General features: G+C 44.3%; 39 protein-coding genes, 1 pseudogene and 1 riboswitch. Of the genes and pseudogenes, 37 read left to right on the forward strand and 3 right to left on the reverse strand.

Annotation, left to right across the window (positions count from 1 at the left end):
* Nucleotides 1-148: 148 nt before the first annotated feature.
* A pseudogene (locus tag AC3AQ9_RS19940) lies at nt 149-673 on the reverse strand (isochorismatase family protein).
* A gap of 163 nt (nt 674-836) precedes the next feature.
* Here AC3AQ9_RS19940 and AC3AQ9_RS19945 point away from each other — a divergent pair.
* From AC3AQ9_RS19945 to AC3AQ9_RS20075, 27 genes are all read left to right on the forward strand, one after another.
* Nucleotides 837-1412 carry a DUF2179 domain-containing protein gene (locus AC3AQ9_RS19945; RefSeq protein WP_488309222.1) on the forward strand — a complete coding sequence of 192 codons (576 nt, stop codon included), beginning with the start codon at nt 837-839 and terminating at the stop codon, nt 1410-1412.
* The gene (locus tag AC3AQ9_RS19950) at nt 1409-1597 is read left to right on the forward strand and encodes an NETI motif-containing protein (protein WP_488309223.1); all 189 of its coding nucleotides are present in this window, start codon (nt 1409-1411) and stop codon (nt 1595-1597) included. Before AC3AQ9_RS19945 ends, AC3AQ9_RS19950 begins: the two co-directional genes overlap by 4 nt.
* A gap of 86 nt (nt 1598-1683) precedes the next feature.
* Nucleotides 1684-1783: riboswitch (purine riboswitch) on the forward strand.
* Between the two features lie 137 nt (nt 1784-1920).
* The gene (gene purE, locus AC3AQ9_RS19955; RefSeq protein WP_488309224.1) at nt 1921-2409 is read left to right on the forward strand and encodes a 5-(carboxyamino)imidazole ribonucleotide mutase; all 489 of its coding nucleotides are present in this window, start codon (nt 1921-1923) and stop codon (nt 2407-2409) included.
* Nucleotides 2406-3530: a 5-(carboxyamino)imidazole ribonucleotide synthase gene (gene purK, locus AC3AQ9_RS19960; RefSeq protein ID WP_488309225.1), complete on the forward strand. Its 1125-nt coding sequence runs from the start codon at nt 2406-2408 to the stop codon at nt 3528-3530. Before purE ends, purK begins: the two co-directional genes overlap by 4 nt.
* Nucleotides 3531-3546: 16 nt before the next feature.
* A complete protein-coding gene (gene purB / locus AC3AQ9_RS19965) occupies nt 3547-4842 on the forward strand; it encodes an adenylosuccinate lyase (RefSeq protein ID WP_488309226.1) in 1296 nt (431 codons plus the stop codon).
* Between the two features lie 15 nt (nt 4843-4857).
* Nucleotides 4858-5574 (forward strand): phosphoribosylaminoimidazolesuccinocarboxamide synthase, encoded by a 717-nt coding sequence (gene purC / locus AC3AQ9_RS19970; protein WP_488309227.1) that lies wholly within the window; start codon nt 4858-4860, stop codon nt 5572-5574.
* Nucleotides 5571-5825, forward strand: a complete 255-nt coding sequence (gene purS / locus AC3AQ9_RS19975) for a phosphoribosylformylglycinamidine synthase subunit PurS (RefSeq protein ID WP_488309228.1) — start codon at nt 5571-5573, stop codon at nt 5823-5825. Before purC ends, purS begins: the two co-directional genes overlap by 4 nt.
* The gene (gene purQ, locus AC3AQ9_RS19980; RefSeq protein ID WP_488309229.1) at nt 5822-6505 is read left to right on the forward strand and encodes a phosphoribosylformylglycinamidine synthase subunit PurQ; all 684 of its coding nucleotides are present in this window, start codon (nt 5822-5824) and stop codon (nt 6503-6505) included. Before purS ends, purQ begins: the two co-directional genes overlap by 4 nt.
* Nucleotides 6489-8717, forward strand: a complete 2229-nt coding sequence (purL, locus tag AC3AQ9_RS19985; protein ID WP_488309230.1) for a phosphoribosylformylglycinamidine synthase subunit PurL — start codon at nt 6489-6491, stop codon at nt 8715-8717. Before purQ ends, purL begins: the two co-directional genes overlap by 17 nt.
* Complete coding sequence (gene purF, locus AC3AQ9_RS19990) at nt 8693-10114, forward strand: amidophosphoribosyltransferase (protein ID WP_488309231.1); 1422 nt, start codon at nt 8693-8695, stop codon at nt 10112-10114. The genes purL and purF overlap by 25 nt, the downstream gene beginning before the upstream one ends.
* A 12-nt stretch (nt 10115-10126) precedes the next feature.
* Nucleotides 10127-11188: a phosphoribosylformylglycinamidine cyclo-ligase gene (gene purM, locus AC3AQ9_RS19995; RefSeq protein ID WP_488309232.1), complete on the forward strand. Its 1062-nt coding sequence runs from the start codon at nt 10127-10129 to the stop codon at nt 11186-11188.
* Nucleotides 11178-11750 carry a phosphoribosylglycinamide formyltransferase gene (gene purN / locus AC3AQ9_RS20000; RefSeq protein WP_488309233.1) on the forward strand — a complete coding sequence of 191 codons (573 nt, stop codon included), beginning with the start codon at nt 11178-11180 and terminating at the stop codon, nt 11748-11750. Before purM ends, purN begins: the two co-directional genes overlap by 11 nt.
* Nucleotides 11751-11783: 33 nt before the next feature.
* Entirely contained in the window at nt 11784-13319 is a 1536-nt protein-coding gene (purH, locus tag AC3AQ9_RS20005) for a bifunctional phosphoribosylaminoimidazolecarboxamide formyltransferase/IMP cyclohydrolase (RefSeq protein ID WP_488309234.1), read from the forward strand.
* Nucleotides 13320-13334: 15 nt separating this feature from the next.
* Entirely contained in the window at nt 13335-14585 is a 1251-nt protein-coding gene (gene purD, locus AC3AQ9_RS20010) for a phosphoribosylamine--glycine ligase (RefSeq protein ID WP_488309235.1), read from the forward strand.
* Between the two features lie 216 nt (nt 14586-14801).
* Nucleotides 14802-15392 carry an N-acetyltransferase gene (locus AC3AQ9_RS20015; RefSeq protein WP_488309236.1) on the forward strand — a complete coding sequence of 197 codons (591 nt, stop codon included), beginning with the start codon at nt 14802-14804 and terminating at the stop codon, nt 15390-15392.
* Between the two features lie 703 nt (nt 15393-16095).
* Nucleotides 16096-17826, forward strand: a complete 1731-nt coding sequence (locus AC3AQ9_RS20020) for an adenine deaminase C-terminal domain-containing protein (protein ID WP_488309237.1) — start codon at nt 16096-16098, stop codon at nt 17824-17826.
* Between the two features lie 185 nt (nt 17827-18011).
* On the forward strand, nt 18012-18332 hold the full coding sequence (locus AC3AQ9_RS20025; protein WP_036805966.1) for a YerC/YecD family TrpR-related protein: 321 nt from the start codon (nt 18012-18014) through the stop codon (nt 18330-18332).
* 205 nt (nt 18333-18537) lie between these two features.
* The gene (pcrB, locus tag AC3AQ9_RS20030) at nt 18538-19239 is read left to right on the forward strand and encodes a heptaprenylglyceryl phosphate synthase (RefSeq protein ID WP_488309238.1); all 702 of its coding nucleotides are present in this window, start codon (nt 18538-18540) and stop codon (nt 19237-19239) included.
* 31 nt (nt 19240-19270) lie between these two features.
* The gene (gene pcrA, locus AC3AQ9_RS20035; protein ID WP_488309239.1) at nt 19271-21484 is read left to right on the forward strand and encodes a DNA helicase PcrA; all 2214 of its coding nucleotides are present in this window, start codon (nt 19271-19273) and stop codon (nt 21482-21484) included.
* A 15-nt stretch (nt 21485-21499) separates the two neighbouring features.
* Nucleotides 21500-23506, forward strand: a complete 2007-nt coding sequence (ligA, locus tag AC3AQ9_RS20040; RefSeq protein ID WP_488309240.1) for an NAD-dependent DNA ligase LigA — start codon at nt 21500-21502, stop codon at nt 23504-23506.
* A gap of 12 nt (nt 23507-23518) precedes the next feature.
* Nucleotides 23519-24649: a CamS family sex pheromone protein gene (locus AC3AQ9_RS20045; protein WP_488309241.1), complete on the forward strand. Its 1131-nt coding sequence runs from the start codon at nt 23519-23521 to the stop codon at nt 24647-24649.
* 101 nt (nt 24650-24750) lie between these two features.
* Nucleotides 24751-25041 (forward strand): Asp-tRNA(Asn)/Glu-tRNA(Gln) amidotransferase subunit GatC, encoded by a 291-nt coding sequence (gene gatC / locus AC3AQ9_RS20050; RefSeq protein ID WP_488309242.1) that lies wholly within the window; start codon nt 24751-24753, stop codon nt 25039-25041.
* Between the two features lie 18 nt (nt 25042-25059).
* Nucleotides 25060-26529 (forward strand): Asp-tRNA(Asn)/Glu-tRNA(Gln) amidotransferase subunit GatA, encoded by a 1470-nt coding sequence (gatA, locus tag AC3AQ9_RS20055; RefSeq protein WP_488309243.1) that lies wholly within the window; start codon nt 25060-25062, stop codon nt 26527-26529.
* On the forward strand, nt 26526-27956 hold the full coding sequence (gene gatB, locus AC3AQ9_RS20060) for an Asp-tRNA(Asn)/Glu-tRNA(Gln) amidotransferase subunit GatB (RefSeq protein WP_488309244.1): 1431 nt from the start codon (nt 26526-26528) through the stop codon (nt 27954-27956). The genes gatA and gatB overlap by 4 nt, the downstream gene beginning before the upstream one ends.
* 227 nt (nt 27957-28183) lie before the next feature.
* Nucleotides 28184-28744, forward strand: a complete 561-nt coding sequence (locus AC3AQ9_RS20065) for a thioredoxin family protein (protein ID WP_488309245.1) — start codon at nt 28184-28186, stop codon at nt 28742-28744.
* Nucleotides 28745-28847: 103 nt separating this feature from the next.
* Nucleotides 28848-29759: a diacylglycerol kinase gene (locus AC3AQ9_RS20070; protein ID WP_488309246.1), complete on the forward strand. Its 912-nt coding sequence runs from the start codon at nt 28848-28850 to the stop codon at nt 29757-29759.
* A gap of 88 nt (nt 29760-29847) precedes the next feature.
* Entirely contained in the window at nt 29848-30495 is a 648-nt protein-coding gene (locus tag AC3AQ9_RS20075) for a metallophosphoesterase family protein (protein WP_488309247.1), read from the forward strand.
* A 147-nt stretch (nt 30496-30642) separates the two neighbouring features.
* Here AC3AQ9_RS20075 and AC3AQ9_RS20080 read toward each other — a convergent pair whose 3' ends face one another.
* Nucleotides 30643-31074, reverse strand: a complete 432-nt coding sequence (locus AC3AQ9_RS20080) for an NUDIX hydrolase (RefSeq protein WP_488309248.1) — start codon at nt 31072-31074, stop codon at nt 30643-30645.
* A 211-nt stretch (nt 31075-31285) separates the two neighbouring features.
* Here AC3AQ9_RS20080 and AC3AQ9_RS20085 point away from each other — a divergent pair, with 211 nt between their 5' ends.
* The 9 genes from AC3AQ9_RS20085 to AC3AQ9_RS20125 all read left to right on the forward strand — a co-directional run bounded on the left by AC3AQ9_RS20085 (nt 31286) and on the right by AC3AQ9_RS20125 (nt 40787).
* Entirely contained in the window at nt 31286-32632 is a 1347-nt protein-coding gene (locus AC3AQ9_RS20085) for a cytochrome ubiquinol oxidase subunit I (protein WP_488309249.1), read from the forward strand.
* The gene (locus tag AC3AQ9_RS20090; protein ID WP_488309250.1) at nt 32629-33657 is read left to right on the forward strand and encodes a cytochrome d ubiquinol oxidase subunit II; all 1029 of its coding nucleotides are present in this window, start codon (nt 32629-32631) and stop codon (nt 33655-33657) included. Before AC3AQ9_RS20085 ends, AC3AQ9_RS20090 begins: the two co-directional genes overlap by 4 nt.
* Nucleotides 33658-33670: 13 nt before the next feature.
* Nucleotides 33671-33781: a cytochrome bd oxidase small subunit CydS family protein gene (gene cydS / locus AC3AQ9_RS20095; RefSeq protein WP_488309251.1), complete on the forward strand. Its 111-nt coding sequence runs from the start codon at nt 33671-33673 to the stop codon at nt 33779-33781.
* 376 nt (nt 33782-34157) lie between these two features.
* Nucleotides 34158-35522: a 23S rRNA (uracil(1939)-C(5))-methyltransferase RlmD gene (gene rlmD, locus AC3AQ9_RS20100; protein ID WP_488309252.1), complete on the forward strand. Its 1365-nt coding sequence runs from the start codon at nt 34158-34160 to the stop codon at nt 35520-35522.
* Between the two features lie 123 nt (nt 35523-35645).
* The gene (locus AC3AQ9_RS20105; protein WP_488309253.1) at nt 35646-36614 is read left to right on the forward strand and encodes a tRNA dihydrouridine synthase; all 969 of its coding nucleotides are present in this window, start codon (nt 35646-35648) and stop codon (nt 36612-36614) included.
* A 262-nt stretch (nt 36615-36876) separates the two neighbouring features.
* Entirely contained in the window at nt 36877-37974 is a 1098-nt protein-coding gene (locus tag AC3AQ9_RS20110) for an LLM class flavin-dependent oxidoreductase (protein ID WP_488309254.1), read from the forward strand.
* 164 nt (nt 37975-38138) lie between these two features.
* Nucleotides 38139-38951, forward strand: a complete 813-nt coding sequence (locus tag AC3AQ9_RS20115) for an ion channel (RefSeq protein ID WP_488309255.1) — start codon at nt 38139-38141, stop codon at nt 38949-38951.
* 152 nt (nt 38952-39103) lie between these two features.
* The gene (locus AC3AQ9_RS20120; RefSeq protein ID WP_300991863.1) at nt 39104-39253 is read left to right on the forward strand and encodes a Fur-regulated basic protein FbpA; all 150 of its coding nucleotides are present in this window, start codon (nt 39104-39106) and stop codon (nt 39251-39253) included.
* Between the two features lie 82 nt (nt 39254-39335).
* On the forward strand, nt 39336-40787 hold the full coding sequence (locus AC3AQ9_RS20125; RefSeq protein WP_488309256.1) for an amidase family protein: 1452 nt from the start codon (nt 39336-39338) through the stop codon (nt 40785-40787).
* A 36-nt stretch (nt 40788-40823) separates the two neighbouring features.
* On the opposite strand, the gene AC3AQ9_RS20130 is transcribed toward AC3AQ9_RS20125, so the two are convergent.
* Nucleotides 40824-41675, reverse strand: coding sequence for a TetR/AcrR family transcriptional regulator (locus AC3AQ9_RS20130; RefSeq protein ID WP_488309257.1), 852 nt, complete (start codon nt 41673-41675; stop codon nt 40824-40826).
* A gap of 173 nt (nt 41676-41848) precedes the next feature.
* Between AC3AQ9_RS20130 and AC3AQ9_RS20135 the strand changes: the two genes are divergently transcribed.
* A complete protein-coding gene (locus AC3AQ9_RS20135; RefSeq protein ID WP_488309258.1) occupies nt 41849-43318 on the forward strand; it encodes an MDR family MFS transporter in 1470 nt (489 codons plus the stop codon).
* The last annotated feature ends 403 nt before the right edge of the window (nt 43319-43721 follow it).

Raw genomic sequence — 43721 nt, forward strand, 5'->3', positions numbered from 1 at the left:
GTTAAGCTCTTTTGCGCCGATGGTAGTTGGGGGTCTCCCCCTGTGAGAGTAGGACGTCGCTGGGCCATTAAAAAAAAAGCCGTTGCCGGTATATCCGGCAACGGCTTTTTTTGCGTTTTCAACGGTAATTACTATGAGTGGGGCTAAATCAATCTTCACTGCTATACCGGATTAATGAGAAATTCTCTATGTTATCGTGGTCATGAAGTGCTTTATTATGGTGAGCAATAATTTTTTTCAGCAAGGAGTACAGCCGAATTACTAGTGGAGTGTCATCACCGACAAGATTGACATCAAAATTGTATACAGTAGCAGTTGGGACGGCTGTATCACAACAGTATTCTTTCTTGCAGCCCATTATCACAAGATGCTCTGCTCGATTATTTTTTTAAAACTTCAGTATAGGAGTTTGATAGAAGACATTGCTCGTTTTTTTCGAATATCACAGCATTATCTAGTATGTTTATTTTGGGATGAATTTGAAAGCCAGCCCCTACTCCGTTGGCTACATCTTCGTCGCGAACAAATAAAATCGCAGCGGAAGCTTGTTTGGCTCTATTCATGACAATATTAATGAAGCAATTAATATCTCGTTTCCGAAAACAGCTTGTTCTTCTTCACTTCCATCAATAAGATTTTGTTGTGCATCGATAACTAACAAAGCTTGCTTCATATTGTAACCACTCCAGTTTTAACATTTGTGGTGCCTCCATTGTATATTCGTCCATTCTTTTCCTGATTTCTGTGTTACTTATGAAGCAATTCTTCTGGAATACGAATATTCTCTTGCACTCGGTATTGCATTCCCTGTTAAATTCTACTAGTATGAGACATGAATGTTTTCAGGGGACAAAGAAAGGGTGCAAAATGTGGATATTAATCCGTGGTTGATGGTTATAATCATTTTCTCTATTAATATTGTTTACGTGACGTTTTTTACTGTACGGATGATTATGACGCTGAAAGGTTATCGTTATATTGCTGCGGTTGTGAGTATGGTCGAAGTAGTTATTTATATAGTAGGATTAGGACTTGTTTTAGATAATTTAGATCAGATTCAGAATTTGGTAGCTTATGCAGTCGGTTACGGTTCAGGCGTTATTGTGGGATCTAAAATTGAAGAAAAAATGGCATTGGGGTATATAACGGTAAATGTCATCACTAGTGATGAAAACCAGTTGCTCCCAAAGAAATTGCGGGAAAAAGGGTATGGGGTCACCGACTGGATTGCTAACGGCATGGAAGGCGGACGTCATTCGATGCAGATCCTGACTCCACGTAAAATGGAGCTGCAGTTGTATACGACGATTAAAGAGTTGGATCCGAAAGCTTTTATTATCGCTTATGAACCCAAGACGATTCATGGCGGTTTCTGGGTTAAGCAAGTAAGGAAAGGGAAATTATTTAAATGAGCAAAAAGACAGTATGGTTTGAGGTAGGCGAAAATGAAACAATAGATGCATGCCTGGAGCGAATGAAACAAGCCGGATATGCAGCGGTCGGCCGAAAAGAGGAGCCGCTGTTTGAAGAAGTAGAGGGCAAACCAGTTCCAATAAGGCAAATTGTCAAATTTAAGGGAAGTAGAACTAATGAATAACGAATAAATCGCTTTCAAAACCGAACGATTAGATAAGTTGATAAGTAATCGTTCGACTTTGTTATTGACTCAATTATAATATCTTGTTATGATGATTGAGGATACCCCATATATGCAGAAGAATTGGCTTCTGCGTTTCTACCAAGACACCGGAATGTCTGGACTATGCGGGAAAGCAACTTATGGATACGTGGCGAAAAATGTGCTTATTTAAGGCATCATTTAATTTCGTCTTATTAAGAAGTCCTTAAGTAAACTGCTTTTCACGTAATGTGAGCAGTTTACTTGAGGGCTTTTATTTGTTTTAAAGGAGAGATTTCGAAATGAATCCACGAATCGGCGTCATAATGGGAAGTTCAAGTGATTGGGAAACAATGAAGCATGCATGTGATGTGCTCGAGGAATTGAATATCGCTTATGAGAAAAAAGTAATTTCAGCTCATCGTACACCCGACTTGATGTTTACCTATGCAGAAGAAGCAAGAAAACGTGGTTTGCATGTGATCATCGCAGGTGCGGGTGGAGCTGCTCATTTGCCAGGAATGGTCGCAGCAAAAACGACGCTTCCGGTCATCGGAGTTCCTGTCCAATCAAAAGCGTTAAACGGACTGGATTCATTGTTGTCAATTGTTCAAATGCCTGGGGGAGTTCCGGTAGCAACTGTCGCTATTGGAAAAGCAGGCGCCATCAATGCAGGTCTTCTTGCTGCTCAAATTCTGGGCACTACAGACGGACAGGTTGCTCAGGCCTTGCAGGATAGAAGAAGTCGCATACAGGATGAAGTCTTAAAAAACACAGGTGATTTACAATGACAAAAATTATTTTACCGGGGCAAACAATTGGGATTATTGGTGGAGGGCAGCTTGGTCGCATGATGGCATTAGCTGCTAAGGAAGCAGGCTTTAAAATAGCCGTGTTAGATCCAGCAATGGATTCACCGACAGGCCAAGTTGCCGATGTTCAAATCATCGCTCCTTATAACGATTTGCATGCCTTAGAAGAATTGGCGGAAGCCAGTGATGTTATTACTTATGAATTTGAAAACATAGACGTTGCCGGCTTAGAAAAGCTGACAGAAATAGCATATGTACCCCAAGGATCTGAGTTGATCCGGATTACACAAAACCGGATTTTTGAAAAGCAAGCAATCTCGGAAGCAGGCGTACCGATTGCAGAATATATTACGGCTTCATCATTCCGTGAATTAGAAGAGAAAAGCAGTCAATTGCCTTTTCCTTTTGTCGTAAAGACTGCCAGAGGGGGATATGATGGCAAAGGCCAGCAAACGGTCACTTCTAAAGAAGAACTGCCATTAGCAGAACCGCTTTTCCAAAATGGGGAATGTGTAGCAGAGGCATTCGTTGAATTTACAAAAGAAATTTCGGTGATTATTCAACGCAATGTCCACGGTGAGATGACGGTATTGCCAATTGGGGAGAATATACATAAAGATCATATTCTTCACCAGACGATTGTTCCTGCCCCTGTCTTGGACTCAACTATTGAAAAAGCGAAAGAAGCTGCTGCAAAGATTGCCAGTCACTTGGATATGATTGGCACGCTGGCCGTAGAAATGTTCGTGCTTGAGAACGGAGAAATCCTGGTCAATGAACTGGCGCCTCGGCCGCACAATTCAGGTCATTATTCAATAGAAGGAACAAATATCTCCCAATTTCATCAGCATGTGCGGGCCATTTGCGGATGGCCGCTCAGAGAACCGAAACTATGGGCAGATACAGTGATGGTGAATATTCTTGGAGAGCATGTAGCTCCACTAACGGCAAAGATTTCCAGATATCCGAACTGGTCCGTTCATTTATACGGCAAAGATGAAGCCAAACATAAACGGAAAATGGGCCATGTTACAATATTAACGGAAGACCTGCAAAGGACTTTAAAAGAAATAGACGAATCCGGCATTTGGCCGGAATAATTGGAGGAACTAAATTATGATAGCACGTTATACACGACCTGAAATGGGCGCAATTTGGACAGACGAAAACCGGTACAATGCTTGGCTGGAAGTTGAGATTCTAGCTTGTGAAGCTTGGTCGGAGATCGGCGATATCCCTAAAGAGGATGTTGTGAAAATTCGTCAGAACGCTTCATTTTCGGTAGACCGCATTTTGGAAATAGAAGAAGAAACCCGCCACGATGTGGTGGCCTTCACACGGGCAGTATCCGAAACATTGGGCGAAGAGCGCAAATGGGTACATTATGGGCTGACTTCTACAGATGTGGTAGACACGGCGTTATCGTACTTAATCAAACAAGCGAATGTAATCATCCGCAAAGATTTGAATAACTTTATCGAAATCCTGGCAAATAAAGCGAAAGAACATAAAATGACAGTCATGATGGGACGCACACATGGCGTCCATGCGGAACCGACAACATTCGGTTTGAAACTGGCTTTGTGGCACGAAGAGATGAAACGCAATTTAGAGCGCTTTGAAGCAGCTGCTAAAACAATTGAAACCGGCAAAATGTCCGGTGCGGTTGGAACTTACGCAAATATTGATCCGTTTGTTGAAGAATATGTCTGTAAACAGCTTGGGCTTGCGGCTTCGCCTATTTCAACTCAAACTTTGCAGCGTGACCGCCATGCACAGTACATGAGCTCACTGGCATTGATTGCAACATCAATTGAGAAGTTTGCAACGGAAATCCGCGGCCTGCAAAAATCGGAAACACGCGAAGTGGAAGAGTTCTTTGCAAAAGGACAAAAAGGATCATCTGCTATGCCGCATAAACGCAATCCGATCGGTTCTGAAAACATGACCGGACTTGCACGCTTAATCCGTGGTTATATGTTGACTGCTTACGAAAATGTTCCGCTTTGGCATGAACGCGACATTTCGCATTCATCTGCAGAACGGGTGATTTTACCAGATGCGACAATTGCTTTGAACTACATGCTGAACCGCTTCTCAAATATCGTGAAAAACTTGACGGTATTCCCGGAGAACATGAAACGCAATATGGATTCGACGCTTGGCTTGATTTATTCGCAGCGCGTACTTCTGGCATTGATCGATAAAGGCATGGCTCGTGAGGCAGCTTACGATACAGTTCAGCCATGTGCGATGGAAGCATGGGAAAACCAGACGCATTTCCGCCAAATCGTGGAAGCGAACGAAACAATCACTTCACAATTGTCTAAAGAGGAATTGGATGATTGCTTTGACTATAACCATCACTTGCAGCAAGTGGACATGATTTTCAATCGTCTTGGATTAAACTAAACGGAGGCATCGAACATGGAAAAAGGTCAGCTATTGTACGAAGGCAAAGCGAAACGTTTATATGCAACAGATGAACAAGATATCTTATGGGTGGAATACAAAGACTCGGCAACAGCTTTTAACGGCGAAAAGAAAGCGGAAATCGTCGGCAAAGGCATGCTGAACAATAAAATTACATCATTGATTTTTGAAAAATTGCAGAAAGCAGGCATTGCTTCCCATTTCGTTAAACAATTGTCTGACCATGAGCAGCTTGTGCAGCAAGTTGCCATTATTCCAGTCGAAGTCGTGACCCGGAATATCGTAGCCGGCAGTATGGCAAAACGCCTCGGTTTGGAAGAAGGAACCATACTGAAACGCCCAATCGTTGAATTCTATTATAAAGACGATGAACTCGGTGATCCGATTATCACAGAAGATCATATTGAAATGCTGGAACTGGCATCGACTCAAGAAATTCAGGAACTGCGCGATAAAGCGCTGAAAGTCAATGAAGTTCTGATTGGCTTCTTCAAAGAAGTCGGCGTGGATTTGGTGGATTTCAAAATTGAATTTGGCCGTAACAATGAAGGCCGCATTTTATTGGCAGATGAAATTTCACCGGATACTTGCCGCCTGTGGGATAGCGAAACAAAACAGAAACTTGATAAAGATGTATTTCGTCGGGATCTTGGCAATCTAACTGAAGCTTATGAACTCATTTTAGCTAAACTGGGAGGACAACATTCATGAAAAAAGTAAAAATCTACGTCACTTTGCGCGAAAGCGTATTAGATCCACAAGGGTCTGCGGTAATGGGCTCTCTTCATAAAATGGGCTACGGCGAAGTTGATGATGTTCGGATCGGCAAATACTTGGAATTGATGATTTCAGATGATGAACGTGATATTGATGCTTTAGTCCATGAAATGTGTCAGAAGTTATTGACGAATACGGTAATTGAAGATTACCGTTTCGAAATTGAGGAGGCTGTCTCGCAATGAAGTTCGCAGTAATCGTATTTCCTGGATCAAATTGTGACTTGGATATGTATCACGCAGTCAAGGATGAACTTGGTGAAGAAGCAGAATACGTTTGGCATGATTCAACAGATTTGAGCGGTTATGACGGTATTTTATTGCCGGGAGGATTTTCATACGGAGATTACTTACGCTGTGGTGCAATTGCCCAGTCTTCAACAGTAATGGATGAAGTGAAAAAAGCTGTGGAAGCCGGCAAGCCAGTTCTTGGCATCTGCAACGGTTTTCAGATTTTGACTGAAGCGGGACTTCTTCCAGGCGTTTTGCTCCGCAATAAAAACTTGAAATTCATGTGCAAAACAGTCGGCTTGAAAGTGGAAAATGCCAATACGCTATTTACCAGTGAATATGCAGACGGCCAGGAAATCCAAATTCCAATCGCACATGGTGAAGGAAATTATTATTGCGACGATGCGACTTACGAGCAGTTGAAAAAGAACAACCAAATCGTCTTTTCATATGCGGATGATTTTAACGGCAGCCGCAATAACATAGCAGGAATCATCAACGAGCGCGGAAATGTGCTTGGCATGATGCCGCATCCGGAACGTGCTGTAACCGATTTGATCGGTGGCAGCGACGGACTAGCATTATTCAAATCAATCGTGAAACAGTGGAGGGAAGCAAATGTCAGTCATGCTTGAGCCAAATACTGAGCAAATCAAAGAGCAGAAAATCTATCAGCAAATGGGATTATCCGATGCAGAATTTGCTATGGTGGAGAAAATTTTAGGCAGAACGCCGAATTACACAGAAACTGGCTTGTTCTCAGTCATGTGGTCCGAGCATTGTTCATATAAAAACTCTAAACCTGTATTAGCGAAATTCCCGACAAAAGCACCGCGCGTCCTACAAGGGCCGGGTGAAGGTGCTGGAATTGTCGATATTGGCGATGGCCAGGCCGTAGTCTTTAAAATGGAATCCCATAACCACCCTTCAGCGATTGAGCCCTACCAAGGAGCAGCGACTGGTGTCGGCGGCATTATCCGTGACGTTTTCTCGATGGGGGCGCGCCCGATTGCCATGCTGAATTCTCTTCGTTTCGGTGAATTGACAACACCTCGGGTAAAATATCTATTTGAAGAAGTGGTTGCTGGAATCGCAGGATACGGCAACTGCATCGGCATCCCGACAGTCGGCGGGGAAGTACAGTTTGATGATTCATACGATGGCAATCCATTGGTCAATGCTATGTGCGTTGGATTGATTGATCATGAAGACATCCAAAAAGGGGTAGCTTCGGGCGTTGGCAACCCAGTAATGTATGTCGGCGCTAAAACAGGGCGAGACGGCATCCATGGAGCGACATTCGCTTCAGAGGAGTTGACGGAATCATCCGGCGATAACCGTCCGGCTGTACAAGTCGGAGATCCATTCATGGAGAAATTATTGCTGGAAGCTTGTCTGGAACTTGTAAAATCAGATGCGCTTGTCGGCATTCAGGATATGGGTGCGGCAGGGCTAACTTCATCATCCGCAGAAATGGCTTCAAAAGCTGGATCTGGAATTGAAATGGACTTGGATCATGTCCCTCAGCGTGAAACTGGAATGACGGCTTATGAAATGATGCTGTCGGAATCTCAGGAACGCATGCTGATAGTTGTGAAAAAAGGCCGTGAACCTGAAATCGTTGAGCTTTTTGAGAAGTATGGCCTTGATGCTGTAACCGTGGGAACGGTAACGGACGATTCCACTTTACGTTTGGTCCACAAAGGTGAAGTTGTGGCGGAAGTTCCGGTTGATGCTCTTGCAGAAGATGCACCGGTTTACCACAAGCCATCCAGTGTACCTGCATACTTCAAAGAATATCAGCAAATGGAAAATGTAGAGCCGAAAGTGGAAAACTACAGTGAAACGCTGACGGCTTTATTGAAACAGCCGACAATTGCTTCTAAGGAATGGGTCTATGACCAATATGACCACCAAGTGCGTACAAGCACTGTTGTGAGTCCAGGATCCGATGCAGCAGTAATCCGCGTCCGCGGCACAAATAAAGGATTAGCGATGACGACGGATTGCAACTCCCGCTACATCTACTTGGACCCGGAAATGGGCGGTAAAATTGCAGTAGCGGAAGCAGCACGCAATGTCGTGGTATCCGGTGCAAAACCGCTGGCGATTACAGATTGCCTGAATTTCGGAAACCCGGAAAAGCCGGAAATCTTCTGGCAGCTAGAAAAAGCGGCAGACGGCATGTCTGAAGCTTGTACAATTCTGGATGCACCTGTTATTGGCGGCAACGTCTCTTTATATAACGAGACCAACGGAACAGCAATTTATCCAACACCGACAATCGGTTTAGTCGGTCTTGTAGAAGACCTTTCTCATGTGACGACCCAGGACGCTAAAAATGCTGGAGACTTTGTTTACTTGATCGGTGAAAGCTTTACCGAATTCGGCGGCAGTGAACTTCAAAAAATGGTCGAAGGACGTATTTTCGGAAAAGCACCTTCCATTGATTTGTCTATCGAAGCGCAGCGTCAAAAGCAAATCCTATCTGCTATTCAGCAAGGCCTTGTCGCTTCAGCTCATGATGTAGCAGAAGGCGGCGTTGCAGTAGCTCTTGCAGAAAAAGCATTTGGCAAAGGGGTAGGGCTTGATGTTACACTTTCCGGCTCAGCTACTACCGCTCTTTTCAGTGAATCCCAATCACGTTTTATTTTGACTGTGTCTCCAGACAAAGCTGAACAATTTGAACAGATCGTAACAGATGCCAAGAAAATTGGAACTGTCACTGACACTCAAGAATTAGTGATTAAAAGTGAAGACGGTACGGCTTGGATTAATGATTCGGTCGAAACGCTTCGCGCAGCCTGGAAAGGAGCAATCCCATGCTTGCTGAAATCAGAAGCTTAAATGAAGAATGCGGCGTCTTTGGAATTTGGGGACATGCCAATGCTGCACAACTTACGTATTACGGACTGCATGCCTTGCAGCATAGAGGACAAGAAGGCGCAGGAATTGTTTCAACGGACAAAGCTTCTTTACAAGCATTAAAAGGCGAAGGCATGGTCAGTGAAGTATTTTCTCCGGAAAAAATCGAGAAAATAGCTGGAACTGGCGCTATTGGACATGTCCGCTATGCAACAGCAGGCGGCAGTGGCCATGAGAACGTTCAGCCACTGCTCTTCAACTCGACAACTGGCAGCTTGGCTATTTCCCATAATGGGAATTTAGTCAATGCCAATCATTTGAAAAGCCATCTGGAGCGTCAAGGAAGCATTTTTCAAACGACTTCTGACACAGAGGTGCTGGCTCATCTGATTAAACGGAGCGGCTATGCAACATTTGAAGAACAGGCGAAAAATGCATTATCTCTTTTGAAAGGCGCTTTTGCCTGTGTGATTCTAAAGGAAGAAGCAATGTATATCGCACTTGACCCGAACGGCTTGCGTCCATTATCTCTTGGGAAACTAGGCGATGCTTGGGTAGTGGCTTCTGAAACATGCGCATTTGATATCATCGGGGCGGAATTTGTCCGTTCTGTTGAACCAGGTGAGTTCTTAGTGATAACAGACGACGGCTTGCGGGCTGAACGTTTTGCTTACCCGGCAGAACGGTCGATCTGCACGATGGAATACGTCTACTTTTCACGTCCGGATTCAGACATCGACGGCATCAACGTGCATGCTGCCCGGAAACGCCTAGGCAAACAGCTGGCGAGGGAAATCCAGATTGATGCGGACGTCGTGACCGGTGTACCGGACTCGAGCATTTCAGCAGCAATCGGCTTTTCTGAAGAAAGTGGAATTCCCTATGAACTCGGCTTGATCAAAAACCGCTATGTTGGCCGTACGTTTATCCAGCCTTCACAGGATCTTCGTGAGCAAGGCGTGAAGATGAAGCTTTCTCCAGTGCGCCAAGTCGTAAAAGGAAAACGCGTTATCATGGTAGATGATTCGATTGTCCGCGGAACGACTTCACGCCGCATCGTCAACTTATTGAAAGAAGCGGGCGCTACAGAAGTCCATGTGGTGATCAGTTCACCGCCGATTAAAAGCCCTTGCTTCTATGGCATCGATATTTCAACATCAGGCGAATTAATTGCTGCGAATAATACGATAGAAGAAATGCGTGAAATTATCGGAGCGGACTCTTTGACGTTTCTGTCAGTCGACGGCATGGTGCAGAATATCGGACGTACAGACCCGGGTTCTAAATGCGGCCATTGCTTAGGATGTTTTACCGGTGAATATCCAACCAATATTTATCCGGATACGGTATTGCCGCATGAAAAAGAGAAAGTGAAATAAGGAGGAACCGGTGTGTCAAAAGCATATGAAAAGGCAGGCGTAAATATTGAAGCAGGCTACGAAGCGGTAAACCGCATGAAGTCCCATGTGGAACGGACTGCACGCAAAGGAATGCTGGGTGCGTTCGGCGGCTTCGGCGGCATGTTCGATTTATCCGAGCTGAATTTGAAAGAACCGGTTCTTGTTTCTGGAACTGATGGCGTAGGCACGAAGCTGAAATTGGCATTTATGGCAGACCGCCACGATACAATTGGCATTGACTGTGTTGCTATGTGCGTCAATGATATTGTCGCACAAGGCGCCGAACCGCTATTTTTCCTTGACTATATTGCAGTCGGCAAAGCGGTACCGGAAAAAATTGAACAGATTGTTAAAGGTGTGGCGGACGGCTGCGTTCAAGCCGGCGCGGCTTTAATCGGCGGGGAAACCGCAGAAATGCCTGGACTTTACGAAGAAGAAGAATATGACATTGCAGGCTTTGCAGTCGGTGCAGCAGAAAAATCGAAGATTGTCACAGGTGATAAAATTCAGGCAGGCGATATCTTGATCGGCCTTGCTTCAAGCGGAATCCATTCCAATGGCTATTCTCTTGTTCGCAACATCGTTTTTGATCAGCACCATTACCAGCTGGATCAACTTGTGGAAGGCTTTGAGGACCTCGGGCCGATTGGCAATGAATTGCTGACGCCGACGAAAATCTATGCGAAGACAGTGGCGGCAATTGCTAAAGACACCGAAATCCATGGAATGGCCCATGTGACCGGCGGTGGTTTTATCGAGAACTTGCCCCGCATGATGCCGGAAGGTTTAGGAGCCGAAGTTGAACTTGGCAGCTGGCCTGTATTGCGCATTTTTGAAATGCTTCAGGAAAAAGGTTCGTTAACAGACCGCGACATCTTTTCTGTTTTCAACGCGGGAATCGGCTTTGTGCTTGCCATAGCACCAAAGGATGTTGAACAGGTTTTAGCATCTGCGGAAGCAAGCGGTGAACAGGCTTATGTGATTGGCCAGGTTTCAGATAAATCCGGTGTGCAATTCAAAGGTGAACAGGATGGAACGCTCGATGAACAATAAACCAAAAATTGCCGTTTTCGCTTCAGGAAACGGCTCTAATTTTCAAGCGATTGCCGATGCAATTCAAACAGGTGAGTTGGAAGCGGAATTGATGCTTGTAGTGACGGATCGCCCGAAAGCGTTTGTGGTGGAACGTGCGAAAAAAGCGGGAATTGCTTCTTTTGCTTTTATTCCAGCTGAATATGATTCAAAACATTTGTATGAAAAGATGCTGCAAGAGAAGTTAGAAAGCCTTGGAGTGGAATGGATCATCTTGGCGGGCTATATGCGGCTGATTGGACCGGTGCTTCTTGAAGCATATGAAAATCGGATCATCAATATCCATCCCTCTGTTTTGCCTGCTTTTCCAGGGAAAGATGCGATTGGCCAAACAATGGCTGCTGGTGTTGAGACAGCAGGTGTCACTGTGCATTTTGTTGATGCCGGTATGGATACCGGGGAAATCATCGCCCAACAAGCCTTTCCCATTGCTGGCCGCGACCAAGATGCTGTTGAAAAAGAAATCCATGCCATTGAACACAAATTATATCCGTCAACTTTACAGCAATTATTTAACCGGTAATGTTACCGGTTTTACTTTTTAGGAGGACTTAAAGTGAAAAAAAGAGCATTACTTAGCGTATCGGATAAATCAGGAATTTTAGAATTCGCACAGGAATTGGACAAAATGGGCTATGAAATCTTATCGACAGGCGGCACTAAACGCTTTTTAGAAGACAACGGAGTCAACATAACTGCAGTTGATGAAGTAACGAAATTCCCTGAAATTCTAGGCGGGCGTGTGAAAACTCTTCATCCTTTAATCCACGGCGGGCTTCTTGCCAAACATGATGACAGCCAGCATCAAACTGAAATGGCGGAAAACGGCATTGCTCCAATTGACATTGTCTGTGTAAATTTATACCCATTCCGCGAAACGATTATTAAACCTGATGTCACGGTAGATGATGCTATTGAAAACATCGATATCGGTGGTCCGACAATGCTTCGCTCTGCTGCAAAAAACCATGCGTATGTAACAGTGATTGTCGACTCAGAAGATTACGCGGCAGTAATCAGTGAGTTACGTGATCAAAGCTCCACTACTTCAGAAACAAGACGCCGTTTGGCAGCAAAAGTCTTCCGCCATACTGCAGCATACGATTCTTATATCTCGAATTACCTGACAGAATTGACAGGAGAAGAATACCCGGATCAGCTTACCCTTACATATGAACTGGAGCAGCCGCTCCGCTATGGTGAGAACCCGCATCAGAAGGCGGCATTTTACCGCAGCCCTCTTGGATCCGATTTTTCGATTGCCAATGCAAAACAATTGCACGGAAAAGAATTGTCTTATAACAACATCCAGGACGCGAATGCAGCCCTTCAAATCATCAAAGAATTCAAAATGCCTGCTGCTGTGGCGGTAAAGCATATGAATCCTTGTGGCGTTGGAACAGGAGAAACAATATCGACTGCATTTGCTAAAGCCTACGAAGCGGACCCTACTTCAATTTTTGGCGGCATTATCGCTTTGAACCGGGAAGTTGATGCGGAAACTGCCACTCAATTAGCCGGCATCTTCCTTGAAATCATCATTGCGCCAGCATTCTCGGAAGAAGCGCTGGAAATATTGACGCAGAAGAAAAATATCCGCTTATTGACGATTCCTTTCGATGGCATAAAACAAGATAAATGGAATACCGTCACGGTAGAAGGTGGATTGCTTGTGCAGCAGCCTGATACTTTCGGTTATAACGATGCTGAAATTCAAGTGCCTACCAACCGCAAACCGACTGAAGCCGAACTTGAAGCCTTAAAACTTGGGTGGAGTGTTGTAAAACACGTTAAATCCAATGCTATCGTTGTTTCGAACTCGGCTATGACTTTAGGGATTGGCGCAGGCCAGATGAACCGTGTAGGTTCTGCAAAAATAGCATTAGAACAAGCCGGCGAACGTGCTAAAGGGGCAATCATGGCTTCTGATGCATTTTTCCCAATGTCTGACACAGTAGAAGCCGCAGCAAAAGCGGGGATCAAAGCAATTATCCAGCCGGGCGGCTCGAAAAAAGACCAGGATTCAATCGATATGGCCAATGCATATGGGATAGCTATGGTCTTCACGGGCGTTCGCCATTTCAAACACTAAGTGAGGTGCACTTTGATGAAAATAATGGTCATTGGAAGAGGCGGAAGAGAACATGCAATCGCACGCCAATTTTCACGTTCGGCTTCGGTTGAACAAGTTTATGCAGCTCCAGGAAATGAAGGAATGGCGAATGATGCCAAAATTATCGCAATTGATGAAATGGATTTTCAGGCCCTTGCAGATTTTGCGGAGCAACAAGAAATCGATTTTACATTTGTAGGCCCTGAACAGCCACTCGCTGCCGGCATCGTAGATTTTTTTGCAGAACGGAAACTGCGGATTTTCGGCCCTTCGAAAGCGGCAGCCCAAATTGAAGGCAGCAAAGCTTTTGCCAAGGAATTGATGGAAAAGTATAGCATTCCGACAGCGGCTTACGAGACGTTTACAGAAACAAAACCAGCGACTGATTTTATTCGCAAACATGGGGCTCCTATTGTCATCAAAGCGGACGGTTTAGCTGCAGGCAAAGGAGTGGTCGTGGCCACTACTGAAGAAGAAGCGGTGGCAGCCGTCCATGACATGCTGGAAGATCAAAAGTTCGGAGAGTCCGGTTCACGGGTGGTGATTGAAGAGTTTTTGGATGGCGAAGAATTTTCATATATGTCATTTGTCCAAGACGGACAGATTTATCCGATGGTTATTTCCCAAGACCATAAACGGGCGTATGATGGTGATCGGGGACCTAATACCGGGGGGATGGGGGCGTATTCGCCAGTCCCGCAAATCCCGGTTTCTGTTGCAGAAGAGACTTTTGCTAAAATTGTCGGCCCAGCAGTGGAGGGGATGGCAGCAGATGGAACGCCATTCAACGGCATTTTGTACGCAGGCGTCATTTTGACAGACGCTGGCCCGAAAGTAATTGAATTTAACGCGCGTTTTGGCGACCCTGAGACACAAGTAGTCTTGCCGCGCATGAAATCAGATTTTGGTGCTTTTATGGACAGCTTATTAAAAAATGAACCGTTTGACCTCAAATGGGATGAACAAGCCGTGCTAGGCGTTGTTGTGGCAGCAGAAGGATATCCGGAAGCTGTCGTAAAAGGGCAGGCCTTGCCGGACCTTGGCTCGCTTGAAAACGTTGAAGTCACTCATGCAGGAACGAAGCAGACGGATAAAGGATATGCTGGAAACGGCGGACGTGTTCTTTTAGTATCAGCAACTGGTGAGAATCTTGAAGACGCGCAACGGCAAGTGTATGAACAACTGGGCAAACTGAAATGGAACGGTTTCTTCTTCCGTTCTGACATCGGATGGCGTGCAAAGTAAATTTCTCTGTGTTATAATAAAAAAATAGGAAATGGCGTTGATTTCGAAAGAAACACGCCATTTTTTGTTTTTCCCACCTGATAAAGGGGTATATGTTTCAAGTTGAAGATTTCAAATACCCGTTAATTACACCTCTATGTACACTCCAGAACGGTATAACAGCAAACTTCAGTAGCCATACAAAAAAGCTTTGCAAATACGAAAGGGGCAAATTTAATGAATTGGTACGAAAAATTAAATCAATATTTTCCAGTAGAAGAAATGAAATCAAAAGAGCATATGGATACGTTGCTGAAAGAAAAAGGCAATGTTTATCATAAAGACGAAGGACCATATCATGTATTGATGTACGCAGAGTTCGACAATTTTTCTTTTGTCGATTATTTATTTGTTTCAAAAGAATCACGGGGCATGGGCCTTGGCAAAAAATCACTGCAAATGCTAAAAGATAAAAACAAGCCAATCATCCTTGAAGTGGAACCGGTGAATTATGAAGATACAGACACTGAAAAACGCCTCCGCTTTTATGCACGTGAAGGGTTCGAACATGCATCATCCATCGGCTATTGCCGCCGGTCACTCGCAACTGGCGAAGAAAACTCGATGGAGATCCTGTATTGGGCTCCGAATGGCGAAACTGAAGAAGAAATCTTTGAAGCGATGAAGAAAATGTATAAAGACATCCATACGTATAAAGACGTCCATTTTTATGGGGAATCCTATGATTCGGTTTCAAAGGTGTTGACTTTTGAAGAAGACAGCAAAAAGGATGTATTGGAACCTTTCACGAATACAATTTCAAATTAAAACAAAGTCCACGCTGAAAGCGTGGACTTTTTTATACTTTAGAGAAACCCTCGATAGGCTTTTCACATTTCGCTCCAGGTGGGACGCTTTCCGCGGACATGGCTTCAGCCGCTTCCTTCGCTTTGCTCAGTCCAGGGTCTTCAGCTCATGTCGCTTCGCTGCTTCCGCAGGAGTCGCCCACCTTCCGCTGCATTCTGCTCTCTTTTGTCACCTTTAGAGACGCTCTAAAAGTGGGACTGTTTGAGTAAGTTCTCTTCTGTTGCTTCCCGCTCTCCAGATATGGAGCCAAACGGCGAAGGAAAACATACTGCTCCTGCAGTGCTGCGCACTTCGTCGCAAAGACTTGCCCTCGCAGGCGTCGGCCAATGTCTTGCCTGCGGGGCAGCGTAAGCGACGAGACAGCCGAGACCCTACAACGCCCTTTCATGTCTCGAAGCTAGCGCAGCGATGCAGAGACAGAGACAGGAGCGCAGCGACGAAGCGGCTTGGCGCTCGCCCGCGGCAAGCGCAGCTGTTTGGCGAAATATCGGTTAAGGGATTACCACTAATATTAATTTTATCTTGCTCAACAAGCTGAAAGCGTGGACTTTTTGTGTCTTAACTTAATCTGAATGTTCTTATATTTGGAAGTACTCTCTGTATTTTCATACAATGTTATGCTACGATATTAAGTAGAGAAATAGGAGAGAGAAGGTGCCGGCACATGGTAAACCCAATTTGGAGAAACACGGAAATTAGAGAACAAATGAAGATTATTACTAAAGAAGCATCGCCGGATCTTGTTCTGACGAATGCCACATATTTACATGGTATCTTTAAAAAATGGGTAACAGGTAATATTTGGATCAAGGGAGATCGCATTGTATACGCTGGACAAGAAATGCCGAAAATTGGTGCTGCCACTGAAGTAGCAAATATGGAAGGTAAACTCATCGTTCCAGGATACATAGAACCCCATGTCCATCCTTATCAGCTTTACAACCCGCAAACTTTTGCCGATTATGCTGCTCAAGGCGGAACCACGACGTTCTTATCTGATAACTTGACCTTGTTTTTAGCATTGGAAAACGAGAAAGCGTTTTCATTGCTGGATAAACTGGCAGCATTGCCTTTTAATTTTTATTGGTGGACCCGGTTTGACTCGCAAACAGAACTTAGTGACGAAGACGGCTTATTCACCTCCAAAGCGGTTGGCGAATGGCTGGATCGTCCAGATGTTCTGCTCGGCGGTGAACTGACAGGCTGGCCGAAACTGATGGCCGGCGATGACCAAATGCTGTACTGGATTCAGAAAGCGAAATTGGGCCTCAAAAAAATCGAAGGCCATTTTCCTGGCGCATCTGAAAAAACTTTGGCGCGCATGAGATTGCTAGGAGCTGATGGCGATCACGAAGCTATGACAGTGGAGGAAGTGGAAATGCGCTTGCTTCATGGCTATGGCGTAACGCTTCGGCATTCATCAATCCGCCCGGATTTACCGGATTTGCTGAAAGGGATTGTCGAACGTGAGCTAAACGTTTTTGATAAATTGATGATGACCACTGACGGTTCAACTCCTGGATTCCATACGGATGGTGTGATGGACCTGTGCATCAAGATTGCACTGGAGGCCGGTGTGCCGCCAATCGATGCTTATATGATGGCTTCTTACAACGTCGCCCGCTACTACAACGTCACGAATCTTCATGGATTGATCGCAACGGGCCGGATCGCTAACTTGAATATATTGGACACTATTGAAAATCCAGTCCCATCCGGAGTAATATCCAAGGGTGTGTGGCTGAAAAAAGACGGGGAAAAAGTGTATACGCTTCCCGATATCGACTGGTCATTAATGCCTGAACTCAATATGGAGTTTGAATTGACCGAAGACGATTTCCAATTCTCGATGCCTTTTGGAATTGAAATGATCAATGACGTTATTACCAAACCGTATTCTGTCAGTGTTGATACACATGACGGCAATCTATCGAAAAATCACGAGGAAAGTTTCCTGATGCTGATTGATAGGCACGGCAAATGGCGGGTAAATACATTGATCAAAGGTTTTGCAGCGGGGGTCGATGGATTTGCTTCTTCTTACACGAATACAGGCGATATCATTTTAATCGGCAAGAACCGCAAAGATATGTGGGCAGCTTTTGAAGAGCTGAAACGCATCAAAGGCGGCATCGTCCTGATGGAAAATGGCGAAAATGTTTGTATTTTACCGCTGCCAATCGGCGGAGGCATGTCTGATTTGCCGATGGAGCAGCTGATTCTTCAGGAAACGGCATTGAAAAAAGCATTGGCCGAACGAGGGTATAAACATGGTGATGCGGTTTATACGCTGCTGTTCCTGCAGGCCACTCATCTTCCGTATGTGCGCGTTACCCAAAAAGGAATTTACGACGTAATGAATAAAAAAATCCTGTTCCCTGCATTTATGCGCTGAGTTGATTCATTTCTGCCTGCAGCTAGCCATATTATTTTTGTCTCTTTGCTGAAAGTGCTAAACTAATGGAACAGGCTTCTAGATTAAATGTCTTATAAGGCATGGAGAAGCAAGCTTCTCCATGCCTTTTACATAGAAAGACACAGCTAGTAAAGAGTAATAAACTGAAAGGACGGTGAAGCTGTATGCAGGTGGATAAAATTCGAGGGCCACAAACAGACCAATTAATTGAAGCGATATTGGCATTGAAAGATAAAGAAGAAGCTTATCGTTTTTTCGATGATCTTTGCACCATCAGTGAAATCCAGTCGCTGTCGCAGCGTTTAGAAGTAGCCCATATGTTGAGAATGAAAAAAACATACGAAAAAATTAAAAATGAAACCGGTGCGAGTACGGCTACCATTTCACGAGTCCGACGCTGCTTGAATTACGGCAACGATGGCTATGATGAAATGCTGGGCAGGCTGTATCCCGATGAAAAACCGTTTCAACTGCCAAAAGATTAAATGAAGAAGTTGATCCAAAGCAATTTGGGCCAACTCCTTTGCGAGCAAGCCGGCGCATCGTTGCAAGACTAATGCAGAGGTATTACTGCACGTTATCTATAAAAAGAGGGGCTAACCAATAAGTCGTATAGCTGACTTATTGGTTAGCCCTGTTTTTTTGTTATAATGAATTGATGAAAAAAGAACCAAGGTTAGGTGGATGATTGTGGACTTTCAAACATGGCGTCATGCGTTTAAATTAGATCCGGCAAAAACCATTTCAGATGAACAGTTGGAACGAATTTGCGAATCTGGGACCGATGCCATCTTGATTGGCGGAAGCGATAATGTCACACTCGACAATGTCCTTGATTTAATGGCGCGGGTGCGCCGTTACACCGTACCGGTGGTGCTGGAAGTATCCACGGTAGAATCAGTAACGCCCGGGTTTGATTATTATTTCATTCCAACCGTGCTGAACAGCGACAATCCGTTATGGATTAAAGGCCTTCATCATGAAGCAATCCGGGAATACGGAGACATTATGGACTGGGAAGAATTGATTCCGGAAGGTTATTGTATTTTAAATCCCGATTGCAAAGCGGCAGAATTGACCGGAGCCAAGACAGCTTTATCATTGGAAGATGTGATTGCCTATGCAAGAATGGCGGAACACTTTTTCCGTTTGCCGATTTTTTATATGGAATATAGCGGAACATATGGAAATGCTGAATGGCTCAAGGCGATAAAAGAAGTTTTGGACAAAACCCGGTTATTTTACGGCGGTGGAATCGATTCAGCAGAAAAAGCAAAAGAAATGGCCGGAATTGCCGATACGGTAGTGATTGGCAATATTATATATGAAGATATGGAAAAAGCGATTTCGACCGTCCAGGCGGTTGCGGAAATGACTAACGAATCGCTATAATGAAAAGAACAGATGTTCGAGGTGGTGCACAATGGAAATGATAACGAAGAATTTACTAAAAGGGATGAATCCCGAGCAAGAACAGGCAGTGAAAACGACTGACGGCCCTTTGCTGATCATGGCAGGTGCAGGATCAGGCAAAACACGTGTGCTGACACATCGAATCGCTTATTTAGTGCTGGAAAAAGAAGTTTACCCTTCTAACATTTTGGCTATTACGTTTACGAATAAAGCAGCGCGTGAAATGCGCAACCGGATTGATGGATTACTTGGGCATGGAACAGGGGAACGCATGTGGGTATCGACGTTCCACTCGATGTGCGTGCGTATTTTGCGCCGTGACATTGACCGTCTGGGCTTTTCAAAGAACTTTTCGATTCTGGATACAACCGACCAGCTGACTGTTATTAAAAATGTCTTGAAGCAGCTTGATTTGGATCCGAAAAAGTATGAACCCCGGACGATGCTGAACGCCATTTCTTCATCGAAGAACGAGTGCATCAGTGCAACCGAGTTCGCTGCGAATATGAACCCGCATAATCCGTATGAAAAAACAGTGGCAGATGTTTATGCCGCATACGAGAAACGCCTGAAAAAAAATCAATCGCTCGATTTTGATGATTTGATCATGACAACATTGATTTTATTCAATACAGTGCCTGAAGTGCTGGAGTTTTATCAGAACAAATTCCATTATATCCATGTGGATGAATATCAGGATACGAATAATGCGCAGTACCAGCTTGTGCAAAAGCTTGCGAGCAAATTTAAAAACATATGTGTCGTCGGAGATTCCGATCAGTCGATTTACCGCTGGCGCGGCGCGGATATTACGAATATCCTGTCTTTTGAAAAAGATTACCCGAATGCCAAAGTCATTATGCTGGAACAAAATTACCGTTCGACAAAGCGGATTCTGCAGGCGGCAAATGACGTTATCAAGAAAAACACAAGCCGTTACCCGAAAGAACTGCGCACCGACAATGCAGATGGCCCTGCAATCACTTTGCATAAAGCTGGAGATGAACGCCAAGAAGCCCAGTATGTCGTACAGACGATCCAGAGACTGATGCAGGAAGAAGGCTATAAAACCTCTGATTTCGCCATTTTGTACCGGACAAATGCCCAGTCGCGGGTATTAGAGGAAATGTTCGTCAAATCCAATATGCCGTATACGATTGTGGGCGGGACTAAGTTCTATGACCGTAAAGAGATCAAGGACCTGCTCGCTTATTTGCGGTTGATTGCCAACAATGATGATGATTTGTCGCTGGCCCGCATTATCAATGAACCAAAACGCGGCATTGGCGCCACTTCGTTTGAGCGTATGGCCCGTTTTGCAATTGAGCAAGACCGCACCATTATGGATGCTTTGCAGGAAGTCGACTTTATGGGATTGACGCCGAAAACGGCACAGACGGCTCTCGAGTTCCGCACGATGATTGACGGTTTTACGCAGATGCAGGAATATCTATCGGTGACAGAGCTGGTTGAGGAAGTCCTCAAGAAATCCGGCTACAAGCATATGCTGCAAATTGACAAAACAATTGAAGGCGAAAGCCGCTTGGAGAACTTGAATGAATTCTTGTCGGTTACACAAGCATTTGAAAAGCAAAGTGATGATAAATCTCTGGTGGCTTTCTTGACGGATTTAGCTTTGATTTCGGATATCGATGCAGTTGATGATGAAGAAGATGCGGATGGCCCGATTATTTTGATGACGATGCATGCTGCAAAAGGGCTTGAATTCCCTGTGGTCTTTATCATTGGCCTCGAGGAGAATGTTTTCCCGCATTCCCGTTCCAACAACGACGATGATGAATTGGAAGAAGAACGCCGTTTGGCTTATGTCGGCATCACTCGGGCAGAACAGCGCCTGTATTTGACGCATGCATCTTCGCGTACATTGTTCGGCAAGAGCAATTACAATATGCCTTCCCGTTTCATCAATGAAATTTCAGAAGAACTGATTGAACAGACAACACCGATTCACCGGGCAGGTGCTGCAACCAGCTATAGACAGGCACCGAAACGGGCAGCCGTCAGCCGTCCTTCCTACGAGCAATCCGGCGGCGACAAACTTGGATGGAAGCCGGGAGACCGGGCGAAACATAAAAAATGGGGGACTGGAACCGTGGTCAGTGTCAAAGGTGAAGGCGAACAAACTGAACTGGACATTGCTTTCCCGAGCCCAGTAGGCATTAAACGGCTATTGGCGAAATTTGCGCCGATCGAAAAAGAATAATCGGGAGGAAACCAAATGGACCGCATACAAGCAGAGCAACGCGTTAACGAATTAAATGAACTACTTCGGGGATATGGGCATGCTTATTATGTGCTGGACAAGCCAGCAGTTCCTGACTCCGTCTACGATCAATTGCTAAACGAATTAATCGAACTCGAGACCTTGTATCCCGATTTGATTTTTCCCGATTCTCCTACACAACGGGTTGGGGGCACACCCATTACGAATTTTGATAAAGTGGCACATGCACTGCCGATGCTCAGTTTGTCGAACGTTTTCAATGAAGAGGATATTAGGGAATTTGACAAGCGGGTGCGAAATGGTGCCGGTGACAATATTGAGTACGTCTGTGAACTGAAGATTGACGGGCTCGCTGTATCTCTCATATATGAAAATGGCCAATTTGTTCGGGGGGCGACTCGCGGCGATGGCCGGGTTGGTGAAGATATTACCGTCAATTTGCGAACGGTCCGAACGATTCCATTGAAACTCCGAAAGCCAGTTTCATTGGAAGTTCGTGGAGAAGTCTTCATGCCGAAAAAATCTTTTCATAATTTGAATGCAGAAAGAGGCGAGCGCGGCGAAGAATTATTCGCCAATCCGAGAAATGCTGCAGCTGGCTCATTGCGCCAGCTGGACCCGAAAATTGCAGCAAGCCGTAATTTGGATGTCTTTATTTACGGCATCGGCGGTGATGCTGAATCTCATGGTTTAAGTGAGCATGAAGAAACGCTTCAATTTATAGAAGCACTTGGTTTTAAAACAAATAATGAACGCCAAGTCTGCAAAAGCGTAGAAGAAGTGCTGGAATATATTGAAAAATGGACCGAGCAGCGTTCAAATCTCTCCTATGAAATTGACGGCATTGTCATCAAAGTGAACAGCTACCTTCAGCAGCAAGAACTGGGCTTTACAGCAAAAAGCCCGAAATGGGCAACGGCCTATAAGTTTCCGGCAGAAGAAGTGATGACAACGGTACGGGATATTGAACTTAGTGTCGGCCGTACGGGTGTAGTGACGCCGACAGCAATCCTTGATCCGGTATCAGTAGCCGGGACGACTGTCCAGCGTGCTTCTTTGCATAATGAAGACCTGATTCGTGAAAAAGATATACGCATCGGAGATAAAGTCATTATCCGAAAAGCCGGAGACATCATTCCGGAAGTAGTCTCTGCACTTATTGAGCAGCGGACAGGGGCTGAACTTCCTTTTGAAATGCCTGAAAACTGCCCGGCATGCGGCAGTGAACTGATCCGGATTGAAGGAGAAGTGGCATTGCGTTGCGTTAATCCGCAATGTCCTGCCCAGATTACGGAAGGGCTAATCCACTTTGTATCGCGCAATGCCATGAATATTGAAGGGCTTGGCGAAAAAGTGATCGAACAGCTGTACCGTGAAGGGTTGATTGCCGACATCTCGGACCTTTATAAGCTGACAAAAGAGCAATTGCTGAATCTTGAACGGATGGGTGAAAAATCCGCTTCCAACTTGATTGCAGCAATCGATGCTTCACGCAGCAATTCAATGGAGCGGCTGCTGTTCGGGCTTGGAATCCGTCATGTCGGAGAAAGAGGGGCACGCATTTTATCGGAGCATTTTGGTTCGATGGAAATGCTCATGGCTGCCACCTTTGAAGAATTAGTCGGAATCCATGAAATCGGCAGTAAAATGGCTGATTCGGTCGTTTCCTATTTTGAGACAGAAGAAGTTCAACAATTAATGGAACGTTTAGCAAAAGCAAACGTCAATTTAACATACACCGGTTCCCGCATCCGTGTTGAAGACGGAGCAAATGCCTTTGCCGGCAAAAAAATCGTTCTGACTGGAAAGCTTGAAAAACTGACACGTGGAGAAGCCCAGGCGCAAATTGAAGCGCTTGGCGGCAAAGTATCCGGCAGTGTCAGCAAAAAGACTGACTTGGTCATTGCGGGCGAAGAAGCGGGCTCGAAACTAGTGAAAGCGATGGAACTTAAGGTGGACGTTTGGGACGAAGAACGTCTCATTGAAGAATTGAGCAAATGAGGAGATTTATAGATGAAACGCATATGGTGGATCCCGATTGGCATGTTGTTGCTGGCGGGTTGTGTGCCTTCTGTATCGGATGAAACAGAAGTGCTCAATACGGAAGAAGAAGCAGTAGAGACGGCAATCATCCCGAGTATTCAACTTGATGACCGGTATTACCGGACCTTGCTGCCTTATAAAGAAAGTGCTACGAGAGGTAAAATTGTCAACCGGTTGAATTCACGCTATGACATCAAAGAAGCTGAAACCGGGCTTTTGAGATTGTCCCAGCATCAATTTTCTCCAGACGATTACTATTTCCAGGAAGGCCAGAAAATTACGGCTGAAGATGCCACTGCTTGGCTGAGCCGGAAAAGCGAAGACAATCCTTTAGGGCTGAATCCTGCCGATCCGCGTTCTGAAGCACAGGAAAAGGCGGGAGACCGCCCGCCTGCAGAAATTTTGGCTCATATAGTTGAACAGAATTACTTGGTGAAAACCAATGAAGAGACAATTCGGCTAGGCGGCGTTTCCATCGGCTTGGCTTTGAATTCCACCTATTATAATTCGGTCAACGATATCCCATATGAAGAAGCGATTCCTCAAGCGCAAATTGAAAAAGAAGGCATCCGCTTAGCAAATGAAATCGTTAAGCGCCTGCGTGAAAAAGAAGGAATGGCAAAAATTCCGATTACAGTAGGACTCTACAAGCAAAATAGTCGTGGAGCTATTACGCCTGGCACGTATTTCTCATATGGTGTTGCTCCTGGCGGGCAAACCGCTGTTGCCAATTGGACGGCAGTTAACGAAGAATATGTAATTTTTCCAACTTCAGGATCTGAAGAGAAATACCGCGAAGTTGATACTACTTTCCGAAACTTTAAAATGGATGTAGAAGAATATTTTTCGAACTTCACCAGTGTCATTGGAACAGGCTTTTACCAAGAAAATCAATTGCGGAAAATGCAAATTGATATTCCTATACAATTTTACGGAGCAGCTGAATTGATTGGGTTCAGCCAATACTTGACAGGACTTGTCCTCGAACATTTCCCTGAAAACATTGAAGTGGAAGTTAATGTCACTTCTACAAATGGTCCTGAAGCTCTTATTTTGCGAAAAGCTGATCAAACGGAACCAAATGTTCATATTTATGATTAATTTGTTCAGGAATGGGGATAGCCAGGCGGCTGTCCCTATTCATTTTTCTAGAAAAATGGTATGATATAGCGTATGTTTACTGAATCCGGAGGTGTAGAAATATGGCGAAAATAACAAAAGACGAAGTAATTGAAGTTGCACATTTAGCGCGTTTGGCTATTACTGACGAGGAAGCGGTACATTTTGCGGATCAATTGGAAGCAATTACGAATGCGATGGAATTGCTGAACGAATTAGATACGGAAAATGTCGAGCCGACAACGCATGTGCTGGAAATGGTTAACGTCCTGCGTGAAGATAAAGCAGAACCTGGATTAAACCGGGAATTGGTTTTGAAAAACGTTAAAGAACATGAAGAAGGACAGATTAAAGTTCCAACTATCTTAGATTAATCATAAGGAGGGAAAAAGATGGCATTAGCAGATAAAACTGCAGCTGAGCTGCAGGAATTGATACATACAAAAGAAATGACCATTGCTGAAATGACGGAAAAAGCATTCGAGCGCATCGAAGAGCTGGATGCGAAAGTCGACGCTTTTTTAGCACTTGATAAAGAAGGCGCAATGAAACAAGCGGCACAATTGGAAGAAACACCAATTGCTGAACGCGGTCCGCTTTTTGGATTGCCTATCGGCATAAAAGACAATATTGTCACTGAAGGTATTGAAACAACGGCTTCAAGCCGCATTCTTACTGGCTTTAACCCTATTTACAACGCAACGGTGGTAGAAAAGGTAAAAGCTGCAGGAATGGTCATTGTCGGCAAGTTGAACATGGACGAATTCGCAATGGGTTCTTCAAACGAGAACTCTTACTACAAAAACACGAAGAATCCGTGGAACCCCGACACAGTGCCTGGTGGATCTTCAGGTGGTTCAGCGGCAGCTGTAGCTGCAGGTGAAGTGCCATTTACTTTAGGTTCAGATACCGGTGGATCAATCCGTCAGCCCGCGGCATTTTGTGGCGTAGTCGGTATGAAACCGACATATGGCCGGGTTTCCCGTTTCGGGTTAATCGCGTATGCTTCATCATTGGATCAAGTCGGGCCAATCACTCGTACTGTTAAAGACAATGCATTATTATTGAACGCTATTGCCGGACATGACGACAAAGATTCAACTTCGGCGAATGTAGAAGTTCCTGATTTTGCCGCTGCATTGACAGGCGATATCAAAGGCCTTCGCATTGGCGTTCCAAAAGAATATTTTGCAGAAGGCGTTGGAGAAGCTGCAAAACAAGCAGTTCGTGATGCGCTAAAAGTGCTTGAAGAAAAAGGCGCTACATGGGAAGAAATTTCCTTGCCGCACTCCAAATATGCACTTGCTACTTATTACTTGATCGCTTCTTCAGAAGCTTCTTCCAACCTGTCACGCTTTGATGGTATCCGTTACGGCTACCGTACTGAAAAAGCGGGCAATTTGCTTGAGTTCTATATGAATACCCGGTCGGAAGGATTTGGCGATGAAGTCAAGCGCCGCATTATGCTTGGTACTTATGCACTCAGCTCCGGTTATTACGATGCATACTACAAAAAAGCACAAAAAGTGCGTACACTGATCAAACAGGATTTTGATAAAGCATTTGAAAAATACGATGTCATCATTGGACCAACGACTCCAACGCCAGCTTTTAAAATTGGTGAGAAAATTGATGACCCACTGACAATGTATGCGAACGATATTTTGACAATTCCTGTCAACTTGGCAGGCGTTCCTGCAATTTCAATCCCTTGTGGATTTGACAATGGATTGCCGCTTGGTTTGCAAATCATCGGAAAATATTTTGATGAAGAAACAGTTTATCGTGTTGCCGATGTTTTCGAACAAGCAACCGATTTCCATAAAAAAACTCCTCAAGTTTGGGAGGGAGCGGCACAATGAATTTTGAAACCATAATCGGCCTTGAAGTACACGTCGAGCTAAAAACAGAATCTAAAATGTTCTCACCAGCACCAGCCCATTTCGGTGCAGAGCCGAATACCAATACGAATGTCATTGACCTAGCATATCCAGGGGTATTGCCTGTAGTAAACAAACGCGCAGTGGATTGGGCAATGAAAGCTGCTTTGGCATTAAACTGCCAAATCAACCGCCACACGAAATTCGACCGTAAAAACTATTTTTACCCAGATAACCCGAAAGCTTATCAAATTTCTCAGTTCGATGAGCCAATTGGTGAACATGGCTGGATTGAAATTGAAGTTAAAGGCGAGAAAAAACGCATTGGCATTACGCGTCTCCACATGGAAGAAGATGCCGGGAAACTAACTCATACAGGGAACGGCCATTCGTTGGTCGATTTAAACCGACAAGGCACACCGCTGATCGAAATCGTTTCAGAACCGGATATGCGTACGCCGGAAGAAGCTTATGCATTCTTGGAAAAAATTAAAGCGATTATCCAGTATACGGGTGTTTCCGATGTTCGCATGGAAGAAGGTTCACTTCGCTGTGACGCAAATATTTCATTGCGTCCTTACGGACAAGAACAATTCGGCACGAAAACGGAATTGAAGAACTTAAACTCATTCAACTTTGTCCGCAGAGGAATTGAGCATGAACAAATCCGCCAAGAACAAGTGTTATTGTCAGGCGGCATTATCGGGCAGGAAACTCGCCGCTATGATGAGTCAACAGGAAAAACAATCCTGATGCGCGTCAAAGAAGGATCAGATGATTACCGTTACTTCCCGGAGCCAGACCTTGTGGATATCATTATCGATGATGCTTGGCTTGAACGCGTGCGTGCTGAAATCCCGGAACTTCCGGATGCCCGTAAAGCGCGCTACGTATCTGAACTTGGTATGTCTGAATACGACGCCATGGTTCTGACCTTAGCGAAGCCGATATCGGATTTCTTTGAAGCGACTGTAGCTGCCGGAGCAGATGCGAAACTCGCTTCGAACTGGCTGATGGGTGAAGTTTCTGCTTACCTGAATGCCGAACAAAAAGAATTGAGCGACACAGCATTATCCCCTGAAGGATTGGCTGGCATGATCAAGCTCATTTCAGATGGCACCATTTCATCAAAGATTGCTAAAAAAGTCTTTAAAGAATTGATTGAAAAAGGTGGAAACGCCAATGAAATCGTTAAATCGAAAGGCCTTGTCCAAATTTCAGACGAAGGCACTTTACGTGAACTTGTGACGAACTCACTGGATAATAACCCTCAATCGATAGAAGACTTTAAAAATGGTAAGGATCGTGCAATCGGATTCTTAGTGGGACAAATCATGAAAGCAACGAAAGGGCAGGCGAATCCGCCTTTGCTCAATAAAATCTTGCTTGAAGAAATCGCAAAACGGTAATATTAGGAGATGGCCCTTTCACGGGCCATCTTTTTAATGTCTCCATATTAATGGGCTAAAGGCTAAAATAGGTTGAAGCTTCCACTTACTACAAGTAAACTAAGGATAAAGAGAAACTTCACCTGAACCACTGAACCGTGTGAAGTTGACTCATTTGAGTTTTCGCTGCCCGGAAGAAGGGTAATCTACTGGGTATGAAAGCAGGATAAAGGAGAAGTGATCTTACTATGTCAACGGAACAGCAGTATTTTGAAAATGCTATCACTTTGGATAGCTATATGGCCCAAATGGAGTCAAACCAGGAAAAATCCTATTCTATCTATGAAAAGTTCGAACTTCCGGAAGATCCGGAATTCATTAATTTACTAAAAGAAAAGCAACCGCATGTATTGGTCATTACAGAAGACTGGTGCGGAGATGCGATGATGAACAATGCTGTTTTACGCAAGATCGCAGAAGCAGCGGGAGTTCAAGTTCGGTGCGTATACCGCGATCAAAATTTGGAATTGATGGACCAATACTTGACGAATGGCGGACGTTCCATCCCGAAATACATTATTCTTTCAGAAGAAGGCGAAGTACTTGGAGACTGGGGCCCACGTGCACCGAAAGTCCAGGAATTCGTAACCGAAAAAAGATCAATACTTCCTGAAAAAGATGACCCTCAGCATGATCTGCATTTGAAAACAGTCATCGGTGAGATTTCAGATGGCTTTACATGGAACAGTGATTTTTGGCAAGCAGTCTATGTAGACTTGCGCAAGACTTTTTTTGAAGTATTGAAGTAATAAGCGGAAAGGCCGGCATTATGTCGGTTTTTTTCTTGAAAGCAACTTCCTGTCGCTTAAAAGAGTCTTATTCTATAGAACGTTGAGAAAGGCTGAATATGGTATGAAACGAGCACGAATCATTTACAATCCGACTTCCGGACGCGAATTGTTTCGCAAGCATTTGCCGGAAGTGCTTGAAAAAATGGAGAAAGCGGGATACGAAACTTCCTGCCATGCCACTACTGGTGAAGGCGACGCTACAGTAGCAGCAACGCTTGCAGTAAATAGAAAATTTGACTTGATTGTTGCTGTCGGCGGAGATGGAACATTGAACGAAGTGGTTGCAGGGGTATCCAAGTTTGAAAATCGGCCCAAAATCGGTTTAATCCCTATGGGGACGACAAATGATTTTGCCCGCGCCGTTCACATCCCACGCGATATCAATAAAGCTGTTGATATCATTATTCAAGGCGAGTCCATACCGGTGGATGTCGGAATGATGAATGACCGCTATTTTATCAATATTGCCGGAGGCGGCAGGCTGACCGAATTGACATATGAAGTTCCAAGCAAACTCAAGACAGTGCTCGGCCAACTTGCTTATTACTTAAAAGGGATTGAAATGCTGCCGTCTATCCGCTCTTCAAACGTCCGCATTGAATACGATGGCCAAGTTTTCGATGACAAGGCAATGTTGTTCTTGATCGGCTTGACGAATTCCGTCGGTGGCTTTGAGAAGTTAGCGCCTGACGCTAGTATTAACGATGGAAAATTCACTTTGATCATACTGAAAGAATTGAATATGGCGGAGTTTATTCGTGTAGCTTCATTGGCGCTGAGGGGAGAACATTTATCAGATCCACATGTGATCTATGCAAAAGCCAGCAAAATATCAGTTTCTTCTGATGAACGGGTATTGCTGAATTTGGATGGGGAATTTGGAGGTTTATTGCCCGCTACGTTTGAAAACTTGGGAAGGCACATAGAAGTTTTAGTGCCCCTCGCTTCAATTGGTGAGAGAGACCGGAAATAAGACAGCTCCATATAAATGAAAGACCAGGTCGGGAAACGATTTGGTCTTTTGTCATCTTTACCTTTACCTAAACAAAGGGGGTCATCTGATGAACTATTTTGTGATTGGCGATGTACATGGTTGCTTTTACACGTTTAGCAATATGGTCAACCGCTATTGGGATAAAGAAAATGAAGTGTTGGTGCAGTTGGGAGATTTAATAGACAGAGGGAAAAACTCCCCTCAAACGGTTGGATTAGCCAGACAGTTAAGCAATGAATTTCCGAGTCAGGCCAACTTCCTCAAAGGCAATCACGAACTTGAAATGGAAGAACATGTTTTCCGTGGGCCAAACCAGAATTGGCTGTGGCAGGGCGGTGCTGATACGCTTGCCCAGTATAGAAACTCGGATCGTGATTTCGAATCCGATATGGAATGGCTGAGCCGTTTGCCTTTATTTTTTGAAACCGATCATTTGTTTATCAGCCATGCTGGAATATCCATACAAGCCGAAGACCCTTATAAAGAAGATGATGTGTATGGCATTCTTTGGAACCGCAGCCCCTTGAAAAACTTAGGCAAGCTGCAGATCATTGGCCATACACCTCGTGAAAAACCACTGTATGACGCAAAGAGCCATACCTGGAATATTGATACAGGCGCTGTGTATGCCGGCTATTTAACGGGACTGAAAGTAAATCCAAGCGGGGAAATTATTGAGTTTTTAAAAGAAGAAACAGATGCGAGGGATATTTGAGCGGACACTGGACCTGCTATAAATACAATCACTTAACATTTGACCAGCAAAAAATGCAGACACTCGAATTATTCGAGAGTCTGCAGAATCGCGCATGGATTTCCAGCCATGCGCTTTTTTATGTCTATTCCGATGCTTTGTCATTTTCTATTCCATAAGTTCAAGAGCGGCATCCTGATCCGCTGCAAGTTTCGGACAATGATCCACGGGTTCCCAGTGGAACTGGAAGGTCCGGCCGTTATCCTGACCATCGCTGACAATTGTGTGTTCCCAATAATCAACTGGCTCTCCTGTATATTCAAAATGGAAAATGTTCCGTTCGTATACTTTATCCTGATGTTCGGGGTAGTAATTGTATTTGTGGACCTTGCCGACAAATTCCAGCACTACTCGCGGCAAGCCCGTTTCTTCCTGCACTTCGCGGTAAAGGGCATCTATCAGCATTTCCCCTTCTTCGATTGTTCCTCCAGGGACCTGTAAGCCCGCTTCCGCTTCTCCTTTATGTTCAAATACCAATAACTCTTTTTGGCCTTCTTCGCCCCTTGTAATATAAGCGAAAACTTTCCGACTTGTTTTCATGCTGCATCATCCTTTGTTTTTGTTCTAAATAGAATACTAAATATTAAGGAATATTTCAAACATTGAAACTTTTGCTGTCACAAGTTATTCAAAGCTGGAGCATTTCATGGCTCTTTGCAGTGGTTGAAAAACAAAAAAAAAGAGGTGATAAGGTACAATAGGGGTGTAGAGTCAAGCACGAGAATTAATGTATTTTGAAAGGAGAAAAAAAATGGGGTTTGAAGATACAGCGTTACTAAGTAGAATTTTGACTTTAATGACGCTTTCTTTCCATATTATTTATGCAACCATTGGTGTCGGCGTTCCGCTTATGATCATGATCGCCCAATGGGTAGGCATCAAGAAAAATGATGATCATTATATTCTTTTGGCAAGACGATGGGCACGAGGTTTCGTCATAACAGTTGCGGTCGGCGTCGTTACCGGGACAGCCATCGGATTGCAATTATCGCTCCTATGGCCGAACTTCATGCAAATGGCCGGCAATGTTATCGCGTTGCCATTATTTATGGAAGTTTTCGCGTTTTTCTTTGAGGCAATTTTCCTTGGAATTTATTTATATACATGGGATCGGTTTGAAGATCAGCGCAAACATTTCTTGCTGTTGATTCCAGTAGCTCTTGGGGCAGCTGCATCTTCAGTGTTTATCACGATCGTGAATGCTTTTATGAACTCACCTCAAGGTTTTGAAGTGCTGAATGGTGAATTGGTAAATGTTAGTCCATTGCTTGCAATGCTAAGTCCGGCAGTACCGACAAAAGTAGCGCATGTTATGTCGACGGCCTTTATGACTTCCGCATTTTTGCTGGCGTCTATCGCTGCTTTCCGGATGATCCGCGGATCTAACCATATTTATCATAAAAAAGCGCTGTTCTTAACGATGAAGTTAGGATTAGTATTTTCAATTGCGACGGCGCTTATCGGAGATTTCTCTGGTAAATACTTAGCTGAATATCAGCCGGAAAAACTAGCCGCTGCTGAATGGCATTTTGAAACAGAAGAAGGGGCAGATCTTATCCTGTTCGGTGTATTGGACGGGGAAGATGTTAAATATGAAATTAGAGTTCCATATGCATTAAGTATTCTTGCACACAGTCTGCCTAATGCAGAAGTTATTGGCTTGGATCAATTCCCGAAAGATGAAATCCCACCGCTGTGGATCCATTACTTGTTTGACATTATGGTAACAATCGGTATGTGGCTAGCGTTCTTCTCTGCTGTTTATGTCGTGGCTGCATGGTTCGGATGGTCATTTATCAAAACAAATTGGTTCCGTTGGCTGATAGTGGCTGGTGGGCCATTAGCACTTATCGCTATCGAAGCTGGCTGGTGGTTTACAGAAGTCGGCCGACAGCCATGGATTTTGCGCGGTTATATGAAAACCGCCGAAGCGGCTACAACAAGCGGTCAAGTCGACTTGATGATCATTTTGTTCGCCGGACTGTACTTTATTCTTGGAGTCGGGACAATCGTCGTATTGTCACGGATGTATAAACGCAATCCGGTCGAAAAAGAACTAGCTGATCGAGAAGCTCAAAAAGGCGGTGAACAAGGATGACGCTTGAAATCATCGGAATATCGGTTTTGTGGCTATTCTTGTTCCTGTATGTCATTGTGGCATCGATTGATTTCGGTGCCGGTTTCTTCAATGCCTACAGCGCTTTTACCAACAAGCAGCATATCTTGACGAATATTATCCAGCGTTATTTGTCGCCGGTATGGGAAGTGACAAATGTCTTCTTTGTCTTCTTCTTTGTCGGCATCGTCGGATTCTTCCCAAAGACCGCTTATTATTACGGTACAGCATTGCTTGTCCCAGCGAGCATTGCGCTTATACTGCTAGCGATTCGCGGCTCTTATTACGCCTTTGCAACTTACGGGGCGAAAATTAGTCATAAAGGTTATATTTATATGTATGGATTATCGGGATTGCTGCTTCCAGCAGCTCTGTCTCCGGTATTCGCCATGTCACAAGGCGGCTTTATCAAAATGGATGATGGCAACCCATATCTTGATTACTGGGCATTGTTCTCGAGCCCATTGACTTGGAGTATTGTGGTATTAAGTTTGACAGCAGTACTTTATATTTCGGCGGTCTTCTTGACTTGGTACGCAAATGAAGCAGGAGATTCCAAAGCTACAGATTTATTGCGCAAGTACGCACTGATCTGGGCAGGTCCGGCAATCATTACTGCAACCGGCATTATTTTCGAGTTGCGCAGCCATAATATGGAACATTTCGAAGCCCTACTTGATTTATGGTGGGCATTCGGCATATCGTTCCTGTTATTCCTCGGAACGGTGTACTTGATCTGGAAACGCCGGAATTACGGCTGGGCGTTTATTCTCTTGGTGGGTCAATTCTTTACTGCGTTTTTCGCATACGGCATCTCGCATTTTCCGTATTTGCTGTATCCGTATTTGACGATCTACGACAGCTTCACGAATGAATCAATGGCGATTGCGCTGATTGTAGCATTCATAGCAGGACTTGGCTTATTGTTGCCTTCGCTTTACTTGCTGTTCCGCCTGTTCTTGTTTGATAAAGATTACGTTAAAGGGAAATCGGATTACCACGCGTAAGGAGGAAATAGTAATGCAGGATTTCTTAATATTTTATGCGCCGTTTATAGTATTGATCGGATCCATTGTCTTCGGTTTTTGGTTTTCATTGAAAGATGGACTTGCAACAAAAGAAGACAAATAATAAACGTGAGCAGGTAACAGCCTGCTCGCGTTTTTTGATGTTCTAAAATGGGATGGATTTTTTGCTTTTGTCCTTGCAGGGGCTATTCACCGTCAGGCTAGCTTCGAGATATTAAAGAGCACAGCAGCTTTGGTGCTTTGTTGCAAAGAGAAGCACCAAACTGCTTTTGATTCATATTTTATCTGTCGAATCTAAACAGTCACTTCCGCTTTTCGTGTCTAGCTGCAGTGACCAGATTCTCGGGTTATAAGCCACTTTGGCTGTGCGGCTGAAAATATGCCGCTTCGCCAAAGCGGCTTATGCCGGTCGAATCTAAACGGTCACTTTCGCTTTTCTTTTGTGATACAATATAGCAATGTGAAATGGAGTGAACGAATTGAAACCAGTACAAAAAAATGACCGATTGCTTGTTCATGTGGAGGATTTGACGCATGATGGGGCAGGCGTCGCAAAAGTCGACGGCTATCCGCTTTTCATCCATGGCGCCTTGCCGGGAGAAGATGTTCAGGTCCATGTCTTAAAAACTTTAAAGTCTTATGGCTTTGCAAAATTGATAGAAATCGAGCAGGCGTCACCGTTTCGTGTAACGGCACCTTGCCCGGTATTTGATACATGCGGAGGCTGCCAAATTCAGCACTTGTCCTACGAAGGCCAGATGACGTTCAAACGGAAACTGGTCCGCGATGCCATCACGCGCATCGGTAAATTGCCACATGTGCCGGTCCATCCGGTGAAAGGCATGGAAAACCCGTGGCGTTACCGCAATAAATCCCAGATTCCTTTCGGAACAGAGAATGGCCGGGTAGTGGCGGGCTTTTACCAGACACGTTCCCATAATATTGCAGACACCGATATCTGCATCATCCAGACGCCAGAAGCAGATGCCATTATGACGGGCTTGAAAAATAGCCTTCATCAAATGGGCATCGAGCCTTATGATGAAGAAAAGCACCGCGGCATGCTTCGCCATGTTGTTGTCCGCAAAGGACGGGCAACGGGTGAAATCATGGTTGTTCTGGTTACGAAGAAAAAGAAATTTCCTCAAGCGGAAAGAGCTGTGGAATTGATCCGCTCGCTCGTGCCTGAAGTGGCATCCATTGTCCAGAACGTCAACGGCGAAAAGACCAACGTCATCTTTGGCAATGAAACAGTAACGCTTTGGGGCAAAGATGTAATTGAAGACCGCATCGGCGATGTGCGTTTCGAAATTTCTGCCCGGTCGTTTTATCAAGTGAATCCAGAACAGACGGAAGTATTGTATGGACAAGCTTTAGAATATGCACAGCTGACAGGGGATGAAACCGTTATTGACGCTTATTGCGGCATCGGCACGATCTCCTTGTTCTTAGCAGAACGCGCAAAATTTGTGATGGGTGTTGAAATCGTTCCCCAGGCAATTGAAGACGCTAAACGCAATGCCGAGCTGAATGGCTTTTCAAATACTTTATTCGAAGCAGGTCCTGCGGAACAAGTGATTCCGCGCTGGTATAAAGAAGGTAGGACAGCAGACGTTTTAATGGTAGATCCGCCGCGTAAAGGCTGTGATGAACAGCTGTTGCAGACCATCTTGAAACAGCGTCCGAAACGGGTCGTTTATGTTTCCTGCAACCCGGCCACACTGGCCCGTGACTTGCGCATCTTAGAAGACGGCGGCTACCGCACACAGGAAGTGCAGCCGGTCGATATGTTCCCGCAGTCTACTCATTGCGAAGCGGTGGCATGGTTGGAATTGGCTAATTAAAGACATATTTTATTAAAGACTAATTTAATTCATGTGGATAGATAAAAGTAGAAGATTTAAATGTGCAGACATGCACGTTTAAATCATCTGCTTTTGTTTTAAAACGAAAGGATTTGTAGGGGAATGAAAGAAAATTTTTGGCAGGACTTACCGAAACCGTTTTTTGTACTTGCTCCAATGGAAGATGTGACAGACGTCGTGTTTCGCCATGTAGTAAGCGCTGCTGGCAGACCGGATGTGTTTTTTACAGAGTTTACGAACACGGAAAGCTATTGTCATCCAGAAGGTCAGAAAAGTGTGCGCGGACGTTTGATGTTTACAGAAGACGAACAGCCGATGGTTGCCCATATCTGGGGAGACAAGCCTGAACATTTCCGTCAAATGAGCATTGGCATGGCAGAGATGGGTTTTAAGGGCATCGATATCAATATGGGCTGTCCGGTACCGAACGTGGCATCGAGAGGAAAAGGCAGCGGCCTTATTCTGCGACCGGATGTTGCTGCGGAAATTATCCAGGCAGCAAAAGCGGGTGGATTGCCTGTAAGTGTGAAAACGAGGCTGGGTTATACAGAGTTAGACGAATGGCAGGACTGGCTAACACATATATTAAAACAGGATATTGCCAACCTTTCTATCCATTTACGGACCAGAAAAGAAATGAGCCAAGCAGATGCGCATTGGGAACTAATTCCCGAAATTAAGGAATTGCGCGATCGTATAGCACCAGATACGCTCCTTACCATTAATGGAGACATTCCTGACCGTCAAACGGGCCTGAAGCTAGTTGAACAATATGGTGTCGATGGTGTAATGATCGGGCGCGGTATTTTCAAAAATCCCTTTGCCTTTGAAAAAGAACCGAGAGAACACAGCAGCAGAGAGTACCTTGAACTTCTAAGACTGCAGCTTGACCTTCATGATCACTATATAGAAGAATTGCCGCGTTCAGTTTCAGGACTTCACCGCTTCTTCAAGATATACGTTAAAGGCTTCCGTGGAGCAGGTGAATTAAGAAATCAATTAATGAATACAAAATCTACCCAAGAAGTGCGTGCATTGCTTGATAACTTTGAATTGAGCCACGCTGAGTGATTGAATGTTTATTTTGTTTCAAGACTGTGAAATCCCAAGTTCCTAAAGGAACTTGGGATTTTTTATTATGGCCCAAAACTAAAATATGGCAACTTGCCATCAAAATGATGATTAAAGTGCTATACTAGCAAAATGATTACTTGACATTATTTTATTACAATTATAAACTTGGTTATATAAAGTAACTAGAAAGCATCAAAAGCGAATACCATAATAAATCTGGAATGCTTATGGAGTCGCTATTTAAGAAGGAGAGATTGCAGTGGTTGAAAATAAACGAAATGGCATCGAAGTAGGGGTATATACACTCGCAGATATTGGCCCTGATCCCTTTACTGGAAATACGATAAGTGCCAAGCAACGAATGGATGAAATCATTGAGGCAGCAAAATTAGCTGACGAAGCAGGCCTCGATATTTTTGGGGTAGGAGAACATCACCGATTGGATTATGCTGTTTCCTCTCCAGCAGTCGCATTGGCCGCTATTGCCTATGCAACAAAGCATATTAAATTAACAAGTGCCACAAGTGTATTAAGCACACTTGATCCGGTTCGGTTATACGAAGATTTTGCGACAGTGGATTTAATCTCAGGTGGACGTGCTGAAATTATAGCAGGCCGAGGAGCTTTCGTAGAGTCGTTTCCACTTTTCGGATACAGCACGAACGATTATAACGAGCTTTTCAGCGAGCATATGGATTTGCTTTTAAAACTGAATGAAAACGAAATTGTTTCTTGGAACGGAAAGTTTCGCTCTGCATTGACGAAAGCTGAAATCGCTCCTCGGTCTATTCAAAAACAGCTGCCGATTTGGATTGGTGTTGGCGGGACTCCTGAAAGTGCTGCCCGGGCAGGAAAACTGGGTGTCGGTATGGCTTTGGCCATATTAGGCGGAGATCCTATGCGATTTAAGCCACTTGTGGATATCTACCGCCAAGCAGGAATGGAAGCAGGACATTCACCGGATGCATTAAAAGTTGGAGTGACGGGGCATACTTATCTGGCTGAAACGACTGAGCAGGCAATGGATGAATTTTATCCTTATTACGCTAATTATTGGAATTATGTCAATCGCCAACGCGGGATAGGGACCAGAATGTCCAGAAGTGATTTTGACCAATTAGCCAGTCCGGAAACAGCGTTGTTTGTAGGAAGCCCTGAACAAGTTGTAGAGAAAATTCTTCGCCAGCATGAATTGTTTGGGCATACACGTTTTCTGGCACAAGTTGATATTGGGGGAGTTCCATTCCATAAAGTGGAGAGAAATATTGAGTTGCTGGCAACTGAAGTTATCCCTAGGCTAAATAAAGCCATTAGAAATGATGAAAAGCAAAAAACAGACATGATTTCTATCTCATAACGAATAAAGAAAAAGATGATTCAACGAGCTAGCAAATGGAAGATTTCTTTTAAAATACGATAATTTATACCCGATATCCAAGACCGGATATCGGGTTTTTTATGTGTTAATCATGAAAAAAACGATGAATGGGTTGTGAGGAAAAGTGTATACTGAGGAAGAAAATGAAATTTTCTGTAAAGAAGAAAAGAGGAGCGGGAGATGACAAGATGATTATCCTCAAGAAATTATACTTTAAAGCGACAAATCTTTCGTGGTTGATATTGACGACTTGTACTGTCATATTGATAGCGTTCAGCACCTTAATGCTGCCGTGGATTGAACCTGAAACTTTCCCAGGATATTTCGATGCTTTGTGGTTTACGATGACGACAATGTTGACAGTCGGCTATGGTGATTTTTTTCCTGCAACTATTTTTGGCAGATTATTTACTATTCTTTTCTTATACATTATTGGCATTGGATTGTTCGCTACGTTCATCGGGAAAGCGATAGACAGCATCACCTTATACAGACGACAAAAAGAAAGCGGTGGTTTGATGTACGAAGGAAAAAATCACATTGTCATCATTGATTGGTCCCATAAAGCAGAAAATGCCATTAAAGAAATATTGGCAAGGGATGCCAAAGTGGAGATTGTTGTAATCGATACAATTGAAAAGGCGAAAGAAATCCATGAACGGATTCACTTTATTAGAGGCCGTGCGACTGACGGCGAAGTTTTAAACAAAGCCAATGTGCAGCATGCCGATGCGTTATTGATTTTTTCTGACGACAAGATTGATGATCAAGTTCTGGCAGATGGGAAATCCTTGATGGTTGCTTGTGCAGTAGAGCGCATATCGCCAGAGGTGCATACAACCGTTGAAGTGGAACGCGAAGAGCATATCCCGAATTTTTCGCATGTGAAAGTGGATAATTTTATTCTTTCGAATGCCACAATTGCAAAATTGGCGGTGGATTCAATTTTGAAGTAAGTAAAAATGATGCCTTGTGCATCTTTTTTTATTTTATGGAACCGTTGCGTAAAAGCAACAAAAGAAACTCAAATAAATGGATTTTCAGGTTTTATGAAAGCGCTTTACGGGGTAGAGAAGAGAGAGAACGTAACAAGGAGAGAAAGAACAGGATGGAACAAATACCAGAATCTAAATTTGAAGATAAACGATCAATCATCATTGAGCAACTGGTAGAGCAGAATGTCTTTAAAATCGATGGCAGACAGCTCTACGAATTATCCTTATATGAATTGATGAAAACATATACAGAAGAATTGTAAGCCGGAATCTCCTCCGGCTTTTTTCAATACAGAGATTTAGCGAAATATCAAAACCTGATCCAGGAAAAATGGAGGAAGATACATGCATCATAAAAAATTAGAAGAATACCGGCTCAACCAATTAGATGAAAAAACCATTTCAGAATTGCAGCAAGAGATGACTGATGGAAAAATTACATCCGAGGAACTTGTATTGATGTACAAAGAAAATATCTCGCTTCGGGATAAGAATACAAGTGCTGTCTTGGAAATCAATCCTGATGCGTTGCACATTGCCCAGGCCCTTGATTTTGAACGGCAGTATAGTGGTGTGCGTTCACCGCTTCACGGCATTCCGATTTTAGTAAAAGACAGCATGAATACAAAAGATAAAATGCATACCAGCGCCGGTTCGCTTGCCCTGAAAGACCATTATGCACTGGAGGATGCCACTATAGTCACCAAATTGCGCGAAGCAGGTGCGGTCATACTGGGCAAAACGAATATGACCGAATGGGCTAATTTCATGTCGGATAAATTACCGAATGGCTATAGTTCCCGGGGGGGACAGGTGAAAAACCCATACGGGCCATTCGATGTCGGAGGCTCCAGTTCGGGTTCCGCAGCTGCAGTAGCCACAAACTTGGCAGCAGCCGCTCTTGGCACTGAAACGGCTGGATCCATCATTGATCCAGCAGCTCATAATAGTTTGGTCGGCATCAAACCGACGGTCGGCATGATCAGCCGGAATGGGATTATTCCACTGTCCCATACCCAAGATATTCCTGGCCCCATGGCACGTACGGTAGAAGATGCTGTCACCGTCTTTTCGACAATGACGAGTTTTGATCCGGAAGACCCGATTACGGTCTATGCAAAACAGTTTGAAAATTACGATTGGACGCAGCATTTCAAAAAAGACGGTTTGAAGGGCGTCAAGCTAGGGGTGCCGAGAGCTCTGTTCGAGGACAGCATCACACCTGAACAATTGGATCAGTTTGAACAAGCCATGGATAGGCTGCGTGATTGCGGCGCAGAGATTATTGATAACGTGGATCTAGGAGCCGACCAGGATGATTTGGGCTTTGCGGTTTTGCTGCATGAATTTAAAGCGGATCTGAATGCCTACCTGGCGAAATCGAATCCGCAAAACCCAATCCGGTCAATGGATGACGTCATTGCTTTTAATAACGAACATGAAGAAATTATGTTGAAGTTCGGCCAGAATCTCATGGAACAGGCAAATGGCATGAGCGGCAAATTGAACGAACGGGAATACGTCGAGGCTTTGGAGCGAAACCGCTTTTTAGCTGCAGAGCAGGGGATTCGCAGCACGTTAAATGAAATTGGTGCAGACGCCCTGGTGTTGCCTCAAGATTATGGATGCAATATCGGGGCAGCTGCAGGCTTTCCTTCTATTACCGTACCATTCGGCTTAACAACGGAAAACGAACCTTTCGGCATCACTTTTACAGGATATGCATTCAGCGAACCTGCGTTGATTGAATATGCTTATGCATTTGAACAGGAAACAAAAGGCCGAAGAAAACCATAAGAAAAGAGGCATCGCCAATTTGGGCGGTGCCTCTTTTTATCTTTCCTTTAATTCTTTCCACACTTGTTCGAACGCCATGACCAGCTCGTGTTCGTATGCGTTATTGAGGGTCAAAGTGGATAAGACGCTTTCCATTAACGCCTTGCGCGGAATTGCTGCAATCAACTCATCTGCCAAAAAGGCGATTAGCTGCTTGGTATCTTCTTCTTCGTCTTCCATCAGCAGTATTAGCTTATTGCTCAACTCTTCCAAAGACAGCTGTTCTGCTGGTGTTTCGCTGGAAATATTCGCTACTTTAATGAACCGGTCACCCGACTTGATTTGCTGGGTGATGGCTGCTGTTAAGCGCCTGATCACAAAAGAGGCCAATTCATCAGTCGGCAGATCTTCTGCGGTGCTAAGCTTCCAAATATGGATCAACTGCTGAATGGAGCCATGTACAATGGCTGCGTTTTCTAGAGCGTATGGTTCAGCTTCTTCTCCAAAGACCTCTACAATACGAAACTTAATCCAGTTTAATTCATTGATGTACGTTTCTTTAGCGAACTTTTTCAGTTCTTCGTCTTGAGAATAAAAAATGCTTTCATACAATGAAAAAAGGTTTTTTTCCCGGTTGAGCCGTATACGGATGCACAATTGTTCAGCTAGAACTTCGGGATCGTTCACCGGTTTTCCAACTGCGGCTGCCAGTCGTTTTTGGCGGATTTCACTTCCGATTGATTCCATGATGGCAATCAGACATTCCGTTTTTGAAGTGAAATAATTATAGAAAGTGCCTTTTGACACGCCAGCTTCATCAAGAATGTCCTGAATAGAAGAAGAATTATATCCTTTGTTGATGAACAGTGAATAGGCGGCATTGATGATTTGCTGTTTTTTTAGATTCATATTTTCACCTTTATACTATTAGTCTAGTTCTATAGTAGCCTGTAAATACTTATAAATCAATGTTTTTGGACTCTTAGTATATTTTACTTGATAAAAATATACCGTGGGTATAGAATTGTGCAATGGAGAAAAAACATTAAAATAGCGCAAGAAATTACGGAGGAATAAAAAGAATGACAGAACAGAAAAAACCGCCTTATGGCATAATAGCAATTTTGTTTACAGGGGCGTTCGTGGCAATCTTTAACCAGACATTATTGAATATAGCTTTGCCTGAAATCATGATGGACCTGAATATTACCGCTTCGACGGTGCAATGGCTTGTAACGGGCTATATGTTAGTCAATGGTATTTTGATACCTGCAAGTGCGTATTTGATCCAGCGTTATTCGAACCGGTCAATATTTATTGTGGCCATGTCTTTATTTGCATTAGGAACTTTATTAGCGGCAACAGCCCCGGTATTCAGTGTGCTGCTAATCGGCCGGATGGTGCAGGCAGCAGGTTCGGCATTGATGATGCCGTTATTGATGAACGTTATGCTTGCCGCTTTTCCGATTGAGAAACGCGGGTCGGCAATGGGATTCTTTGGCCTCGTGATGGTAGTGGCCCCTGCAATCGGGCCGACGCTTTCAGGATTCATCGTTGAACATTATTCGTGGCGCGTCCTTTTCTGGATTGTGCTTCCGATTGCATTAATACCGCTTGCATTGGGAATCTTCAAGTTGAAAAACTTAACTTTCCAGGATCGAAACTTATCTTTGGATAAATTATCACTTGCCCTTTCAAGCTTAGGGTTTGGCGGCATTCTCTATGGATTCAGTTCAGCAGGGACCATGGGCTGGACTGACCCGATTGTAATGCTCACAATCGGCATCGGAATTATCGCGTTGCTCATCTTTGGATTCCGTCAGCTTAAATTGGATGAACCTTTGCTTCAAATCCGGATTTATAAATATCCAATGTTTGCTTTGTCTTCAGCCATTTCAGTGGCTATTTCGATGTCGATGTTCTCAGCTATGATTTTGATGCCGATTTACATTCAGACGATCAAAGGCATATCGCCAATTGAATCTGGGCTGCTTATGCTTCCAGGAGCCTTGGTGATGGGAATCATGTCACCGATTACGGGCCGCCTGTTTGATAAGTTCGGTGCAAGAGTGCTGGCAGTTCCTGGCTTGGCAATCGTAGTAGCCACAACTTTTATGTTCAGCCAATTAAGCTTAGAATCAAGCTTTCTTAACATCATGCTGATTTATACAATTCGGATGTTAGGGATTTCGCTTGTTATGATGCCAGTCATGACAAATGGTTTGAACACGCTGCCGATGAAATCATATCCACATGGTACAGCAATCAACAATACGCTTCAGCAAGTGGCAGGAGCGGTCGGTTCAGCTTTCTTAATTTCAATCATGAATGTACGCACTGAATCAACTGCCAAAGATTTAGCGGCCAATGGAACTGATCCGGCAAGTATTTTAAATTTAGCGATGCTCGACGGCATCAACTTTGCATTTTTTGTTTCGACATTCATTGCACTTGTAGCTTTCGCGCTTTCCATCTTCATCAAGAAACCTGTCCGCCCCGTTTCTGAAGCAGAAAAAGAAATTGTCTATAAGCGCAAAGAAGTAACCGAATAACAAAGCTAAAGCTGACCCTATAATGGGTCAGCTTTGAGCTTGTAGACAAAAGAAGATACGTTCAATCAAGTGAATAACGATCAAAAACAAGGTTCTCCCCTCGGTTCCTGCGCTTCAACCGGACGCTTTCCGCGGGCTCGCGCCGAACTAACTCAGGCCTACGCCCGAGTGGATTTCGGCACTTCGCTATCCCGCAGGAGACGCCGGTTTCCGCTGCGGAACCTGGCGTGAAGTGAACACTGGATACCGCTTGTCCTCACTTATCTGAAAAGCGGCATCCCCAACCGGCCCGGCCACGAGACTCCTGTGGGAGCAGCGAAGCGACGCGAGCTGAAGACCCTGGAGCGAACGCAGTGAATGTTTTTTCAATTTGCGACGAGTAATCGCAGGAGCAAGTGAAGCG

The organism is Planococcus sp. VCh962, from assembly GCF_057748275.1.

What these genes read in the sequence shown, in the direction of transcription:
- AC3AQ9_RS19945 (WP_488309222.1), top strand. Translation starts at nt 837, where the DNA reads ATGTTTTCAGGGGACAAAGAAAGGGTGCAAAATGTGGATATTAATCCG.
- AC3AQ9_RS19950 (WP_488309223.1), top strand. Translation starts at nt 1,409, where the DNA reads ATGAGCAAAAAGACAGTATGGTTTGAGGTAGGCGAAAATGAAACAATA.
- purE (WP_488309224.1), top strand. Translation starts at nt 1,921, where the DNA reads ATGAATCCACGAATCGGCGTCATAATGGGAAGTTCAAGTGATTGGGAA.
- purK (WP_488309225.1), top strand. Translation starts at nt 2,406, where the DNA reads ATGACAAAAATTATTTTACCGGGGCAAACAATTGGGATTATTGGTGGA.
- purB (WP_488309226.1), top strand. Translation starts at nt 3,547, where the DNA reads ATGATAGCACGTTATACACGACCTGAAATGGGCGCAATTTGGACAGAC.
- purC (WP_488309227.1), top strand. Translation starts at nt 4,858, where the DNA reads ATGGAAAAAGGTCAGCTATTGTACGAAGGCAAAGCGAAACGTTTATAT.
- purS (WP_488309228.1), top strand. Translation starts at nt 5,571, where the DNA reads ATGAAAAAAGTAAAAATCTACGTCACTTTGCGCGAAAGCGTATTAGAT.
- purQ (WP_488309229.1), top strand. Translation starts at nt 5,822, where the DNA reads ATGAAGTTCGCAGTAATCGTATTTCCTGGATCAAATTGTGACTTGGAT.
- purL (WP_488309230.1), top strand. Translation starts at nt 6,489, where the DNA reads ATGTCAGTCATGCTTGAGCCAAATACTGAGCAAATCAAAGAGCAGAAA.
- purF (WP_488309231.1), top strand. Translation starts at nt 8,693, where the DNA reads ATGCTTGCTGAAATCAGAAGCTTAAATGAAGAATGCGGCGTCTTTGGA.
- purN (WP_488309233.1), top strand. Translation starts at nt 11,178, where the DNA reads ATGAACAATAAACCAAAAATTGCCGTTTTCGCTTCAGGAAACGGCTCT.
- purD (WP_488309235.1), top strand. Translation starts at nt 13,335, where the DNA reads ATGAAAATAATGGTCATTGGAAGAGGCGGAAGAGAACATGCAATCGCA.
- AC3AQ9_RS20015 (WP_488309236.1), top strand. Translation starts at nt 14,802, where the DNA reads ATGAATTGGTACGAAAAATTAAATCAATATTTTCCAGTAGAAGAAATG.
- AC3AQ9_RS20020 (WP_488309237.1), top strand. Translation starts at nt 16,096, where the DNA reads ATGGTAAACCCAATTTGGAGAAACACGGAAATTAGAGAACAAATGAAG.
- AC3AQ9_RS20025 (WP_036805966.1), top strand. Translation starts at nt 18,012, where the DNA reads ATGCAGGTGGATAAAATTCGAGGGCCACAAACAGACCAATTAATTGAA.
- pcrA (WP_488309239.1), top strand. Translation starts at nt 19,271, where the DNA reads ATGGAAATGATAACGAAGAATTTACTAAAAGGGATGAATCCCGAGCAA.
- ligA (WP_488309240.1), top strand. Translation starts at nt 21,500, where the DNA reads ATGGACCGCATACAAGCAGAGCAACGCGTTAACGAATTAAATGAACTA.
- AC3AQ9_RS20045 (WP_488309241.1), top strand. Translation starts at nt 23,519, where the DNA reads ATGAAACGCATATGGTGGATCCCGATTGGCATGTTGTTGCTGGCGGGT.
- gatC (WP_488309242.1), top strand. Translation starts at nt 24,751, where the DNA reads ATGGCGAAAATAACAAAAGACGAAGTAATTGAAGTTGCACATTTAGCG.
- gatA (WP_488309243.1), top strand. Translation starts at nt 25,060, where the DNA reads ATGGCATTAGCAGATAAAACTGCAGCTGAGCTGCAGGAATTGATACAT.
- gatB (WP_488309244.1), top strand. Translation starts at nt 26,526, where the DNA reads ATGAATTTTGAAACCATAATCGGCCTTGAAGTACACGTCGAGCTAAAA.
- AC3AQ9_RS20065 (WP_488309245.1), top strand. Translation starts at nt 28,184, where the DNA reads ATGTCAACGGAACAGCAGTATTTTGAAAATGCTATCACTTTGGATAGC.
- AC3AQ9_RS20070 (WP_488309246.1), top strand. Translation starts at nt 28,848, where the DNA reads ATGAAACGAGCACGAATCATTTACAATCCGACTTCCGGACGCGAATTG.
- AC3AQ9_RS20075 (WP_488309247.1), top strand. Translation starts at nt 29,848, where the DNA reads ATGAACTATTTTGTGATTGGCGATGTACATGGTTGCTTTTACACGTTT.
- AC3AQ9_RS20080 (WP_488309248.1), bottom strand. Translation starts at nt 31,074, where the DNA reads ATGAAAACAAGTCGGAAAGTTTTCGCTTATATTACAAGGGGCGAAGAA.
- AC3AQ9_RS20085 (WP_488309249.1), top strand. Translation starts at nt 31,286, where the DNA reads ATGGGGTTTGAAGATACAGCGTTACTAAGTAGAATTTTGACTTTAATG.
- AC3AQ9_RS20090 (WP_488309250.1), top strand. Translation starts at nt 32,629, where the DNA reads ATGACGCTTGAAATCATCGGAATATCGGTTTTGTGGCTATTCTTGTTC.
- cydS (WP_488309251.1), top strand. Translation starts at nt 33,671, where the DNA reads ATGCAGGATTTCTTAATATTTTATGCGCCGTTTATAGTATTGATCGGA.
- AC3AQ9_RS20105 (WP_488309253.1), top strand. Translation starts at nt 35,646, where the DNA reads ATGAAAGAAAATTTTTGGCAGGACTTACCGAAACCGTTTTTTGTACTT.
- AC3AQ9_RS20115 (WP_488309255.1), top strand. Translation starts at nt 38,139, where the DNA reads ATGAAATTTTCTGTAAAGAAGAAAAGAGGAGCGGGAGATGACAAGATG.
- AC3AQ9_RS20120 (WP_300991863.1), top strand. Translation starts at nt 39,104, where the DNA reads ATGGAACAAATACCAGAATCTAAATTTGAAGATAAACGATCAATCATC.
- AC3AQ9_RS20125 (WP_488309256.1), top strand. Translation starts at nt 39,336, where the DNA reads ATGCATCATAAAAAATTAGAAGAATACCGGCTCAACCAATTAGATGAA.
- AC3AQ9_RS20130 (WP_488309257.1), bottom strand. Translation starts at nt 41,675, where the DNA reads ATGAATCTAAAAAAACAGCAAATCATCAATGCCGCCTATTCACTGTTC.
- AC3AQ9_RS20135 (WP_488309258.1), top strand. Translation starts at nt 41,849, where the DNA reads ATGACAGAACAGAAAAAACCGCCTTATGGCATAATAGCAATTTTGTTT.